This is a genomic window from Micromonospora sp. SCSIO 07396, assembly GCF_053667945.1.
The window spans coordinates 3825001-3880875 of record NZ_CM132210.1 but is presented as its reverse complement, the minus strand read 5'-3'; the positions used below and the strand labels follow the sequence as shown (position 1 = coordinate 3880875).

Genomic DNA, 55875 nt, shown 5'->3' with positions numbered 1-55875 from the left:
ACCGGTCCTCCGGCAAGCAGGGTTACGCGTTCGCCCGGGCCGCCGTCGCCCGGGGCGCCCGGGTCACCCTGGTCGCCGCCCACGTGTCGCTGCCCGACCCCGCCGGGGTCGACCTGGTCCGGGTGGGCACCACCGAGGAACTGCGGGTGGCCACGCTGGCCGCCGCGGAGACCGCCGACGCGGTGGTGATGGCGGCGGCACCGGCCGACTTCCGTCCGGCCAGCTACGCTACCGGCAAGATCAAGAAGTCGGACGACGGCAGCGCGCCGACCATCGCGCTGGTCACCAACCCGGACATCGCCGCCGAGCTGGGCCGTCGCCGTCAACCGGAGCAGGTGCTGGTGGTGTTCGCCGCCGAGACCGGCGACGCCGAGGCCAACGGCCGGGCCAAACTCGCCCGCAAACGCGCCGACCTGGTCGTCGTCAACGAGGTCGGCGTCGACAAGGTCTTCGGCGCCGAGACCAACGCGGCCACCGTCATCGGTGCCGACGGCAGCGTGCACCACCTCCCCGAGCAGGCCAAGGAGGACCTGGCCGACCAGGTCTGGGACCTGGTGCGTGACAGGTGGCCCGCCCGGTCCTGAACGGTGGATGCCGCCTCGCCCGGTCGTGAGCGGTACGCGAGGGTGACTAGACTGCTGCGGAACGATTATCTAAAGAGCTTAGGAGTGCCGTGACACGCCGCCTCTTCACGTCCGAATCGGTCACGGAAGGCCACCCGGACAAGATCGCCGACCAGATCAGCGACGGGATCCTCGACGCCCTGCTGACCCAGGACCCGCACAGCCGGGTGGCGGTCGAGACCCTGATCACCACCGGTCAGGTCCACGTCGCCGGCGAGGTGACCACCAAGGCGTACGCCGACATCCCGACCATCGTCCGCGAGACGATCCTCGGCATCGGCTACGACTCGTCGAAGAAGGGCTTCGACGGCGCTTCCTGTGGCGTCAGCGTCTCCATCGGCGCGCAGTCGCCGGACATCGCCCAGGGCGTCGACAACGCCTTCGAGCTGCGGACCGGGGCGTCGGAGAGCGCGTTGGACGCCCAGGGTGCCGGCGACCAGGGCATGATGTTCGGCTTCGCCTGCTCCGAGACGCCCGAGCTGATGCCGTTGCCGATCGCGCTGGCGCACCGGCTGGCCCAGCGGCTGTCCGCGGTGCGCAAGGACGGGACGATTCCCTACCTGCGGCCGGACGGCAAGACCCAGGTCACCATCGAGTACGAGGGGCTGCGCCCGGTCCGGCTGAACACCGTCGTGGTGTCCAGCCAGCACGCCGCGGACATCTCGCTGGACTCGCTGCTCACCCCGGACGTGCGGGACCACGTCATCGCCCCGGAGCTGGAGAGCCTGGGCCTGGACACCGAGGGCTACCGGCTGCTGGTCAACCCGACCGGCCGGTTCGAGATCGGTGGTCCGATGGGTGACGCCGGCCTGACCGGCCGGAAGATCATCGTCGACACCTACGGCGGGTACGCGCGGCACGGTGGCGGCGCGTTCTCCGGCAAGGACCCGTCCAAGGTGGACCGTTCGGCCGCGTACGCGATGCGGTGGGTGGCCAAGAACGTGGTCGCCGCCGGGCTGGCCGAGCGCTGCGAGGCGCAGGTCGCGTACGCGATCGGCAAGGCCCACCCGGTGAGCCTGTTCATCGAGACCTTCGGCACCGAGAACGTGCCGGTCGAGCGGATCGAGCGGGCCGTCGGTGAGGTCTTCGACCTGCGTCCGGCCGCGATCATCCGGGACCTCGACCTGCTGCGTCCGATCTACCAGCAGACCGCCGCCTACGGCCACTTCGGCCGGGAGCTGCCGGCGCTGACCTGGGAGAGCACCGACCGGGCCGCCGACCTGAAGTCGGTAGCGGGCGCCTGACCGGCACCACGCCCAGCGACCGGCGACCCGCTGACGGGTCGCCGGTCGCTCGGGTTTGCGTCGACGTCGCGCTGCCGCACCTCGACCGCCCCTTCGACTACCTGGTCCCCGCCGGGCTGGCCGACGACGCGGTCCCCGGGGTGCGGGTGAAGGTCCGCTTCGCCGGTCAACTGGTCGACGGATGGCTGCTGGAGCGGGTCGACAGCTCCGCGCACGACGGCCGGCTGGCCTACCTGGAGAAGGTGGTCTCGCCGGAGCCGGTGCTGGCCCCCGAGGTGGCCCGGCTGGCCCGCGCGGTCGCCGACCGGTACGCCGGCAACCTCGCCGACGTGCTCCGGCTGGCCGTCCCGCCCCGGCACGCCCGGGTCGAGAAGGAACCCCGCGCCGACCCCGTGCCGGTCGGCACCGAGCCGCCCGGCGTCGACCAGCCCGGCGCGGCCGGGGTCGATCCGCGTGGCTGGCGGGACTATCCGGCCGGCCCGGCGTTCCTGGCGGCGTTGGCCGACGGGCGGGCCCCCCGGGCGGTCTGGTCGGCGCTGGCCGGGGAGGACTGGGCGGCCCGCTACGCCGACGCGGTCGCCGCCACCCTCGTCGGGGGACGGGGCGCGGTCGTGGTGGTGGCCGACGCCCGGGACCTCGACCGGCTCGACGCGGCGCTGACCGCCCTGCTCGGCCCCGGCCGGCACGTGACCCTCTCCGCCGCGCTCGGCCCGGCCCGCCGCTACCGGGCCTTCCTGGCCGCCCGGCGGGGCGACGTGCCGGTGGTGATCGGCACCCGGGCCGCCATGTTCGCCCCCGTCGACCGGCTCGGTCTGGTGGCGATCTGGGACGACGGGGACGACCTGCACGCCGAGCCCCGGGCCCCCTACCCGCACGCGCGCGAGGTGCTGCTCACCCGGGCCCGGCTCGCCGACGCCGCCGCGCTGGTCGGCGGCTGGACCCGGACCGCCGAGGGACAGCTGCTGGTGGAGACGGGGTGGGCCCGCGAGGTGGTGGCGGACCGGGCGACCCTGCGGGCGCGTACCCCGGCGATCGCCCCGACCGGGGACGACCCGCAACTGGCCCGCGACCCGGGCGCGGCGACGGCCCGGCTGCCCAGCCTGGCCTGGACCACCGCCCGGGACACCCTGCGCGCGGACGCGCCGGTGCTGGTCCAGGTGCCCCGCCGGGGCTACCTGCCCTCGGTCTCCTGCGCGGAGTGCCGCACCCCGGCCCGCTGCCCGCACTGCGCCGGCCCGCTGGCGCTGCGTGCCGCCGACGCCCCGCCGGCCTGCCGCTGGTGTGGCCGGGTCACCGCCGCGTACGCCTGCCCGCAGTGCGGCGGGCGGCGGCTGCGGGCGGCCGTCACCGGGGCCCGCCGGACCGCCGAGGAGCTGGGCCGGGCGTTTCCCGGGGTGCCGGTGCGCACCTCGGGCCGCGACGAGGTGCTCGCCGCCGTGCCGGGCGGTGCCGCGCTGGTCATCGCCACCCCGGGCGCGGAACCGGTGGCCGACGGCGGGTACGGGGCGGTACTGCTGCTGGACTCCTGGGCCCTGCTCACCCGGGCCGATCTGCGGGCCGGCGAGGAGGCGCTGCGACGGTGGCTGTCCGCGGCGGCGTTGGCCCGTCCCGCCCCGGCCGGTGGCAAGGTGGTGGTGGTCGCCGACGGGGCCCTGGCCCCGGTGCAGGCGCTGCTGCGCTGGGACCCGGGCTGGTTCGCCGCCCGGGAGCTGGCCGAGCGGCGGGAGTTGGGCTTCCCGCCGGCGGTGAAGATGGCCAGCGTCACCGGGGGAGCGGAGGCGGTGGCCGACCTGCTGGCGCAGGTGCGGCTGCCGGACGGGGCGGAGGTGCTCGGTCCGGTCCCCGCCGACGAGGACCGGGAACGGATGCTGGTCCGGGTGCCCCGGTCGCGGGCCGCCGCGCTGGCCGGGGCGTTGCACACCGCCGCCGGGGTCCGCAGCGCCCGGCGGGCCGCCGAACCGGTCCGCCTCCAGGTCGACCCGCTCGCCCTGTTCTGAGTCACCGGTCAGTTCCATCGGGTGCCCGGCCAGCCTCCCGTCGCACCCCGGGTCCGCCGGACGGCGGGCGTACGCGTGATAGCATCGCCCCTCATGCCCGGGCGCACGAATGGCGCGACGAAGGCGGGAATGCGTCGGGTCGACGCCAAATCGATGAAGTCAATCAGCCGGTGAGCAGGGGTGGACCAGTCGTGACCGTTCGTCAGTCGATCGTCTTCAACGGTGACCTCGGCAGCGGCAAGAGCACCGTCTCCGTCGAGATCGCCAAGCGGCTGGGCCTGCGCCGGGTCAGCGTCGGCGACCTCTACCGGCAGATGGCCCAGGAACGCCAGATGACCGCCCTCCAGCTCAACCTGCACGCCGAGCTGGACCAGGCCGTTGACGGCTACGTCGACCAGCTCCAGCGCGACATCGCCGCCTCCGGTGAGTCGCTGGTGATGGACTCCCGGCTGGCCTGGCACTTCTTCACCCACGCGCTCAAGGTGCACATGATCACCGAGCCGGCCGAGGCGGCCCGCCGGGTGCTGCTGCGCCCCTCCGGCCCGGCCGAGAGCTACACCTCGCTGGCCGAGGCGGAGGCCAGGCTGCGCGAACGCAGCGACAGCGAGCGCAACCGGTTCATCCTCCGCTACGGCGTCGACAAGGCCCGGCTGCGCAACTACGACCTGGTCTGCGACACCACCCGGGCCTCCGCCGAGGAGGTCATCACGCACATCATCGACGCGTACGAGGGCCGGCTCGCCGCCGACGTGCTGCGCGACGCCCCCCCGTTGCTGCTGCTCGACCCGGCCCGGGTCTACCCGACCGAGGACGTCGCCACCCTGCGCGGACTCGACGGCTCCGGACTCGTCGGGGAGCTGGCGGCGGCCGGCGACGAGGCCCTCGCCCCGCTGCGGATCGGCTTCACCGGCGAGTACTTCTTCGTCGTCGACGGCCACCGCCGGCTCAGCGTCGCCCTGCGCAACGGCTTCCCGCTGGTGCCCGCGCAGCTCGTCGCCGAGGTGGACGAGCCGGTCGTCGGGCAGACCAGCGCCGTCGACTACTTCGCCGCCCACGTGCGCCCCAGCCTCGTGCACGACTGGGAGGCCGCCCACGGCACCCGGCTCCCGCTGCCCGCGCACGCCCTGCTCGGCGGGGACGCCGTGCTGGCCGGAGAACCCGGTGCCGGCGGCTGACCCGGCCGTCCCACCCCGATCACCACCCGTCGCGGTACGCCGGCCGGTGCCCCCGCCGCACTCCGTAGACTGGTACGGCACCACGCCGTCCAACGAAGGAGCCACCCCGCGTGACCGTCCAGCCCATCCGTCTGTTCGGGGACCCGGTGCTGCGCACGCCGGCCGATCCGGTCGTCGACTTCGACGTCGAGCTGCGTAGGCTCGTCGCCGACCTCACCGAAACGATGCGTGACCGCAGCGGTGCCGGGCTGGCCGCCCCCCAGATCGGCGTGGGTCTGCGGGTCTTCACCTTCGAGGTGGACGACGTGCTCGGTCACCTGGTCAACCCGGTGCTGGAGTTCCCCGACACCGAGGAGCAGGACGGCCCGGAGGGCTGTCTGTCCATCCCCGGGCTCTACTTCGACACCAAGCGCCGGCAGAACGTGATCGCCAAGGGCTTCAACGGCTACGGCGACCCGATGCAGATCGTCGGCACCGGGCTGATGGCCCGCTGCGTCCAGCACGAGACCGACCACCTCGACGGGGTGCTCTTCCTCGACCGGCTCGACCCGGCCGGGCGCAAGGAGGCGATGAAGGCGATCCGCCAGGCCGACTGGTACGACGAGGCCGCCCCGCCGACGGTCAAGGTCAGCCCGCACGCCGCCGGCAACCCCTTCGGTCTGGGCCGGTGACCGCCGGCATGCGGCTGGTCTTCGCCGGCACCCCGGCGGTCGCCGTACCCGCCCTGGCCGCCGTGCACGCCTCCGGGCACGAGGTGGTGGCCGTGGTGACCCGTCCCGACGCGCCCGCCGGCCGGGGCCGGGGCGTGTCGCGGTCCCCGGTCGGCGTCTGGGCCGACGAGCACGGCGTCGAGGTGCTCACCCCGGCCCGCCCCCGGGAGCCCGAGTTCCTCGACCGGCTCCGGGAGCTGGCCCCCGACTGCGTGCCGGTGGTCGCCTACGGCGCGCTGGTGCCCCCGGCGGCGCTGGAGATCCCCCGGCACGGCTGGATCAACCTGCACTTCTCACTGCTGCCCGCCTGGCGGGGCGCGGCACCCGTGCAGCACGCGGTGCTGCACGGCGACGAGCTGACCGGGGCCAGCGTCTTCCAGCTGGAGCAGGGGCTGGACACCGGCCCGGTCTACGGCACGCTCACCGACGAGATCCGCCCCACCGACACCTCCGGCGACCTGCTGGAACGGCTCGCCCACTCCGGTGCCGGGCTGCTGGTCGCCGTCCTGGACGCGATCGCGGCGGGCACCGCGCGGGCCGAACCGCAGCCCGCCGACGGGGTCTCGCTGGCCCCGAAACTGACCGTGGACGACGCCCGGGTGCGGTGGGGTGACCCCGCGTTCGCCGTCGACCGGCGGGTGCGTGCCTGCACCCCCGCGCCCGGTCCGTGGACGACGTTCCGCGGCGACCGGGTCAAGCTCGGCCCGGTGACCCCGGTCGGTAACGGCCCCACCCTGAAACCTGGAGAACTGTTGGTGGAGAAGTCCCGCGTGCTGGCCGGCACGGCGACGGTGCCGGTGCAACTCGGTGAGGTGCGCGCGGCGGGCAAGAAGGCCATGCCGGCGACCGACTGGGCGCGCGGCGTCCGGGTCGCCGCCGGGGAGGAACTCGCGTGACCGGGCCGACCGCACGCCCCGACCGTCCGGCCGGCGACGACCGGCGGCCGTCCGGCGGCACCCGGGGTGACCGCCCCGCCCGCACCGGCAGCTGGGGCGACCGGGCCGGGGCCGACCGGCGCGGCGGGCGACCCGGCCGCCCGGTCCGCCCGGCCGTGGACCTGCCCCGGTACGCCGCCTACCAGGCGGTCGCGGCGGTGCACCGCGACGACGCGTACGCCAATCTGGTGCTGCCGGCGATCCTGCGCGAGCAGGGGCTGGCCGGTCGGGACGCCGCCTTCGCCACCGAGCTGACCTACGGCACCCTGCGGCAGCTCGGCACCCTCGACACGATCCTCACCGCTGCGGCCGGTCGGGACGTCGCCCGGATCGACCCGCCGGTCCGCGACGCGTTGCGGCTCGGCGCCTACCAGCTGCTGCACACCCGGGTTCCGGCGCACGCCGCGGTGTCCTCCACGGTCGACCTGGTCCGCGCGGTGGGGGAGGGGGCCACCGGCTTCGCCAACGCGGTGCTGCGCGAGGTGGCCGGCCAGGACGTCGACGCGTGGACGGCCAAGCTCGCCCCGACCATGGCCGCCGACCCGATCGGCCACCTGGCCGTGACCTACAGCCACCCGCAGTGGATCGTGCGGGCCTTCGCCGATGCCCTCGGCGGTGACCTGGGCGAGGTGACCCGGCTGCTGATCGAGGACAACGAGCGCCCGCCGGTGCACCTGTGCGCCCGTCCGGGCCTCCTCGATCCGGCCGAGCTGGCCGACGAGGTCGGTGGCGCGCCGGGCGCGTTCTCGCCGTACGCGGTCTACCTGCCCGGTGGCGCGCCGGGTGACCTGGCGGCGCTGGCCGACGGCCGGGCGCACGTGCAGGACGAGGGTTCCCAGCTGGTGGCAAACGCGCTGGCCACGGCCCCGTTGGAGGGTCACGACGGCCGCTGGCTGGACCTGTGCGCGGGCCCCGGTGGCAAGGCCGGCCTGCTCGGCGCGCTCGCCGCGCAGCGGGGTGCCCGGCTGACCGCGGTGGAGGTCTCGGAGCACCGGGCCCGGCTGGTCGAGCAGGCCACCCGGGGGTTGCCGGTGGCCGTGCTGAACACCGACGGCCGGACGGTCGGGTCCGATCCGAAGCTGCCGGAGGGGCATTTCGACCGGGTGCTGGTCGACGCCCCGTGCACCGGGCTGGGGTCGCTGCGCCGCCGCCCGGAGTCGCGCTGGCGGCGGCAGCCGTCGGACCTGCCGCCGTTGACCCGGTTGCAGCGGGAACTGCTCACCGCCGCGCTGCGGGCGACCCGCCCGGGTGGTCTGGTCGCCTACGTGACCTGTTCCCCGCACACGGTGGAGACGCACGTGACGGTCACCGAGGCGGCCCGGCGCGCCGGGGTACCGGCGGATTTCGTCGACGCCCGCACGGCCCTGCCGCCGGGCATGCCAGGCCTGGGCGACGGCCCCACCGTCCAGCTCTGGCCGCACCGGCACGGCACCGACGCCATGTTCCTGGCCCTCCTCCGCCGCACCTGACCCTCACCCCCTGTCCCGCCCGCCCCGCCCACCCTCGGTGATCAAGAGGTTTGCGTCATCCGCCGACGGATCGTTGACGCAAACCTCTTGATCAACGGGAGCAGGCGGGACGGCGAGGAGGGACGGGGCGGGGGTCAGATCGTGGGTAGGCCCTTGGGGCCGGCGCCGCGCATCGAGCGGGTCAGCTTCCGGTCGTCGCTCCACAGGAAGCAGCGGATGCCCCGGTCGCCCTCCTCCCACTCCCGCTGCGACGGCGGATAGAAGATCGACCCGGCCCGGTACGGCAGCTCGTTGTTGTTGGGCACCTCGGCGAAGCCGGCGATCAACGCCATGCACCGCCGGTGCACCCGCTGGTTGGCGCGACCGAAATCGGCCCAGCTCAGGTCGCTGCGTTCCAGGTAGACGCCGACGAACTCGGCGCGGTGCGGCTCGGTGCAGAGCACCGGGGCCATGTAGTTGAGATTGTTGCCGATCAGTTTGGGATCGAAACAGCGGTGGCTGAGCGGATTGTCGCCGATCATCGCCCCGCGCAGGCTGCCGACCCGGTTGACCGGTCGGGTGTTGTCGATGCTGTCGGTCTCGCTGAGATCGCACCGGAACCAGCGGGCGCCGCTGTTCCACGCCGAGTTGGCCGGCAGCGCGATGTTCATCGTCAGCCGGGCCGAGTGCCAGTCGCCACCGAGGACGTCGCGGGCCCGCTGGTCGCACTCGGTACGGGCGGGACGCAACGCGGTGGAGCCCGGTTCGGGCCGTTCACCCCGGGTGACCGCGCCGGTGAACGTGCCGACGTGGATGGTCTCGGCCAGGTGGCTGCGCGCGCAGTCCACCGTCTCGTAGGTGCCGGCCTGCACGACCGGGGTGATCCGGGGCAGGCAGGCGTCCGTGGCGGGCACGAACGCCTGGGCGACCGGCAGCACCGGCCAGTCGTCGAGCAGGTCGCCGTCGGCGCCGTGCTGCGGCACGCAGCCGCTGAGCGCCACCGTCACCGTGCCGGCCAGCGCCAGCGCCACGAGCCACCGTCGCATCGTCCGCCCTTTCCGGGGATTGACGGCCCGTCGCCGTGCCCCCGCCCGGCGTGCCCGCCGCCGGGCGAGCATCATACGTGACCGTCCCTGATGGAGTGTTGCCTCTTGCGGGCCGTTCGGCCAGTCCGCACCGGCTCTTCGTCCCCGACTCCCGGTGAAAGGAGCCGAAGTTGCACCACGGGTCACGCCTGGGTCACAGGGCGTCGCTCATGGTGCCGTGCTGTCCGCGGCGGATGGCCGCGTTCGTACACTTGCCCTGTGACCGTACCGCCGTCGATCATCGCGCCCAGCATCCTCGCCGCCGATTTCGCCCGCCTCGCCGATGAAGTCCGCGCCGTCGAGGACGCCGCGGACTGGCTGCACGTCGACGTGATGGACAACCACTTCGTGCCGAACCTGACCATCGGCCTGCCGGTGGTGCAGAGCCTGCGGGCGGTGACCCGGCTCCCGTTCGACGTGCATCTGATGATCACCGACCCACGGCGGTGGGCCCCCGGTTACGCCGACGCCGGCGCGTACAACGTCACCTTCCACGCCGAGGCGTGCGACGACCCGGTCGCCCTGGCCAAGGACCTCCGCTCGGCCGGGGCCAGGGCCGGGCTGGCCATCGACCGGGACACCCCGATCGAGCCCTATCTCGACCTGCTGCCCAGCTTCGACACCCTGCTGATCATGACGATCAAGGCCGGCTTCGGCGGGCAACGGTTCATCCCGCAGCTGCTGGACAAGGTGCGGGCGGCCCGCCGGCACGTCGACAGCGGCCACCTGGAACTGCGCATCGAGGTCGACGGCGGGATCGCTGCCGACACCATCGAGCAGGCCGCGGCGGCCGGCGCGGACGCCTTCGTCGCCGGCACCGCGGTATACGGCGCGGACGACCCGGCCGAGGCGGTCCGTCGCCTGCGCGGGCTGGCGGAGCGCGCCAACGCCGGGGCCTGAGGTGGAGCCCACCGGCGACCGCCCCGACGTGATCCTGGTCGTCGACGACGACGAGGACATCGCCCGTTTCGTCGAGTTCAACCTGCGGCTGCACGGCTTCGAGGTGCTGCACGCCGGGGACGGCCAGGAGGCGCTCGACATGATCGAGCAGCACAAGCCGGACCTGGCCGTGGTCGACCTGATGATGCCGCGCATCGACGGCCTGGAGCTGACCCGCCGGCTGCGCGCCAACCCGATCACCTCGGCCCTGCCGGTGATCATGCTGACCGCCAAGGGCATGACCGTGGACAAGGTGCACGGGCTCAGCGCCGGCGCCGACGACTACCTGGTCAAGCCGTTCGACACCGCCGAGTTGGTGGCCCGGGTCAGCTCCACGCTGCGCCGCAACAAGGAGTTCCGCGAGGTCTCCCCGCTGACCGGCCTGCCCGGCAACAGCCGGATCCGCCGGGAGATCAGCGACCGGGTCCGCAGCGGCGTCGACTACGCCGTCGGCTACATCGACATCGACCGGTTCAAGAGCGTCAACGACCGGTACGGCTTCGTGCGGGGCGACGAGTTCATCTCCGCGCTGGCCCGCAGCCTGCACCGGGCGGTGGTCGCGATCGGGTTGCCGCCGGCCTTCCTCGGCCACGTCGGCGGCGACGACTTCGTTATCGTCTGCGCGCCCGACCAGATCCGCCCGCTGACCTCCCGGGCCGTGGTCGACTTCGAGAAGAGCGCCGACACCCTCTACGACCCGACCGACCGGGAACGCGGCTTCGTCGAGCTGAAGGACCGGCGGGGCAACATCCGCCGGGCCGCCCTGGTCACGCTGTCGATCGGCGTCTCGCTCTCCGACGCCCGTAAGCGCTTCACCGACCCGCTCGCCGCGATCGCCGTGGCCAGCGAGATGAAAACGGTCGCCAAGAGCCAACCGGGGTCATACGTCGCAGTCGACAGGCGGCGGGCCGACGGGGTGTGAAGTAGCACGCTGGAGGTGGCGAACTCCCCCGGGTGACGTGTAAGACTTCGCATGTACCCACCACGCGCTGGCGGGGCTCGGTGAAATTCCGAACCGGCGGTGATCCACGCTCGACGTGGTAAGCCCGCGACCCGGACGGCTGTGCCGCCCGGTGGACCTGGTGAGAATCCGGGGCCGACGGTGGGGGAGCGGTTCTTCCGCACCCCCGACAGTCCGGATGGGAGACAGCGCGCGGGCGGGGCGGGCCTGCGCGAGCGCGTGGGCTCCCCCGGGGGCGGCCCTGCCGTTCCCGGTTCCGCCGCCGCCTGTCCGGCTGCTCCCGTACCGCCCGCGCGGGGACCGGCGAGCGAGAGGGCAGGGCATGGGCGGCGTCTCCGTGGACGAGGCGATGCGTCGTGCCATCGAGTTGGGTGCCCGGGGCCTCGGCACCACCAGTCCCAACCCGGTCGTCGGCTGCGTGCTGCTCGACGCGGACGGCGTCGTCGTCGGGGAGGGCTTCCACGCCTACACCGGCGGGCCGCACGCCGAGATCGTCGCGCTCGCCCAGGCCGGCGAGCGGGCCCGGGGCGGTACCGCCGTGGTCACCCTGGAGCCGTGCGACCACACCGGTCGCACCGGCCCGTGCAGTCACGCGCTGATCCGCGCCGGCATCGCCCGGGTGGTCATCGCCGTGCCCGACCCCAACCCGGTCGCCTCGGGTGGCGCCGCCACCCTGCGCGCCGCCGGGGTGCGGGTCGAGTCCGGGGTACGCGCCGACGAGGCCGAGGCCGGCAACGTCGCCTGGCTGACCTCGATGCGGCGCGGCTGGCCGTACCTGATCTGGAAGTACGCCGCGACCCTCGACGGCCGGTCCGCGGCGGCCGACGGCAGCAGCATGTGGATCACCTCTGAGGCCGCCCGGATGGACGTACATGCGTTGCGCGGCACGGTCGACGCGGTCATCGCCGGCGTCGGCACCGTGCTCGCCGATGATCCCCGGCTGACCGCCCGCAATCTGCGCGACGGCACCCTGGCGATCCGCCAGCCGCTGCGGGTGGTGGTGGACAGCGCGGGGCGTACCCCGGCCGACGCCCGGGTCCGTGACGGTGCCGCCCGCACCTGGATCGCCACCGTCGCCGAGGTCGGTGCCGGCCCGGACGGCCGGGTCGACCTGCCGGCCCTGCTGGCCGAACTGCACCACCGGGGGGTACGCGCCGCGCTGCTGGAGGGCGGCCCCCGGCTGGCCGGGGCGTTCCTCGCCGCCGGCCTGGTCGACCGGGTCGTCGGGTACGTCGCGCCGAAGCTGCTCGGGGCCGGCCCGACCGCGCTGGTCGACGCGGGTGTGACGACCATCGCCGACGCCATCGATCTGGAAATCACCGACGTTACCCGGGTCGGGTCCGACCTGAGGATCACCGCGCTGCCCCGGAAGAGGGAGGCCTGAGATGTTCACCGGCATCGTCGAGGAATTGGGCGAGGTCGTCCGGATCGCCGACACCGGGGGTGACTCGGCACTGGTCGCGATCCGCGGCCCGCTGGTCACCTCCGACGCCCGGCACGGCGACTCCATCGCGGTCAACGGGGTCTGCCTGACCGTGGTCGACGTCGACGGCGGGGTGTTCACCGCCGACGTGATGGGCGAGACGCTGCGCCGCTCGGCGTTGGGCGGGCTGCGCCCCGGCGATCCGGTCAACCTGGAGCGGGCCGCCGCGCTGAACAGCCGGCTCGGCGGGCACCTGGTGCAGGGCCACGTCGACGGCGTCGGCGAGGTGCTCTCCCGGGAACCGGCCGAGCAGTGGGAGACGCTGCGGTTCCGGCTGCCCACCGCGCTGGCCCGGTACGTGGTGGAGAAGGGCTCGATCACCGTCGACGGGGTGTCGCTGACCGTGGCGGCGGTCGGCGACGACTGGTTCGCCGTCGGGCTGATCCCGACCACCCTCAAGCTCACCACGCTCGGCGGGCGGGGGGTCGGCGCCCCGGTCAACCTGGAGGTGGACGTGCTCGCCAAGTACGTCGAACGTCTCCTCGACGCCCGCCTGCCCGCCGGCCCCGCCGGGACCGACGGCACCGCCCCGGCGCTGCCCGGCGACGCCGCCGGAGGGGCGCGGTGAGCGGGCCGGTCGGCTGGCTGCTCGACGCGCAGGTGCACGTCGTCGGTTCCCCGGTGCTGGTCCGGGAGATCGTCGGCAACGCCTTCGGGCTGGTCTCGGCGCTGCTCGGGCTGCGCCGGCTGGTCTGGGCCTGGCCGGTCGGCATGATCGGCAACGGGCTGCTGTTCACCGTCTTCCTCGGCGGGGTGTTCGCCACCCCGCAGGCGCACGACCTCTACGGCCAGGCCGGCCGGCAGGTCTTCTTCTTCGCGGTCAGCGTCTACGGCTGGTGGCGGTGGTCGCGCAACCGCCGCCAGGGCGGGGACGCCCCGGCGGTCACCCCCCGCTGGGCCACCGGCCGGGAACGGCTCGGTCTGCTGCTGGCCGCCGTGCTCGGCACCGCGCTGGGCTACCCGCTGCTCGCCGCGCTCGGCTCGTGGGGGCCGCTGCCGGACGCCTGGATCCTCACCGGCAGCCTGCTGGCCACCTACGGCATGGCCCGGGGCTGGGTGGAGTTCTGGTTGGTCTGGATCGCGGTGGACGCGGTCGGCGTACCGCTGCTGCTGCGCGGCGGCTTCTACCCCTCGGCGGCCATGTACCTGGTCTACGGCGCCCTCTGCGTCTGGGGCTTCGCCGCCTGGTGGCGCAGCTCGCGGGTCAGCCGTACGGCGTCGACACCGATCCCGTCCACCTACTCGGAGGTCGTGGCATGAGCACCCAGGCGGTCACCTTCGCCCGCATCGAGGAGGCGGTGGCGGACATCGCCGCCGGCCGGCCCGTCGTGGTGGTCGACGACGAGGACCGGGAGAACGAGGGCGACTTGATCTTCGCCGCCGAGCTGGCCACCCCGGAGCTGCTCGCCTTCATGGTCCGCTGGACCTCCGGGTACGTCTGCGTCCCGTTGACCGAGGCGGAGTGCGACCGGCTGGACCTGCCGCCGATGCACCACACCAACCAGGACCGGCGCGGCACCGCCTACACGGTGACCGTGGACGCCCGGGAGGGGGTCAGCACCGGCATCTCGGCCGCCGACCGGGCGCACACCATCCGGCTGCTCGCCGACCCCGGCACCGACCCGACGGACCTGGCCCGCCCCGGCCACGTGGTGCCGCTGCGGGCCCGTGCCGGCGGGGTGCTGCGCCGTCCCGGGCACACCGAGGCGGCGGTCGACCTGACCCGGCTGGCCGGGCTGCGTCCCGCCGGGGTGCTGTGCGAGCTGGTCAACGACGACGGCACCATGATGCGCCTGCCGGATCTGGAGAAGTTCTGCGCCGAGCACTCGCTCACCCTGGTCACCATCGCCGACCTGGTGGCGTACCGGCGGCGGCACGAGAAGCAGGTGGAGCAGGTCGCGCAGGCGCGGATGCCCACCCCGTACGGGGTGTTCCGGGCGCTGGGCTACCGGGCCGAACACGACCCGGCCGAGCACGTCGCGCTGGTCTTCGGCGAGCTGGGCGAGGGCGACGACGTGCTGGTCCGGGTGCACTCCGAGTGTCTCACCGGGGACGTCTTCGGCTCGTTGCGCTGCGACTGTGGGCCACAGTTGCAGGCGTCGCTGGCCCGGGTCGCCCGGGAGGGGCGGGGCGTGGTGCTCTACGTGCGCGGGCACGAGGGGCGCGGCATCGGCCTGCTGCACAAGCTCCAGGCGTACCAGCTCCAGGACCAGGGCCGCGACACCGTGGACGCGAACCTCGACCTGGGGCTGCCGGCCGACGCCCGGGACTACGGCACCGGCGCGCAGATCCTCTACGACCTGGGGGTCCGGTCGATGCGGCTGCTCACCAACAACCCGGCCAAGCGGGCCGGGCTGGAGGGGTACGGGCTGACCATCACCGGCCGGGAGGGGCTGCCGGTCCGGCCGCACCCGGAGAACGTGCGCTACCTGCGGACCAAGCGGGACCGGATGGGCCACCTGTTGGACGAGCTGGACGAGATGACCGAGATGACCGAGGCCCCGATGGGTCGTCCGGTCCCCGGCGACGAGATCGGAGCATGACGATGGCGGGTTTCGGTGAACCCGGAGTGACCCCGGTGGACGCCGCCGGGCTGACCGTCGGGGTGGTGGCGGCACGCTGGCACGGCGAGCTGACCGACCACATGCTCGACCGGGCGGTGGCCGCCGCGCAGGCGTGCGGGGCGCGGGTGGTGACGGCCCGGGTGGCCGGCTCGGTGGAGTTGCCGGTGGTGGCGCAGGCCCTGGCCCGGCGTTGCGATGTGGTGGTGGCGCTGGGCGTGGTGGTGCGCGGCGCGACCGCCCACTTCGACTACGTCTGCCGGTCGGTGACCGACGGCCTGACCCGGGTCGCCCTGGACGAGGGCAAGCCGGTGGCGCACGGGGTGCTGACCGTGGAGAACCTCGACCAGGCCCGGGACCGGGCCGGGCTGCCCGGCTCCGCCGAGGACAAGGGCTGGTCGGCCACCGTCGCCGCCCTGGACGCCGCGCTGGCGGTCCGGGCCGTGTCCACGGCCAACGGCCACCGCGTCGGCTTCGCCGGCTGACCACCCGGCAGGGCCCGCCGGGCCGGCGGGCTGTGGCCTCGTGAGCCGATGTTGTGGGGTCCGGCGGACGTAGACCCTGCAACATCGGCCCATACGGGTCGTTCCGGAGGGCGCGGTCCCGCTACAGCCGGCCGGCCTCGATGATCCGCCTGAGGAACTGCCGGGTACGCGGTTGGGTCGGTTCGCCGAACACCTGGGCGGGCGGGCCGGTCTCGACCACCCGACCGGCGTCGAGGAAGCAGACCTGGTCGGCGACCTCCCGGGCGAACCCCATCTCGTGGGTGGCCAGCACCATGGTCATCCCGTCGGCCTTGAGGTCCCGGATCATCGCCAGCACCTCCCCGACCAGTTCGGGGTCGAGCGCCGAGGTGACCTCGTCCAGCAGCATCAGCCGGGGCGAGTTGGCCAGCGCCCGGACGATCGCCACCCGCTGCTGCTGGCCGCCGGAGAGCCGGTCCGGGTAGGCGTCCGCCCGGTCGGCCAACCCGACCCGGGCGAGCAGCTCCCGGGCCTGCGCCTCGGCCTCGGCCCGCGCCCGCCGGTGCACCCGGCGCGGCGCGAGGGTGACGTTCTCCAGCACGCTCAGGTGCGGAAACAGGTTGTACGACTGGAAGACCATGCCGATGCGCCGACGCACCCGGTCGGGGTCGACCCGGGGGTCGGAGATCTCCTCGCCGTCGAGCGTGATGGTGCCGTCGTCGAGTTCCTCCAGCAGGTTGACGCAGCGCAGCAGCGTCGACTTGCCCGATCCCGACGCCCCGATCAGGGCGACCACCTGGTGTTCGTCGACGGTCAGGTCGAGCCCGTCGAGCACCACCCGGCCGCCGAACTCCTTGCGTAGCCCCCGGCAGGTCAGCACGGCCATTCTCAGCCTCCGGACTGGCGTCGGGCCGCCCGCAGCGTCACCCAGTCGGTGACCGCGATCAGCGGGATGGCGAGCAGCACGAACAGCACCCCGGCCACGATGTACGGGGTGTAGTTGAAGGTCTCCGCGGTGGCGATCTGGGCCGCCCGGACGGCGTCGATCGGGCCGGCCAGGGAGACCAGGCCGACGTCCTTCTGCAACGCCACCACGTCGTTGAGCAGCGGCGGCGCGACCCGCCGGACGGCCTGCGGCAGCACCACGTGCCGCATGGTCTGCCGGTAGGTCAGCCCCAGCGAGCGGGCCGCCGCGAGCTGGCTGGGGTGCACCGACTCGATGCCCGCCCGGAACACCTCCGCCAGGTAGCCGCCGTAGGTGAGCACCAGCGCCAGCCCGCCGAGCACCAGCACCGGGGGCATCCCCTGCAACCGCAGGCCGGGCACGCCGAGGGTGAGCACGTACAGCACGATGATCAGCGGCAGGCCGCGGAAGGTGTACGTGTACCCGGCGGCGAGCGCGCGGACCGGGAAGAAGACCGGCCCGCGCAGGGTCCGCAGCAGCGCGATCAGCAGGCCGAGCAGCAGCGCCCCGACGGCACAGCAGACCAGCAGCCGGACGTTGAGCCACAGCCCGACGAGCACCTCCGGCAGGGCGTCGCGGGCGATCCTCGGGTCCAGGAACGAACCGCGCACCCGGTCCCAGCCGGGTGCGCCGGTGACCGCGACGACCAGCAGCGTGCCGAGCACCGCCGTGGAGGCGGCGGCGACCAGCACGCTGCGGGTCGTCTGCCGACGCCGGTACGCCGCCCGCCGCCGCTGCGCCGCCGACGGGAGGTGCGGCCGGTCCACCGCCGGACCGCCGTCGCCTGCTGACAGCCGGCTCACTGGAGTTCGGTCGCCCCCGCCACCTGGGCGAGCCACTTCTGCTCCAGTTGCTTGAGCGTGCCGGCCTCGGCGAGTTCCCCGACGGTCTTGCTGACGCACAGGGTGAGCGGGGAGTCCTTGTCCAACAGCAGCCCGAACGCCTCAGGCGCACCCACCTGCGGCAGCTGGCCGACGATGGTGGCGTCGGTGAGCTCCGAACCGGTGATGTAGAACGCGGTCGGCAGGTCGACCACCAGCCCGTCGAGCTGGCCGTTCTGCAGGGCCTTCTTGGCGTCGTCGTTGCTGTTGTAGACCTGCGGCTTGACCGAGGGCTTGATCAGCGCGGTGATCGCCTGGTAGCTGGTCGTGCCGACCTGCGCGCCGAGCTTGGCGTTCTTCAGGTCCGCCACCGACTTCTTCCCGGCGATCTTGGACGACTTGAGCGCGATGACCGTCTGCCGCACCAGGTAGTACGGGGCGGAGAAGTCGACCGCCTGCTTGCGTTCCTCGGTGATGGAGAACTGGTTGATGTCGAAGTCGAAGGTCTTCGGGCCGGGCGCGATGGCGGTGTCGAACTTCACCCGGGTCCAGGTGACGTCCCCCCGCGCGTACCCGAGCCTCTCGGCCACCGCGTACGCGACGGCGGACTCGAAACCCTCGCCGCTGTCCGGCTTGTTGCCCGTGAACCACGGCTCGTACGCGGGTTCGTCGGTGGCGATGGTGAGCTTGCCGGCCGTCCGGGTCTTCAGGCTGTCCTTGGCGCAGGACGCCGCCGTGGGGACGGTGTCGGGGGTGGTGGGCGTGGGGTCCTGCGGGGCGCATCCGGCCACGGCGACGAGGAGCACGGCGGCGGTGGCGGCGGCGCGGGTACGTGAGCTGCTGCTGACCATGGCCGCCAGGATAGAGAAGACCACCGATCCCTCGAAGGGTGTCCCATCAGGTAGATGAGAGATCGATGTGCAAACGTGTCCGGCCCGTTGCCGCTGCCCGCTGACCCGCGCCCGGGCCGGCCGGAGCGCCCGGCCTCCCCGGATGCGTCCCAGCCTGCGGGAACGGGGTGCGGGCCGGGCGACCCGGCGCGTGAGGCGTCGGTGGGTGGCTGGAAGAATCCGGTTCCGTGAAGACGTTCGAGGAGTTGTTCGCCGAGCTCCAGGCCAAGGCCGCCGCCGGCACGCCGGGTTCCGGCACGGTCGACGCCCTGGCCAAGGGGGTGCACTTCGTCGGCAAGAAGGTCGTCGAGGAGGCGGCCGAGTCGTGGATGGCCGCCGAGCACGAGGGCCCGGAGCGCACCGCCGAGGAGATCTCCCAGCTGCTGTACCAGGTGCAGGTGCTGATGCTGGCCAGCGGTCTGGAGCTGAAGGACGTCTACCGACATCTGTGAGTGCGCCGCGTCGTTGATCTGATCCGATCGAAGGAGCACTCCGTCATGCTGCGTGTCGCCGTACCCAACAAGGGCGCCCTGGCCGAGAAGGCCGCCCAGATGCTGCGCGAGGCGGGCTACCGCCAGCGCACCGACCCCAAGGACCTGGTCTGCCCGGACGAGGCCAACGACATCGAGTTCTTCTACCTGCGTCCGAAGGACATCGCCACCTACGTCGGCTCGGGTGACCTCGACGTCGGGATCACCGGCCGGGACCTGCTGATCGACTCCGGCGCGCCCGCCGAGGAGGTGGTCGACCTGGCGTTCGCCCGGGCGACCTTCCGCTTCGCCGCCCGTCCCGGGGACGTCGGCGACGTGCAGGAGCTGGGCGGGCACCGGATCGCCACCGCGTACCCGGGGCTGGTCGAGCGCTACCTGGCCGACCTGGGCGTCAAGGCCGACGTGATCCGGCTCGACGGTGCGGTGGAGAACGCCATCCGGCTCGGGGTCGCCGACGTGGTCGCCGACGTGGTGGAGACCGGCGCGACCCTGCGTCAGGCCGGGCTGGTCGTCTTCGGTGACCCGCTGTTGCACTCCTCGGCGGTGCTGGTCCGCCGGGCCGGCGCGCCGGTCCACCCGCAGGCGGAGCAGTTGCTGCGTCGCCTGCACGGGGTGCTGGTGGCCCGCCGGTACGTGATGCTCGCCTACGACGTGCCGGCCGGCCTGCTCGACCGGGCCAGCGGCCTGACCCCGGGCATCGAGTCGCCGACGGTCTCCCCGCTGCACCGGGAGGGCTGGGTCGCGGTGCAGGCGATGGTGCTCCGCGACGACGTGCACCGGATCATGGATGAGCTGTACGAGCTGGGCGCCCGCGCGATCCTGGTCACCAACATCCACGCCTGCCGGCTCTGACCGCCGCCCCGCCCGCGCCCGGCCTGACCCGACCCGTCCCGGCGCGGCGGGTGGCGGCGCGACGCCGCCGGGGCCGGGTGGCAGACTGGAGCGGTGAGCGACACCGAGTTGATCCGTCTCAGGCCGCGTCGTGTCCGGGTCGTCTGCTGGGCCTCGGCGATCGCCCTGCTGGTGGTCTTCAGCCTGGTCGCCACCTCGTTGACCGGGGCGACCGGCGAGGGCTACGGCACCTTCCAGCGCGGCGACCAGTTCGCCATGATCGGCCTCGGCGTGTTCGGCGCGCTGGGCATCCTGCTGTTCACCCGGCCCCGGGTCGAGGCGGACGCCCGGGGGGTCCGGGTGCGCAACATCCTCGGCTCGTACGAGCTGCCGTGGGAGGTGGTCCGGGGGGTGCGCTTCGACCGGGGTGCGCCGTGGGCCAGCCTGGAGCTGCACGACGACGACCTGCTGCCGATGGTGGCGCTGCAGGCCGCCGACAAGCAGCTCGCGGTCGACGGGGTCCGTGCGCTGCGTCGGCTGCACCAGGCCCACCTGGCCGGCCTGGGCGGCACTCCGGCCCGTTGACCGCCCGGCCCGGCCCGACCGGGACGGCGAGCACCGATGACACCCCGGTTCGTCGCCCTCCGCCGGGCTGTCGTACCGGGCTGACCTGCGGGCCCGGTTTGGGGGATGGCTGCGCCGGGGTGTAGTGTTGCCACGTCGACCAGACTGCCCCCGCCTGTGGCGTGTGGGTGGTCCCGAAGCGGAGCGCCTGCTCCCACCCGAGTCGCCCCCGAGGTGGCCGGGTCCGGTCACCGGTTCCGGGTTCGTCCCGGTGCCGGATGCGCGATCCTGTGATCGTGCCGACCGGTCGAGCGGGCCCTGGCATGCGCCGGGGCCTTCTGCTTTCCGGGTCGCCCCCACCCGGGGGCCGCGCGGGGTCGGCCACGCAGCAGACTCGACTCGAGGAGGCCCCATCAGCGTCGAACCACGCGTGAACGAGCAGATCCGGGCACGTGAGGTCCGACTGGTCGGCCCTGAGGGTGAGCAGGTGGGCATCGTCCCGCTGGAGCGCGCCCTGCAGCTGGCCGCGGACGTCGACCTGGACCTGGTCGAGGTTGCGCCGATGGCGCGCCCGCCGGTGTGCAAGCTCATGGACTTCGGCAAGTTCAAGTACGAGAGCGCACTCAAGGCGCGCGAAGCGCGGCGTAACCAGCAGCAGACCGTCATCAAGGAGATGAAGCTCCGGCCGAAGATCGACCCGCACGACTACGAGACCAAGAAGGGTCACGTGGTGCGGTTCCTCAAGGCCGGCGACAAGGTCAAGGTGACGATCATGTTCCGCGGTCGGGAGCAGAGCCGTCCGGAGCTGGGTTACCGGCTCCTGCGCCGGCTCGAGTCCGAGATCACGGACCTGGGATACGTCGAGGCCGCTCCGAAGCAGGACGGCCGTAACATGATCATGGTTCTCGCTCCGCACCGGGCCGTCAAGGCATCCGCGGTCGCCGCCACGGCGTCCCGTGGTGGCCCCCGGGACCGGGCCGCGGAGGAATCGGCCGCCCCGGCAGGTGGCGAGCCCCCGGTGGCCGGCGAGACCGCAGCAGCCGGCGAGACCGGCCCGACCGCTGACATCAGCGGCCAGTAACAGGGAGAGACGTTCCACATGCCGAAGATGAAGAGCCACACGGGTATGGGCAAGCGGGTCAAGGTGACCGGCAAGGGCAAGATCGTCGCCCAGCAGGCCGGCCTTCGCCACAACCTGGAGAAGAAGCCGTCCACCCAGACCCGGCGGCTGACCGGCACGGTCGAGCTGGCCAAGTCCGACGTCAAGCGCATCAAGAAGCTGCTCGGCCGCTGACGCGCGCCACCTTTACCTAACAAGGAGTTGAGATGGCACGCGTCAAGCGGGCTGTGAACGCCCAGAAGAAGCGTCGTACCCTGCTGGAGACCGCGAGCGGTTACCGCGGTCAGCGCTCCCGGCTGTACCGCAAGGCCAAGGAGCAGGTGCTGCACTCGATGCAGTACGCCTACCGGGACCGTCGCGACCGCAAGGGCGACTTCCGGCAGCTCTGGATCCAGCGCATCAACGCTGGCGCCCGGGCCAACGGCATGACCTACAACCGGCTGATCCAGGGCCTGCGCCTGGCCGGCATCGAGGTCGACCGCAAGATCCTGGCCGACCTGGCCGTCCACGACGCCGCGGCGTTCGCCGCGATCGTCGAGCTGGCCCGCGCCGCCGTGGCGGCCGAGGGCACCGGTGGCGCCGCGGCCCAGGCCGCCTGACCCACCCCGGCAGCAGATCGAGGCGTCTCCCATGCAGTCACCACCGCGCGGGAGACGCCTCGACGCCGTCACCGGCCCGTTCACCCCGCGTACGCCCCGGGTGGTCGCCGCCCGCCGGCTGCACCGCCGGCGCGACCGCGACGCCACCGGCCGGTTCCTGGCCGAGGGGCCGCAGGCCGTCCGTGAGGCCCTCGACCGCACCGGCACAGTGGTGGAGCTGTTCGGCACCCCGGCCGCGCTCGACCGGTACGCCGACCTCGCGGCCGGTGCCGCCCGCGCCGACCTGCCCGTCTCCGAGGTCACCGACGAGGCCCTGGCCGCGCTCACCGAGACCGTCACCCCGCAGGGTGTGGTCGCCGTCTGCCGGCACCTCGACGTGCCGCTGGACGACGCCCTGGTGCGCGGCCCCCGCCTGGTCGCGGTCCTCGCCGGCATCCGCGACCCGGGCAACGCCGGCACCGTGCTGCGCACCGCCGATGCGGCCGGCGCGGGGGCGGTGGTCTTCGCCGGCGACACCGTCGACCCGTACAACGGCAAGTGCGTACGCGCCTCCGCCGGCAGCCTGTTCCACGTCGACGTGGTCCGCGCCGCCGACCCGCAGGACGTGGTCGACGCGCTGCGCGCCGCCGGGCTCACCGTCCTCGCCACCACCGGCTACGGCGACAGCGACCTCGACGACCTCGCCGACCAGGGCCGGCTCGCCGGCCCCACCGGCTGGCTGTTCGGGGCCGAGGCGCACGGCCTGCCCGGGGAGTTGACCGCCGCCGCCGACGCCCGGGTCCGGGTGCCGCTGCACGGGCGGGCCGAGAGCCTGAACCTGGCTGCGGCCGCCGCCGTCTGCCTGTACGCTTCAGCCCGAGCACTGCGCCGACCACGGTCGGGCGCACACCCAGCAGGGGAGCAGGTCACGTGAGGAACGCGCCACGGCGTTCGTTTAGCCAGCCCGCCGGTGTCGGCGGGCGGCGGGCCTGACCTTCCTCCGCGCGTAACTCCCACCGGCGGGCTGCGGCACCGCCGCGCGTCCGTAGACTCGCCTAGCCGCCTGAGAAGGGCCGGCGCCGCCGTGAGGGAGTGCCCGTACGCCATGAGTTACCGCAACGATCCGTACGACCCGAAGCAGGTCGCCCTGCTCGACCCGGCCGCCCTGGCCGGGGCCGTGGCCGACGCCGAAAATGCGTTCGCCGCCGCCGCCGACCCGGACGCGCTGACCGCGCTGCGCCCCGCGCACCTCGGCGACCGGTCCCCGGTGTCGCTGGCCCGCCGGGAGATCGGCGCGCTGCCGCCGGCCGCCAAGGCCGACGCCGGCAAGCGGGTCAACGAGGCCCGCCGGGCCATCGAGTCCGCCTACGCCGCCCGCGCCGAGGTGCTCGACCGGGAGCAGGCGGCCCGGGTGCTGGTCGAGGAGCGGGTCGACGTGACCCTGCCGTACGACCGGCGGCCCCGGGGGGCGCGGCACCCGCTGTCGACCCTGATGGAGCAGATCAGCGACCTGTTCGTCGGGATGGGCTACGAGGTGGCCGAGGGCCCCGAGGTCGAGCTGGAGTGGACCAACTTCGACGCGTTGAACATCCCCGCCGACCACCCGGCGCGCGGGCTGATGGACACCTTCCACATCGCACCGCCGCCCGGCGCGGACACCTCCGGCCTGGTGCTGCGCACCCACACCTCGCCGGTGCAGGCGCGCACCATGCTCACCCGCAAGCCCCCCATCTACGTGGTGGTGCCCGGCCGGGTCTACCGCACCGACGAGCTGGACGCCACCCACGCGCCGGTCTTCCACCAGGTCGAGGGCCTGGTGGTGGACCGGGGCATCACGATGGCGCACCTGCGCGGCACCCTCGACCACTTCGCCCGCGCCATGTTCGGCGAGGGGGCGAAGACCCGCTGGCGTCCGCACTACTTCCCGTTCACCGAGCCGTCCGGGGAGTTCGACGTCTGGTTCCCCGAGCACCGCGACGGTCCGCGCTGGGTCGAGTGGGGCGGCTGCGGCATGGTCAACCCGAGGGTGCTGCGGGCCTGCGGCATCGACCCCGAGGTCTACTCCGGGTTCGCGTTCGGCATGGGCATCGACCGGACGGTGATGTTCCGGCACGGGGTCAGCGACATGCGGGACATGGCCGAGGGCGACGTGCGGTTCACCCGCGCGTTCGGGGCCGGGGCGTAGGGCGATGCGGGTACGAGTCACGGAGACGGTGGTCTGAGTCATGCGAGTTTCTGTCAGTTGGCTGCGGGAGTACGTCGACCTCCCCGTCGACCTGCCCACCGAGGACCTGGAACAGGCCCTGGTGGACCTCGGCATCGAGGTCGAGTCCGTGGTGGACCTGCGCCGTACGGTCACCGGTCCGCTGGTCGTCGGTGAGGTCCGCGAGATCGAGGAGCTGACCGGGTTCAAGAAGCCGATCCGGCACTGCCTGGTCGACGTGGGCACCGCCAACGGCACCGGCGAGTTGCAGCAGATCGTCTGCGGGGCGCGGAACTTCGCCCCCGGCGACCGGGTCGTGGTGATCCTGCCCGGCGGGGTGCTGCCCGGCGACTTCACCATCGGCGCGCGCAAGACGTACGGCCGGATGTCGGCCGGCATGATCTGCTCGGCGATGGAACTGGGCCTGGGTGACGACCACTCCGGCATCATCGTGCTGCCGCCGGACACCCCGGCCCGCCCCGGCGACGACGCCCGCCCGGTGGTGGGTCTCGACGACGTCGTGGTCGAACTGGAGATCACCCCCGACCGGGGGTACGCGCTGAGCGTGCGCGGCATCGCGCGGGAGCTGGCGTACGCCCTCGGGGTGGCCTTCCGCGACCCGGGCCGGGTGCCCGCGCCGGCCGGTACGGCGCAGCCGGCGTACCCGGTGCAGGTGCGTGACACCGTCGGCTGCGACCGGTTCACCGCCCGGATGGTCCGGGGGGTCGACCCGACGGCGGCCACGCCCGGCTGGATGCGGCAGCGGCTCACCGTGGCCGGGGTGCGCAGCATCTCGCTGGCGGTGGACGTCACCAACTACGTGATGCTGGAACTGGGCCAGCCGATGCACGCCTTCGACGCCGACCGGATCACCGGCCCGCTGGTGGTGCGGCGGGCCGAGGCGGGCGAGAAGGTGACCACCCTGGACGGTGTGGTCCGCTCGCTCACCGCCGAGGACATGGTGATCTGCGACGACACCGGCCCGGTCTCGCTGGCCGCGGTGATGGGCGGCGAGACCAGCGAGGTGGTCGGCGGCACCACGAACGTGCTGCTGGAGGCCGCCCACTGGGACCCGGTGATGGTCGGCCGCACGGCCCGCCGGCACAAGCTGTTCAGCGAGGCGGCCAAGCGGTGGGAGCGGGGCGTCGACCCGGCGCTGCCGCTGGTGGCCCTGCAGCGCGCCGTCGAGCTGCTCACCACCCACGGCGGGGGCGAGGCCGGCGCGGAGATTCTCGACCTCGACCACGTCCGGCCGATGCGTCAGGTAGTCCTCCCGGTCGACCTGCCGTCGCGCCGGGTCGGGGTGGACTACTCCCCGCAGCGGGTGGTCGACCTGCTGGAGCAGGTGGGTTGCACGGTGATCCGGGGCACCGACCGGCTGGCCGAGGACGCGGGCACGGTCGCGACGACGGCCGGCGGCGGCGACGTGCTCACCGTCACCCCGCCGACCTGGCGGCCCGACCTCACCGACCCGGCCGACCTGGTGGAGGAGGTGGTCCGCCTCGACGGGTACGACCGGGTGCCGTCGGTGCTGCCCACCGCGCCCCCCGGCCGGGGGCTGACCTGGCAGCAGCGTCGCCGCCGGGCGGTGGCCCGCTCGCTCGCCGAGCGCGGCTACGTCGAGGTGCTGGCGCTGCCGTTCGTCGCCCCGGAGCTGGCCGACCAGCTCGGGCTGCCCGCCGACGACCCGCGCCGGCCGGCGGTACGGCTGGCCAACCCGCTGTCCGAGGAGGAGCCGCTGCTGCGCACGACCCTGCTCGGCCCGCTGCTGGGCATCCTCAAGCGCAACCTGGGCCGGGGTCACCGTGACCTGGCGCTCTACGAGATCGGGGCGGTGTTCCACCCGCGTCCCGGGGTGGGTGCGCCGCCGGCCATGGGGGTGGACCGCCGGCCCACCGACGCCGAGTTCGCCGCCGCCGACGCGGTGGTGCCCGCCCAACCCCGGCACGTCGCGGTGGTGCTCACCGGGGACGTGGAGCCGGCCGGCTGGTGGGGGCCGGGCCGTGCCGCGGGTTGGGCCGACGCGGTGGAGGCCGGCCGGGCCGTGCTGGCCGCCGCCGACCTGCCGGCCGAGCGGATCGAGGTGCGGGCCGCCGAGCGGGCACCCTGGCATCCCGGCCGCTGCGCCGCGCTGCTGGTCGACGGGGAGGTGGTCGGTCACGCCGGTGAGCTGCACCCGGCGGTGCTGGCCGCGTTGGAACTGCCCCGCCGGACCAGCGCCATGGAACTCGACCTGGACGCCCTGCCGGCTGCCCCGGTGGTGTCCGCGCCGACCGTGTCCGGGTTCCCCCCGGCGCTGATCGACGTGGCGTTGGTGCTGGACGACTCGGTGCCGGCCGCCGACGTCCGGGCCGCGCTGGTCGAGGGGGCGGGCGAGCTGCTGGAGCACGTCCGGCTCTTCGACGTGTACGCCTCGGAGTCGCTCGGCGCGGGTCGCCGGTCGCTGGCGTACAAGCTCACCTTCCGGGCACCGGACCGGACGCTGACCGTGGAGGAGGCGGTGGCCGCGCGGGACGCCGCCGTGGCCGTGGCCGCCCAGCGGTTCGGGGCGATCCTGCGGGGCGCCTGACCCGCACCGGCCTGACGACGGCCCCGATCCGGTCACCAGGTCGGGGCCGTCGCGGTCACACGTCGTCGGTGACCTCCCCGCACTCCCGGAGCCCCGCCAGGTCGCGAACCGTGATCCGCCGGTAGTCGGTCTCCACCAACCCGTCGGCGCGCAGTTCCCGCAGCGCCTTCTGGATGGAGGTCTCGGCCGCGCCGCAGATGGTGGCGAGTTCCGGCTGGGTCAGGCGGACGTCGATGACCACCGCGTCGCGGTCCTGCCGGCCGTGCGAGCGGCACAGCTCGGCCACCACCCGGGCCACCCGGATCTTCACCGGGTACGACGAGAAGTCGATCCGCCGACGGTTGGACCAGCGCAACCGGTCGGAGACCATGGCGGCCAGTTCGAGGGCAGCGTCCGGATGGTCGCGCAGGAAGGTCTTGAACTGCGCCGGCTGGATGACGCTGTACCGGGTGGGGCCGCAGGTGGTCACCGTCGCCGACCGCGGACGGTCGTTGAGCGCCGACATCTCACCCACCAGGTCACCGCCGACCCGTAGCGCCAGCAGGGCGGTCCGCCCGTCGGGCAGGGACGCGGTGACCTTCGTCAGGCCGTCCTCCAGCAGCACCAGGTGCGCCTCGTGGTGACCCTCGTGAATGACGATCTGCCCGGCGGGCACCTGCCGGCGCACACCGGTGGCCAGCAACGCGTCCCGTACCGGGCGGTCGAGCCGTTGCAGGAAGGTCCCGTACGGCCAGTCGCCGTCGGGTCGGACGTGGGGTTGCCGCATCAGCACCGGCATCCTCCTCAGCAGACGAGAGGTGCCGAAGCGTATCCGGGCCGACACGGTTCGCACCGCCCCGCTGCGGGCCGCGAGGGTCTCGACGACGACCAGGGCCAGGATCACGGGCGGGGAGAGCCCGAGCGCCAGGAGCAGTTCGGTCAGGTTCGTCCACATGCTCCCAGCAGATCCGAGCCGGCCTAGCACGACATCTGTCCACGATGGGATGACCGGATGCCGACAGTCCCGGCGATGCCGTACTTCTAGGGGGTTTGCGCCCGGCGGGACCGATTCCATGGGCACGGTGGTGCCCGCTCGCCGAGCGGGCTGACGACGAAGGGTGTACCGATGCGACATCCCGAACGGCGTCTGCTGATCTCTGTGGACATGGAACGGTACAGCCGGCGCAGCAATCTTCAGCAGTACGAGGCACAACAGAACTTCCGTACGCTCCTGCACGCGGCGGCGACCGACGTGGGCCTGGACCGGGTCACCTGGATCACCCAACAGGCCGGTGACGGTGAGCTGGCGATCCTGCCCCGCGACGTGCCGGAGTCCCGGGTGATCGGCCGGTTCGTGCCGGAGCTGAACCGGCGGCTGCGCGCGTTCAACAGCGACCGGACGCCACCCGCGCAGATCCGGCTGCGGGTGGCCGTACACCAGGGCCTGGTGCACCTGGACGGCGCGAACGGCTTCCCCGGCCATGCCGTCGTGCACGTCTGCCGGCTCTGCGACGCCAAGCCGGTGCGCCAGGCGCTGGCCGCGTTCCCCGACGCGGGCGTGGCGCTGGTCGTCTCGACGCAGATGTACCGCGAGGTGGTCTGCGAGTACCCGGAGGAGATGCGGCCGGAGCGGTTCCGCCGGATCGAGGTCGAGCACCCGGAGAAGGAGTTCCGGGAGCCGGCCTGGCTCTACGTGGTCGACGAGGACATGTCGTCGTGGCCGTCGCCGCAGGAGCCGCCGTCGCCCACCGGGGAACCGCCTCCGGCCGGGTCGGACATCGGGGCGGGCGCGGCCCGGCCGGACACCGGAGCCGGCCCGGCCGGGCCCGGCATCCGCACCGGCGACATCCGGGTACGCGGACAGAACGCCATCGGCCCCAACGCCACGGCCATCGGATCGGTCGGACGCGACGTCGTGTTCGGCGGCGAGGGCGGCGGCCGATGAGGGAGACGTCGGATTCGTGGGAACCGGCGGACCCGGACGGCGGGAGGCAGCCACCGCCGGTAGACGTCCCGTCGGACGCTCCCCACGACGACGGGCGCTGGTCGGACGAGGCCACGGCCGGCTGGTCCGAGGCGACGGACGCGCCCTCGGGGCAGCCCGCCGCCGAGGACGAGCCGGTGGACGAGCCGGAGGAGGCACCGGACCCGACGGCAGTCCTGGCCCGCCTCACCGCGCTGCTCGGTGTCCCGGCGGGCATCGGGGTCGGTGACGTACGGGTCCGGGGCCAGAACGCGACCGGCCCGGGGGCGACGGCGATCGGCACCGTGAACATCACCACGGCGACCGTGGGGGCGGGCGGCCGGACCTGGTCCGAGACGCTCAGCGGCACCTGGGTCCGGCAGTTGGCCGACGGATACGCCCCCGCGCCGAGCGACCAACGGCTCGACCGGCAGCTCAAGCTCCGTCACCTGGTCTGCCTCAGCGGTGCCGACGGTACGGGTCGACACACCGCCGCCTGCCTGGCGTCGGCCCGTCGGTACGGCTACGACCGGGTGGGGGTGCTCGACGCGGAGCACCTGTCGGACCTGTTGGGCACCGACGCCCCGGTACGGTCCGGCCACGGTTACACGCTGGCGCTCGGCGAGGAGGCGGTCCGGGACCTGGACGGCATGACCCTGGTGGGCCTGTCGGCGAGGCTGGAAGCCACCGGAAGCAGCCTGGTGCTGGTCGGTGACTTCGAGCGCCGGGAACAGGAGTTCGCGGGGCATCTGGTGCCCCACCGCCCGGCGGCCCCGGCGGAGGTGTTCCGGGCCCAACTCCGCCGGTTGTTGCGGGGGCAGTGCGTCGGCTGGTGCGTCGACGGCTGCACCGGAGACTGCGTCGACGTGTACGTCGAGGAGGAGTGCGTCCCGCATCCGCTGCTCGCGGCCCACCTGGCCGGCGGTCCGCGCGCCGCTGAGGTCGTCCGGCTGGCGGAGCTGATCGCCCAGGCGCCGCCACGCGCCGGCGACCTGACCGAGCGGCTGGAACGACTGCTCCCCCGGCAGTTGCGGGAACGCGCCAGACGGGTGCTCGCCGTCGAGGACGACGGCGTCGAGGGGGCGTCCCGGTGGGACGTCGACCAGCGGCGGGCGTTCCGGTTGTCGTGCGCGGTGCTGGCCGGGCAGTCCGTGGTCGAGGTCCAGGCGGCGGCCGGACGGCTGCTCGCCGCGCCGGTGCCGGGCGACGACGGTACGACGGCCCCGGCACCTGTGGGGTTCCTGGGCGGGGTGGTGGACCTGCTGCTCGGCCCGGTACTGCGGCAGGCCGTCGTTCTGGTCGACGACGACCGGCTCCACGGCGGGCGGCGGATCGAGTTCGCGCCCGGCAACGACCAGCTGCGGACCAGCCTGCTGGAGGTCGCCTGGTCGGACTGGTGGCTGCCGGAGCATTTGCTCGGGTGGCTCGCCACCCTGGTGCGGACGGGCAATCCGGGTGTCCGGGAGGCCGCCGCGGGAGCGGTCGGCTGGTCGGCCCGGCACGGGGTACGGGTCGCGTTGGAGACGGTGGACCGGCTGGCCCGGGAGCGCCGTGCCGGCGTTCGGCAGGCCGCCGCCATCGCGCTGGTCGCCATGGCCATGCAGCCGGAGCTGCGGCAACGGGTGCGCACGGAGTTGGACCGGTGGGCGTCGAGCGGACCGGCCCACCTGCGTGACACGGTGGCCCGCGCCTACGCGTTGGGGCTGGCCCGGCTCTGGCCGGACACCGCCCTGCTGCATCTGCGGCAGATCGCCCAGGCGCGGATGCAACGGTGGCACCACTCGGTGGTGCGCGGCCTGGTGGAGGTGCACACCGCCGGTCACCAGGCGACCGTGCTGCCGGCCCTGGCGGAGTGGACCCGCGCGGAGGATCCGGAGGTGTGGCTGCACGCCGGGCGGGCGTTGCGTCAGCTCGCCGACCGGTGGGCACCCGCGCCCCGGGAGCACTGGCCGGAACTGCTCGATCTGGCCCGGGTCGGGACCGTGTCGATGACCGACCTGGCCGACTGCTGGGCCAATGCGCTCAGCCTGCCCACGACCGCCTACCGCTCGTGGCGCACGCTCGGCTTCTGGCTGAACCGGGCCGACGGCCATCCCGAGGTCGCCGCCTACTGCCTGGAGCTGCTCGGCCTGGTGGTGGCGGGTCGGGCGCCGCTGCGGCACCGACTGGACCACCAGCTGCGTCACGTCTGGAAACCCCTGATGCCCCGCAACACCCTGCTCGACGACGTACGCCGACTCACCGACGAGGACCACTCATGAACGGGTACTCCAGCACCACCGCCGGCACCCAGGTGCCGGTGCCGCAGCGCCGCTCCTGGTGGCAGGGTCTGTTTGGCACGCCGGTGCCTCCGGTGCCGACGCCGCCACCACTGCCACCGGCACCGGTCACGGTGTCGTTCCGGCAGGACGCCCCGCAGCCGTTGCTGGTGCCGGCGAAGGGGGACGCCTTCGACTTCCGGGTGTACCCCGTGTATGTCTGGACCGGCCGGCGGATGACGTTCGAGGAGCTGAAGTACCGCGCCGAGCGGTATCTCGACTGGGCCGGCGGGATCGTCCGGGAGCGGGTCGTCGACGTGTCGCGGGAGTTCGAGCCGCACCGCTCACACGAACTGGAGCGGGTGCTCAACGACCGGCTCGCCGGGCAGCGGTGGCCGGCGAACGAGTCGTTGCCGCAGTTCACCGCCCACGTCCGGGTCAGCCCCGACGAGCGGGTACGCGACCGGCTGCGGCCGTACTGGGAGGAACGGATCAGGCTGGAGTGTGAGCACGAGTTGCACAAGATCCGGGCCCGGCACGTCGACGATCTGACCCGCCGGTGGTGCGCGGTGCTCCAGGCGTTGGAGGCCGATCCGGTGACGATGCACGCGGCACGGCTGACCGGAGAGCAGTTCGCCGAGGTGTTCCGCCGTTACGTCGACGAGCGCCGGGCGACGGTGCCGGAACTGGTGACCCTGCTCCGGGAGGCGGTCCGGGGGCACCACGACCTCAATCTGGGCCCGTCGGAGTACACCGAGGCATGGGACGTCGCGCTGCGGACGTACGAGCGCGAGCACGGGCTCGTTCAGCGGACCGGCTGAGCGGGGGCGTCTTCCGGAGGCGGCCCGGCCTCCGGAAGACGCCGTACGGTCAGCTGGTGAAGGGCAGCACGACGCGGGAGGCGTCGCCGACGCCGAGGGTGGTCGGGGTGCCGCCGATGGCGTTCCAGACCTGCACGGTCACCGTCCCGCCCCGTAGGTTGCCGAGGCTGCCGGTGGCTGAGCGCAGCCCCTGGGTCTGCCGGTAGCGCTCGACGCCGGGCACCGGGTCGGTGGCGAAGTAGGCGTACGTCTCGACCCGGTCGGCGGTGCCGTCGCCGGTGAGGTCGTACGACACCCGGGCCTGGACGCCGTCGCCGACGGCGGTGCCGGCGTCGACGGCCAGGTCGAAGGTGGTGGCTGCGCCGGTCCAGGTGCCGGTGAGCCCACGGGCGGTGAAGACCCGGGCGTTGGTGGGGGTGCCGTCGTGGTTGCCGTTCGCCGCCGCCAGGGTGACCGTGCCGGCGGGTCCGGTGGTGCCGGCCAGGGTGCCGTCGGCCTGGAGGTGGCGGGTCGCGTTCCACGGCTGGCCGGGGGACGGGGTCGGGCTGGCGGTCGGGGTCGGGCCGGCGGTGGGCGTCGGGGCGGTCGTGCCGGTGAACGGGGTGAGGGTGAGACCGGCGGCGCGCGGGTCGCCGTCGTGCACCAGGGACTCCTGGGCGAGCACGTCGTCGAAGGCGAAGCCGTACGCCCGGCCGTCGACCATGTGCTGGTGGATGATCCGGGAGTAGTGGTTGGTCAGCGTGCCCCGGTAGAAGTCGGCCGGGCTGCCGCCGGGCTGCGTGGTGATGGTGTCGAGGGTGGTGCGGTGCAGGGCGGCGCAGAGCGTCCGGGCGATCGGCCCGACCACCTGGTCGTTGGGGGCGGCGAGGGTCCCGTCGCAGTCCCACACGTCGGAGCTGGTGGGCCTGGTGAAGGTGGCGACCTGTCGGCCGGCCGGGTCGGTGAACGTCATCGTGGTGCCGGCGGTGTGCCCGAGGTAGCGCACGTCGGGCCGGTCGGTGAACGGGGTGACGGTCAGCGTCCGGGTGGTGTAGGAGCGCCAGGCCGCGTCGATGTACGGGTCGAGGTAGCCGGAGGCGAACCGGCCGGCGTCGACGGCCTTGCCGGGGGAGAGCACCCGCAGCACCGTGCCGTCGGACCGGGTCTGGACGGTGTCCGCCCAGCCGGGCTGGGCGCGGACGGCGTCGATGACGGCCTGCCGGCCGCCGTTGACGAGTTGGCCGGCCCGCCGGGTGGTGCCGCTCGCGCCGGTGACGCTGACCGCGTGCGGGACGGCGAACATGTCGACCTGGGTGCTGTTGAGCCAGAGTCCGGCATCGTTGTAGGTGAACTCGGACCAGTCGAACAGGATGTCGCGGTTGGGGTCGCCGGCGGCCCAGGGGGCTGGCTGGACCAGGCCGTCCGGGGTCAGTGAGAAGCGCAGCTTCTGGCCGAAGGAGAAGTAGACCCGGCCGGAGAGGCCACGGGGGACCCGTAGCGTGACGGAGCCGCCGTTGGCGGGTCCGGCGATCGCGACGTCGGGGGCGGGGGTGGGCGGTTGGCCGCCGGCCGGCCAGGGGGTGAAGACGCCCCCGGCGGTCACGTAGCCGAGCCGGCCGGAGGCGAGGTCGACGCCGAGGAGGTAGAGGTGGACGGCCTCCGCCCGGCCGGTGCTGTTGGTGACCGTCAGCGGGAGCGGGGACGGTCCGACGGCGCGGGTGGGCGCGGTGGTGAGGCCGAGGGTGGTGACGCCGGCGATCACGATCGCGGCGAGGGCGGTGGCCCAGCTTCTCGGGGTACGCAAGGACGGCTCCTTCGGCCGGGCCGCAAGCGGCAGGCGGGTGGTTTGTGGCTGATGGGCGACTAGAGAGCGCTCTCTCAGCATGGCCAAGACCTTCATGGCTGTCAATGCACGTGAGTGGTCCAGGTCACTTCTTCATGTCCATGCAGTAGGCTGTATTAACTTGCACAGAAGGTCGGTGGGTCGCTAACCTTCTCTGCATAGTCATGCGGAGGTTGGAATGGGTATCCGAGTTGCGGTCGCCGGGGCGAGCGGTTACGCCGGGGGCGAGCTGCTGCGCCTGATCGCCGGTCATCCCGAGTTCGACCTGGTTGCGGCCACCGCGCACCGCCAGGCCGGTGCGCCGGTCACCGCCGTACACCCGCAGCTCGCGGGGTTGGACCTGACGTTCGCGGCGACCGACCCGGCGACGCTGGCCGACGCGGACCTGGTCTTCCTGGCCCTGCCGCACGGCGAGTCGGCGGCGCTCGCCGCCGGGCTGCCGGAGTCGGTGCGGGTGGTCGACCTCGGTGCCGACCACCGGCTGCGCGACGCCGACGCCTGGTCCCGGTACTACGGTGGCCCGCACGCCGGGGCGTGGACGTACGGTCTGCCGGAGCTGCCCGGCCAGCGCGCGGCGATCGCCGGGGCGACCCGGGTCGCCAACACCGGCTGTTACGCCGTCGCCATCACGCTGGCCCTCGCGCCGCTGATCGCCGCCGGTGCGGTCGCGCCGGCCGACGTGGTCGTGGTGGCCGCCTCCGGCACCTCCGGCGCCGGTCGGGCCGCCAAGGCGCACCTGCTCGGCAGCGAGGTGATGGGGGACCTGTCGCCCTACAAGGTCGGTGCCCACCAGCACGTTCCGGAGATCAAGCAGGCTACCGGCGCGACCGGGCTGTCACTGACCCCGGTGCTGGCCCCGATGCCGCGTGGCATCCTCGCCACCGTCACCGCCGTGCCCACCGGCGACGCCGACCCGCGTGCGGTGCTGGCCGACGCGTACGCCGACGCGCCGTTCGTGCACCTGCTGCCCGAGGGGGCGTGGCCGCACACCGCCGCCACCGCCGGCGCGAACTCCTGCCACCTCCAGGCCACCGTCGACGTCGACTCCGGCCGGGTGATCGTGGTCAGCGCCATCGACAACCTCGGCAAGGGCGCCGCCGGCCAGGCGGTGCAGAACGCCAACCTGATGCTCGGCCTGCCCGAAACCACCGGCCTGTCTACTTTCGGAGTTGCCCCGTGAGCGCGAGGAGCGCAGCGCAGCGGAGCCCCGCAGTCGCGAACGAAAGGTTAGCCCAGTGACTGTCACCGCCCCTCGGGGCTTCCGTGCGGCCGGTGTCGCGGCCGGGTTGAAAAGCGGCGGGGCCACCGACGTGGCTCTGGTCGTCAACGACGGTCCGGACGCCGGGGTGGCCGGCGTGTTCACCACCAACCGGGTCAAGGCCGCGCCGGTGCGCTGGACGCAGCAGGTCGTCCGGGGCGGCGTGGTCCGCGCGGTGGTGCTGAACTCCGGTGGCGCGAACGCCTGCACCGGCCCGGCCGGGTTCCAGGACACCCACGCCACCGCCGAGCACACCGCCGCGGCGCTCACCGCGTCCAGCCCCCGGCTGCGGCTCGGTGCCGGTGACGTGGCGGTCTGCTCGACCGGGCTGATCGGCGAGCGGTTGCCGATGGACAAGCTGCTGCCGGGGGTGCGTACCGCGATCCGGGCGTTGGCCCGCGACGGCGGTCCGGCCGCCGCCGAGGCGATCATGACCACGGACACCCGGCCGAAGACCACCGTCGCCCGGGGCGCCGGGTGGAGCGTGGGCGGGATGGCGAAGGGCGCGGGCATGCTCGCCCCCGGCATGGCCACCATGCTGTGCGTGCTGACCACCGACGCGGTGGCCGGGCCGGAGCTGCTGGACGCGGCGTTGCGGGCGGCCACCCGGGTCACCTTCGACCGGGTCGACTCCGACGGCTGCATGTCCACCAACGACACGGTGCTGCTGCTGTCCAGCGGGGCGTCCGGGGTGGAACCCGACGAGGCGGAGTTGACCGCCGCCGTCACCGCGGCCTGTCACGACCTGGCCCAGCAGTTGGTGGCCGACGCCGAGGGGGCGACCAAGCAGGTCGCCATCGAGGTGGTCGGTGCCGCCGACGAGGACGACGCGGTCGAGGTGGGCCGTTCGGTGGCCCGCAACAACCTGGTCAAGACGGCGTTGTTCGGCAACGACCCGAACTGGGGGCGGATCCTGGCCGCGGTCGGCACCACGGCCGCCGCGTTCGACCCGGACGCGGTGGACGTGGCGGTCAACGGGATCTGGGTGTGCCGTTCCGGTGCCGCCGCCGAGGACCGGTCCAAGGTCGACCTGACCGGCCGGGACGTCACCATCCGGATCGACCTGCACGCCGGCGCGGCGGCGGCGACGATCTGGACCAACGACCTGTCGCACGCGTACGTGCACGAGAACTCGGCGTACTCGACATGAGCCTCTCCGCGGATCTCACCCGGGCCCAGGCGAAGGCCGAGACGCTGATCGAGGCGCTGCCCTGGCTGGCCCGGTTCTCCGGTGCCACCGTCGTGGTCAAGTACGGCGGCAACGCGATGGTCGACCCGACCCTGCAACGGGCCTTCGCCGCCGACATGGTCTTCCTGCGGTACGCCGGGCTCAAGCCGGTCGTGGTGCACGGCGGCGGCCCGCAGATCTCGGCGATGCTGGGTCGGCTCGGCATCGCCAGCGAGTTCAAGGGTGGCCTGCGGGTCACCACGCCGGAGGCGATGGACGTCGTCCGGATGGTGCTGGTGGGTCAGGTGGGCCGGGAACTGGTCGGCCTGATCAACGCGCACGGGCCGTTCGCCGTGGGCCTGTCCGGCGAGGACGCCGGCCTGTTCACCGCCGTGCGCCGGCCCGCCTGGGTCGACGGCGAGGCGGTCGACGTGGGCCAGGTGGGTGACGTGGAGTCGGTGGACGTCTCGGCGGTGACCGACCTGATCGCGGCCGGCCGGATCCCGGTCATCTCGACCGTCGCGCCGGACGCCGACGGGGTGCTGCACAACCTCAACGCCGACACCGCCGCCGCCGCGCTGGCGATCGCCCTGGAAGCCCGCAAGCTGGTCGTCCTCACCGACGTGGCCGGCCTGTACGCCGACTGGCCGGACACCGCCAGCCTGGTCAGCGAGATCGGCACCGACGCGTTGGCGAAGCTGTTGCCGTCCCTGGAGGCGGGGATGGTGCCCAAGATGGAGGCCTGCCTGCGGGCGGTGCGCGGGGGAGTGCCCGCCGCGCACGTCGTCGACGGCCGGGTCGCCCACTCCACGCTGCTGGAGGTCTTCACCTCGGAGGGGTTCGGCACGATGGTCGTCGACACCCCGACCGGGTCCACCACCAACCAGGAAGGCACGGTCGGCTCATGAGCACGCTGGTGGAACGCTGGCGGCAGTCCATGATGGACAACTACGGCACCCCGCCGCTGGCGCTGGCCTCCGGTTCGGGCGCGGTCGTCGTCGACGAGGCCGGCCGGGAGTACGTCGACCTGCTCGGTGGCATCGCGGTCAACTCCCTCGGGCACGCCCACCCCGCCGTGGTGGCCGCCGTGTCCAAGCAGGTCGCCACCCTCGGTCACGTCTCCAACCTGTTCGTCGCCGAACCCCCGGTGGCGCTGGCGGAACTGCTGCTGGCGCTGGCCGGCCGGCCGGGCCGGGTGTTCTTCGCCAACTCCGGCGCGGAGGTCAACGAGGCCGCGTTCAAGCTGTCCCGGCTCACCGGCCGGTCGCACGTCGTCGCCACCGTCGGCGGTTTTCACGGCCGGACCATGGGGGCCCTGGCGTTGACCGGCCAGCCGGCGAAGGCCGACCCGTTCCGTCCGCTGCCCGGCGACGTCGACCACGTCCCGTACGGCGACGTGGCGGCGCTGGCGGCGGCCGTCACCGACGCGACGGCGATGGTGATCCTGGAGCCGGTGCAGGGCGAGAACGGGGTGGTCGTCCCGCCGCCCGGCTACCTGGCCGAGGCGCGGCGGATCACCACCCGGCACGGGGCCCTGCTGGTCCTCGACGAGGTGCAGACCGGGATCGGGCGCACCGGGTACTGGTTCGCCCACCAGGCCGAGGGGGTCGAACCGGACGTCGTCACCCTGGCCAAGGGGCTCGGCGGCGGGTTGCCGATCGGCGCCTGCCTGGCCTTCGGCCGGGCCGCCGAGCTGCTGCGCGCCGGGTCGCACGGCACCACCTTCGGCGGCAACCCGGTGAGCTGCGCCGCCGCCCTGGCAGTGGTTTCCACGATCGCCAGCGAGGGGCTGCTCGACCACGTCAAGCGCATCGGCGAACGGCTGCGCCGGGGCGTCGAGGCGCTGGGCCACCCACTGGTCACCGAGGTACGGGGGGCCGGGCTGCTGCTCGGCATCGTCCTCGCCGCGCCGGTCGCCGGCCCGGTGGCCGAAGCGCTGCGGTCGGCGGGGTTCCTGGTCAACCCGGTCCAGCCGGGGGTGATCCGGCTCGCCCCGCCGCTGGTGCTCACCGCCGGGCAGGTCGACGCGTTCCTGGCCGCCCTCCCCGCCGCCCTCGACGCCGCCACCCCCAACCCCACCCCGACCCCGACGGAGACCCGCACATGATCCGGCACCTGCTGGCCGACGACGACCTCACCCCGGCCGAACAGTCGGCCGTGCTCGACCTGGCCGCCCGGATGAAGGCCGACCGGTTCGGGTTCACCCCGCTGGCCGGGCCGCGTTCGGTGGCGGTCCTGTTCGACAAGCAGAGCCTGCGGACCAGGATCTCCTTCGACGCCGGCATCGCCGAACTCGGCGGCCATCCGCTGGTGGTGGACACCCAGGTCACCCACTTCGGGCGGGGCGAGACGCTCGGCGACGCCGGCCGGGTGCTGTCCCGCTACGTCGCGGCCATCGTGCTGCGCACCCATGGCGACGACCGGATCGCCGAGGTGGCGGAGCACGCCACGGTGCCGGTGGTCAACGCGCTGACCGACGGCTACCACCCGTGCCAGCTCCTGGCCGACCTGCTCACCGTCCGCGAGCACTGCGGCGGCACCGCCGGGCGGACCCTGGCGTACGTGGGGGACGCGGCGAACAACCTGTCGCACTCGTACCTGCTGGCCGGGGCGACCGCCGGGATGCACGTGCGGGTCGCCGGGCCGGCCGGGTTCCAGCCCGATCCGGGGGTGCTGGACCGGGCCGGGAAGATCGCCGCCGGCACCGGCGGGTCGGTGCGGGCGCTGGTCGACCCGGTGGAGGCGGTCCGGGACGCCGACGTGGTCGCCACCGACACCTGGACCTCGATGGGGCAGGAGGACGACGGGTTGGACCGGATCACCCCGTTCCTGCCGTACCAGGTCAACGCCGCGCTGCTCGGGCACGCCCGGCCGGACGTGAAGGTGCTGCACTGCCTGCCCGCGCACCGGGACGAGGAGATCACCAGCGAGGTGCTCGACGGCCCGCACAGCGTGGTCTTCGACCAGGCGGAGAATCGGCTGCACGCCCAGAAGGCGCTGCTGACCTTTCTCCTGGAGGCCTCCTCATCATGACCGCGCCGACCCGCGCCGCCCGGCACGCCCGCATCGTCGAGTTGATCAGGGCCAGGGCGATCCGTTCCCAGACCGAGCTGGCCGACCTGCTGGCCGCCGACGGGGTGCAGGTCACCCAGGCCACCCTCTCCCGGGATCTGGAGGAGTTGGGTGCGGTGAAGGCCCGGGGCGGTGACGGGCGGGCCGGCTACCTGATCCCCGAGGACGGCCACCGGCCGCTGCGCGACGCCGAGGCGGCCCCCGCCCGGCTGATCCGGCTGCTGCGGGAACTGCTCAACGGGGTCGACTCCAGCGGCAACATCGCGGTGCTGCGTACCCCGCCGGGCGCGGCGCACTACCTGGCCAGCGCGGTGGACCGGGCGGGCCTGACCGAGGTGGTCGGCACCATCGCCGGTGACGACACCATCCTGGTGGTGGCCCGGGAGGCCGACGGTGGGGCCGCGCTGGGTGAGAAGCTCGCCGGGTGGGCCCGCCGCGACGACGGCGGCGAGACGAACACCCCGTGACCTGTCGGGTCACGGGTTCACAGCTGACGGACGGGCCGGCGGCGGGGGCGTGTACCCCACCGTCGGGGAGCGAAAGGTGAGCACTGCCAGAATGAGCGGCGTGGACGACAAGAGCCTGACCGAGAACAGCGCCGCGACGAACCGGACGAGTCTGTGGGGTGGCCGGTTCGCCGGTGGCCCCGCCGAGGCCCTGGCGCGGCTGTCGGTGAGCGTCCAGTTCGACTGGCGTCTCGCCCCGTACGACATCGCGGGTTCCCGGGCGCACGCCCGGGTGCTGGCCGGCGCGGGGCTGCTCGACCCCGACGAGCTGGGGCGCATCCTGGCCGCGTTGGACGACCTGGAGGCGGCCTGCGCGTCCGGGCAGTTCCGCCCGACGATCGACGACGAGGACGTGCACACCGCGTTGGAGCGGGGTCTGCTGGAGCGGCTGGGCAGCCTCGGCGGCAAGCTGCGCGCGGGCCGCTCCCGCAACGACCAGGTCGCCACCGACCTGCGGCTGTATCTGCGGGATCACGCCCGGGGGGTGGCGGCACGGCTGGTCGAGCTGGCCGAGGCCCTGGTGGAGCAGGCGGAACGGCACGTCGACACGGCCGCGCCGGGGATGACCCACCTCCAGCACGCCCAGCCGGTCACCTTCGGGCACTGGCTGCTGGCCCACGTCCAGCCGTTGCTGCGGGACCTGGAGCGGCTGCGCGACTGGGACCACCGTACGGCGGTCAGCCCGCTCGGCGCGGGTGCGCTGGCCGGGTCGGGCCTGCCGCTGGACCCGGTGGTGGTGTCCAAGGAACTGGGCTTCCGGACGTCGTTCGCCAACTCGATGGACGCGGTCGCCGACCGGGACTTCGTCGCCGAGTTCCTCTTCGTCACCGCGCTGGTCGGGGTGCACCTGTCCCGCCTCGGCGAGGAGGTGGTGCTCTGGACGTCGCACGAGTTCGGCTGGGTGGAGCTGGACGACGCGTTCGCCACCGGGTCGTCGATCATGCCGCAGAAGAAGAACGCGGACATCGCCGAGCTGGCCCGGGGCAAGTCCGGCCGGCTGGTCGGCGGGCTGATGAGCGTGTTGACGATGCTCAAGGGCCTGCCGCTGGCCTACGACCGGGACATGCAGGAGGACAAGGAGCCCGCGTTCGACGCGGTCGACACCCTGGAGCTGCTGCTGCCGGCGTTGGCCGGGATGATCTCCACGATGACCGTCCGGGTGGACCGCCTGGTCGCCGCCGCGCCGGTGGGCTTCTCGCTCGCCACCGAGATCGCCGACTGGCTGGTCCGGCGCAACGTGCCGTTCCGCGACGCGCACGAGATCACCGGCAAGCTGGTGGCGCTCTGCGCGGCCCGGGACTGCGCCCTCGACGAGGTCTCCGACGCTGATCTTGCGGCGGTCAGCGAGCACCTCGACCCGTCGGTGCGTGACGTGCTGTCGGTCCGGTCGGCGTTGGCCGCCCGGATCACCCCCGGCTCCACCGGTCCCGGTCCGGTCGCCGACCAGCTCGCCGCCGCGTCCGACCAGCTCACCGGCTGGCGGGAGTGGGCCGCCGAGCGGGTCGTCCCCCGCTGAGCTGACCCGCGCCGGTCGTCCGTCGTCCCCTGCTGCGGGGCACGGACGACCGGGCGTGGTCAGGCGGGGCGTTCGCGGCGGGGCAGCTTCGCCACCACCGCCTCGTACGAGGCGTCGACCGCCTCGACCAGTTCGTCGTCGGGGATGGCGCCGCCCAGGTCGAGCGCGTTCCAGCCGGAGCGGCCGACGTACGGCATCGGTCGGGCGTCGCCGGGGAACCGGTGCAGCCACTCGTCGGCGACCTCGCGGCTCGGGCCGCACTTCACCCCGACCCGGGCGGTGCCGTCGGGTGCGCCGAGGAACGCGAAGATCCGGCTGCCCACCTTCACCACCTCGTCGCCCTCCCAGGGCCGGTCCAGCCAGGCCCCCGGCTTGCCGAGGCAGTACGCCAGCATCTCCTCGCGGGTCATGGTGTCCTCCCGGTGCGGTGGTGGTCGGCCCAGTCTCCCCGAACCGGCCCCCTCCGGCCGGTCGACCGGCCTGGCCGTTGTCGCCGCGTCGCCGGTGGCGGAGGGAAGGTGATCACGGTAGGTGATCAGGGCTCCGTGACCACGGTGAGTGACCTCTTCTCCTCGGACACCCACATCCTTCGTGTCCTTTGCTCTGCTGCCCTTTCCGCGACACCCGCTTGACCTGCGGATGTCGCTGGAGCTGAGGCGGCAGTCCGGAACAGCAGTCGTTACTCGGGGTGTCTGTCGCGTCGAGGTCAGCAGAGCAAAGCGTCGCAGCGGGGAAGGCGGCGGCGGTCGGCGAACTACTCCCAGTAGTGGAGTGGTGGCCGGGGTTGACATCGTCGCGTCGACGGTCAGGTGGTCCGGCTGACCAGGCGTTCGTAGCGCTGCCGGGCGGCCTGTGCGCTGCCCAGGCCGAGGCCGTGGCCGATCGTCTGCCAGGTCAGTCCCCGGGCCCGTGCCGTCGTCAGCAGGCCCGCCTCCAGCGTGTCGAGTTCGGCCCGCAGGTGTGGCAGCAGGGTCAGCGCAGCCATCAGGTCGGCGCCGTCGACGGGCTCCTCGTCGGTGTCCGGCACGATCCCGCCGGCGGCGAGCGCGGTGACCACGCAGACCGCCTCCCACGGGTCGGCGAGGTGCGGGTTGGTGTGCCGGCGGCGTCGGGCATCGGTGTCGGCGTGCCGCTCGCTGAGCCGGTGCAGTGCGGCGTAGGTCCGTTCGGCCCGGGCGCGGCTCGCGTCGGGTGCGGTGAAGGCGTCGCTCATCACCCCATCCCAAACCATCAACGAAGCGTTGTCAACGAAACGTTCAAAGATCCTCGTCGGTTTGCCGATCTTCGCCCGGTGGCGTTACCTGGACCGGTGGACTACCCGTGGCTGCACGCCCCCGCCGCCGAGGTCGCCGAGACGGCGCGCACCCTGCTCGGCTGGGAGCTCGCCGGCGGCGGCGTCCGGGTCAGGCTGACCGAGGTCGAGGCGTACGCGGGCACCGGCGAGGACCCGGCGTCGCACGCCCACCGGGGCCCCACCCCCCGGACCACTGTGATGTTCGGCCCGGCCGGGCACGCCTACACGTACTTCGTGTTCGGCATGCACTGGTGTCTCAACATCGTCTGTGGTCGCGACGGTGAGGCGGCGGCCGTCCTGGTGCGCGCCGGTGAGGTGGTCGACGGGTTGCCGACCGCCCGTGCCCGTCGGGGCGACGTCGCCGACCGGGACCTGGCCCGGGGGCCCGCCCGGCTGGCCGTCGCGCTCGACGTCACCGCGTCGGCGAACGGCACCTGCGTGCTCGACGGGAGCGGCCCCCTGCTGCTGAGCCCACCCACCCGCCCGGTCGTCCGGGCCGAGGTCTCCGCCGGCCCCCGGGTTGGGGTTGCCGCCGCCCACGACGTGCCCTGGCGGTTCTGGATCACCGGTGACCCGACGGTCAGCCCCTACCGCCGGCACGTACCCCGACGTCGCACCTGACCCGGCCGCCGGTCGACGGGACCGCCGGGCCGCTGGCATTTGCGCAATCATGACCCCCTGGAGGTGGTCCGGATGAACTCACACGACGCCGGAGTGCTGGTCGGTCGGCTGGCCTGCGTGGTCATTCCGCTGCTGGCGATGCTGGTGCTGGCCGCGGTGGTCGTGGTGGCGGTGCAGCTGGCCCGCCGCCGGCCGACCCCGCCCGGGCCACCCCCGGCGGCCCCGTCCTGGCCCCCGCCCGGCCCGGCCGGGTACGGCCCGCCCGCCGCGCCGTCGCACCCCACGCCGCCGGCCACCGGTTCCGCCGGGGACACTCCGCCGGCCCCCGCCGGTCCGTCGTCGGGCGCATCGGACCAGCCCGGCCCGGGTACGCCCCCGGAGGGGGAGCGACCGCCGGCGGGGTGACCGGGGCCACCCCGGGCGTGGTCGCCGCCGGAATAGTTGACGCTGCAACTATGTTGTGCGCGACGTCCGGGTACCACGAACGGTCCCGGTATCTCAGACGCGAGGAGCTGGTCATGCAGTTCGGAGTCTTCACCGTCGGCGATGTCACGGTCGACCCGACCACCGGACGGGAGCCGACCGAGCACGAGCGGATCAAGGCGATGGTCGCGATCGCCCTCAAGGCCGAGGAGGTCGGTCTCGACGTCTTCGCCACCGGCGAGCACCACAACCGCCCGTTCGTCCCCTCCTCGCCGACCACCATGCTGGGGCACATCGCGGCCCGCACCGAGCGGCTGCTGCTGTCCACCTCGACCACGCTGATCACCACCAACGACCCGGTGAAGATCGCCGAGGACTACGCCATGCTCCAGCACCTGGCCGACGGCCGGGTGGACCTGATGATGGGGCGCGGCAACACCGGGCCGGTCTACCCGTGGTTCGGGCAGGACATCCGCAACGGCATCCGGCTGGCCGTGGAGAACTACGAGCTGCTGCACCGGCTGTGGCGCGAGGACGTGGTCGACTGGCAGGGCAAGTTCCGTACCCCGTTGCAGTCGTTCACCTCGACCCCGCGCCCGCTCGACGACGTGCCGCCGTTCGTCTGGCACGGCTCGATCCGCAGCCCCGAGATCGCCGAGCAGGCCGCGTACTACGGTGACGGCTTCTTCGCCAACCACATCTTCTGGCCCAAGGAGCACACCCAGCGGATGGTCGGCCTCTACCGGCAGCGCTTCGCCCACTACGGCCACGGCTCGCCCGAGCAGGCCATCGTCGGGCTCGGCGGCCAGGTGTTCATGCGGCGCAACTCGCAGGACGCGGTACGCGAGTTCCGGCCGTACTTCGACAACGCGCCGGTCTACGGGCACGGGCCGTCGCTTGAGGAGTTCACCCGGGAGACCCCGCTGACCGTGGGCAGCCCGCAGCAGGTCATCGACCGTACCCTCGGTTTCCGCGAGTACGTCGGCGACTACCAGCGGCAGCTGTTCCTGCTCGACCACGCGGGGCTGCCCCTGAAGACGGTGCTGGAGCAGCTCGACCTGCTCGGCGAGGAGGTCGTACCCGTGCTGCGCAAGGAGTTCGACGCGCTGCGCCCGGCGCACGTGCCGGTCGCGCCCACCCACGCCTCGCTGGTCGCCGCCCGCGACGCCGCCGGCAAGGCGGCCACCGGAGCGGCCGACGCCGGTGACCTGGCCGGGGCCGGGGCGGAGGGCCGGCGATGACCCGCCGCACCCTGGCCGTGGTGTCGGCGGGACTGAGCCAGCCGTCGTCCACCCGGCTGCTCGCCGACCAGCTCGCCGCGGCGGCCCGCGACGAGCTGGTCCGGCGCGGCGACGAGGTGGAGCTGCGGGTGGTGGAGCTGCGCGACCACGCCCACGACGTGGTGAACAACCTGCTCACCGGCTTCCCGTCGACCGAGCTGCGGGCCGCCCTGGACGCGGTCACCGGCGCCGACGGCATCGTCGCGGTCACGCCGATCTTCAACGCGTCGTACAACGGGCTGTTCAAGTCCTTCTTCGACGTGGTGGACGCCCAGGCGCTGGTCGACCGGCCGGTGCTGATCGGCGCGACCGGCGGCACCGCCCGGCACTCCCTGGCCCTGGAACATGCCGTCCGGCCGATGTTCGGCTACCTGCGGGCGGTGGTGCTGCCGACGTCGGTCTTCGCCGCGCCGGAGGACTGGTCCGGCGGCACCGCCGAGGGGGCGCTGCGGTCCCGCATCCAGCGTGCTGGCCGGGAGTTGGCCGACCAGGTCGACAGGCGGCCACCGGCTACCGGCCCGGCCGACCCGTTCGCCCTCACCACCGACTTCGCCGAACTCCTCGGCGGCGGTCGGGAGGACTGACTGTGAGGCTGGCGGGGTCGGTCCGCAGGTGATGGGCTGATGTCGGCAGCAGCGGGCGTGACTCTAGGTCTGACTGGCTTCGTGCCTTTCGCGGGACTTGTCCACCCACTGCTGCCGGCGCCCGGCCCGGCGGGAGACGTTTGGCCTGATCAGGAGCTTGACCGCCAGTTAGCGGCTGGCGTGTCTCATCACAGTCCTGCCATCTCCGCACCGGACCGGACCCTCGCGTCCCCACGGTTTGGAGAGAACGCATGTCCATGCTGGCAGATCTGGTCGAGGTCGTCATCGGCGTCGACACCCACAAAGACACCCACACCGCCGCCGTGCTCGACACCCGCACCGGCGGGGTCCTGGCCCGAGCTACGGTGACCACCGATCCGGACGGCTACGCGCAACTGGTAGCCCTCGCCGATGGGCAGTCAGGACTACGGGCCTGGGCCCTTGAAGGCGCCGGCGGCTATGGCGCTGGCCTTCACCGCTATCTGGCCGATGCCGGTGAGCTGGTCGTCGAGCTGGACCGCCCGAAGCGGCCCGCCCGCCGGGCCGGGGCGAAGTCCGACCCGATCGACGCCGAACGCGCCGCCCGCGACGCTGTGGCCCGCACCCGGCTGACGCAGCCTAAAACCGGGCCTCAGCGGGCCGCGTTGCAGATGCGGCTGACCGCCCGCCGAGCGGCTGTCGAGGCCGCCACCGCCGCCCAGCGGCAGCTACACGCGATGGTCATCACCGCGCCGGAGACAGTGCGAACCCGCTTCCGCGGGCAGAGCACCCGCGCGATGATCACCACCGCCGGCCGGCTACGACCCACCACAACCAGCGGTGACATCGAGGTCACCACCGCCCTGACAGTGCTACGTGACCTCGCCCGACGCATCCGGACCCTGGAAACGGAAGCCGCCGGCCACGAAGCGGCCATCCGCACGATCGTGCGTTCCTGGCGGCCGGACCTACTCGACCTCACCGGCGTCGGACCGATCGTCGCCGCGACCATACTCACCGCCTGGTCCCACCCCGGACGCTGCCGCAACGACGCCGCGTTCGCCATGCTCGCCGGCACCGCCCCGATCCCCGCATCCTCCGGCAAGACCATCCGCTACCGCCTCAACCGCTCAGGCGACCGGCAACTCAACCGTGCACTGCACACCATCGCTCTGTGCCGCCTCCAACGCGACCAGACCACCCGCGCCTACGCCGAACGCCGCCGCGCCCAAGGCAAAACCGACCGAGAGATCAAACGCTGCCTCAAACGCTACATCGCCCGAGACCTCTACCGACGCCTCGAAAACCCGCCCCAACCACTTGACCCGGCATAGGAGCGTCTGCCCTGGGCCGGGCGTCAGGTGACGGTCAGGCCGCGTTCGGCGAACTGGGCCCGGACCCGGGCCACCAGCTCCGGGGTCGGCGGTTCCGTGCGGGCCAGCGGAAAGGTCAACCCCAGCTCGGCGTACTTGTGCGCGCCGAGGCGGTGGAACGGCAGCACCTCGACCCGCTGCACGGTGGCCAGCCCGGCGACGAAGTCGGCGACGCCCGCCACGTTCTCCTCGGCGTCGGTGAGGCCGGGGACCAGCACGAACCGTACCCAGATCGGGGTGCCCCGGTCGGCGAGCCGGCGGCCGAAACGCAACGTCGGGGTGACCGACCCGGTGCGGGTGACCCGGCGGTACGTCGCCGGGTCCCACGACTTGACGTCCAGCAGCACCAGGTCGGTGGCGTCGAGCAGGGCGTCGTCGGCGCGGAGGCCGAGGAAACCCGAGGTGTCCAGCGCGGTGTGCAGGCCGAGGTCGTGACAGCGGCGCAGCACCTCGCCGGTGAACCGGGGCTGCATCAGCGGCTCGCCGCCGCTGATCGTCACCCCGCCACCGGCCACCGCGATGAACCGCCGGTACGGCTCGATCTCCGTCATCAGCTCGTCCACCGTGCGGTGCCGGCCGCTGCGCCGGTACCAGGTGTCGGGGCTGTGGCAGTACCGGCAGCGCAGCGGGCAGCCGGCGAGGAAGGCCACGAACCGGGTGCCCGGCCCGTCCACCCCGACCGACACGTCCCACGAGTGCACCGCCCCGGTCGGCACGCCGTCGCCCCGCCCGGTGGCGGTGGCAACGGCGTCCTGTGGCCGGACGTTCACAGCGACCCGTGGAAGGTCCGGGACACCACGTCCTCCTGCTGTTCCCGGGTGAGCCGGACGAAGTTCACCGCGTACCCCGAGACCCGGACGGTCAACTGCGGGTAGCGCTCCGGGTGCGCCATCGCGTCGACCAGGGTGGCCCGGTCCAGCACGTTGACGTTGAGGTGGAACCCACCGGCGTCGGTGTAGCCGTCCAGCACCCCGGCCAGGTTGTCGATCCGCTCGTCGCGGGTGTGACCCAACCCGTCCGGGGTCACCGTCGAGGTCAGCGAGATGCCGTCGCGGGCCGCGTCGTACGGCAGCTTCGCCACCGACAGCGCGGCGGCCACCAGCCCGTGGGTGTCCCGGCCGTTCATCGGGTTCGCGCCCGGGGCGAACGGCTCACCGGCCCGCCGGCCGTCCGGGGTGTTGCCGGTGTGCCTGCCGTACACCACGTTCGAGGTGATGGTCAGCACCGACATGGTCAGCTCCGCGTCGCGGTAGGTGCGCTGCCGGCGCAGCTTCGCCGCGAACGTCTCGGTCAGCCACACCGCGATCGCGTCGGCCCGCTCGTCGTTGTTGCCGTACGTCGGCGGTTCCCCCTCGACCACGTAGTCGATCGCCAGCCCGGTGTCGTCGCGCAGCACCTTCACTGTGCCGTAGCGGATCGCGGCGAGGCTGTCCACCGCCACCGACAGCCCGGCGATGCCGGTGGCCATGAACCGGTGCACCGGGTGGTCGTGCAGGGCCATCTCCAGCCGCTCGTAGGCGTACCGGTCGTGCTGGTGGTGGATCACGTTCAGCGCGTCCACGTACGTCTCGGCCAGCCAGTCCAGGGTGCGCTCGTACGCGGCCAGCACCTCCGCGTAGTCCAGGGTCTCCCCGCCGACCGGGGCGGTGGCCGGGGCGACCTGCTCGCCGGTGATCTCGTCGCGCCCGCCGTTGATCGCGTACAGCAGGGCCTTGGCGAGGTTGGCCCGCGCGCCGAAGAACTGCATGTCCCGGCCCACCCGCATCGCCGACACGCAGCAGGCGATCGCGGTGTCGTCGTCGTACGCGGGCCGGATCAGGTCGTCGTTCTCGTACTGGATGGCGCTGGTGTCCAGCGACACCTGGGCGCAGAACCGCTTGAAGCCGACCGGCAGCCGGGGCGACCAGAGCACCGTCAGGTTCGGCTCCGGCGCGGGACCGAGGTTGTAGAGAGTCTGCAGGTAGCGGAAGCTGGTCCGGGTGACCAGCGGCCGGCCGTCGGCACCCATCCCGCCGAGGGCCTCGGTGACCCAGGTCGGGTCGCCCGAGAAGAGCTGGTCGTACTCGGGGGTGCGCAGGAACCTGACGATCCGCAGCTTGATCACGAAGTCGTCGACCAGCTCCTGGGCGTCCATCTCGGTCAGCCGCCCCTCGGCCAGGTCCCGCCGCAGGTAGACGTCGACGAACCCGGCGGTACGCCCCAGCGACATCGCCGCGCCGTTCTGCTCTTTGGTGGCGGCCAGGTAGGCGAAGTACAGCCACTGGATCGCCTCCCGGCCGGTGGTGGCCGGGCCGGAGATGTCGTATCCGTAGCCCGCCGCCATCTGCGCCAGCTCGCCGAGGGCCCGGATCTGCTCGGCCAGCTCCTCCCGGTCCCGGATCACCTCGTCGGTCGACGGCCGGTCGTCCAGCGCCGCCCTGAGCGCCTTACGCTCGGCGACCAGCCGGTCCACCCCGTACAGCGCCACCCGCCGGTAGTCGCCGATGATCCGTCCCCGCCCGTACGCGTCGGGCAGCCCGGTGATGATGTGCGAGCGGCGCGCGGCGAGCACGTCGGCCGGGTACGCGTCGAACACCGCGTCGTTGTGCGTCCTGCGGTACGTGGTGAAGATCCGGTGCACCTGCGGGTCGGCGGGGTAGCCGTACGCCTTCAGCGCGGTCTCCACCATCCGCAGCCCACCGGCCGGCATGATCGCCCGGCGCAGCGGCGCGTCGGTCTGCAACCCGACGATCAGCTCCCGCTCCCGGTCGATGTACCCGGGGGCGTGCGCGGTGATGGTGGACGGGGTGGCGGCGTCGACGTCGTACACGCCGCGGCGGCGTTCCTCGACGAACATCGACTTCAGCGTGCCCCAGACCTCCAGGGTGCGGCAGGTGGGCCCGGTGAGGAACGACGCCTCCCCGGTGTACGGCTCGTGGTTGTCCCGGACGAAGGCGGCCACGTCGACGGTGTCGCGCCAGGCGTCGCCGGTGAAGCCGCGCCACGGGTCGAGATGTGCGGTGCCGGTCATGATCGGTCCTTCCGCGCTGGTCGGGTCCGGCGGCCTGGGTCGCCGGGGTGTTGCGCCTGCACCATCAGCCTCGCCGGGCCGGCCCGTGGCGGGCAGAGGCGCAGGACCACAGCCGCCCGGGACCAAAGACCCCCACCGGCCGGTCAGCGCTGCACGACCAGCCGCTGGGCGCGCAGCAGCCGCGCCCACCACGGCCGGGGGGTCGCCGGGCGCAGTGCGGGCACCCGCGCGCCGCGCAGGCTGACCCAGCCGCCGGGCCCCATGGTCACCGTGCCGATCGCCGGTGGCCGACGTCGCGCCACCACCGCCACCCCGGCGGTGAGCAGGGCGACGGCGGCGGCACCGGCCGCGGCGGCGAGCACCCGGTCCGGGTCGGGCAGCGCCCGGTAGCGGACCCGTCCGTCGGTGAGCACGAACGCCCCGACGGCCCGCCCGTCGCGGGTGACCGGCACCAGGGCGGCGGCCGGCGTGCCGGGCAGGGTCAGCACCGGCCCCACCGGCCCGGCGGCCGTCGTCCCGGTCGCCTCCACCGGGGTACGGGGTCCCGGCGGCGGCCCCAGCGGGGCGGGTCCGGTCGGGTTGAGGATCGCGGTCATGGGGTGCCTCCTGTCGCCGGCCGGAGTTGTCCCCTCCTTGGTAGCAACGGGAGCGGGCCCGCCGGCAGGGCCGGACGGTACGCCGACCGGGCCACAGGTCCCGAGGTTGTCGGTGCCGGTGCGTATCCTCCGGCGATGACCGACGAGCTGTCCCTGCGGCCCGTGTGCGACGACGACCTGCCGCATTTCTTCGCCCACGAGCAGGACCCGGAGGCGGCGTGGATGGCGGCGTTCGGCCCGGCCGACCCGACCGACCGGGCGGCCTTCGACGCGCACTGGGCCCGCATCCGCGCCGACCCGACCGTGGTCAACCGCACCGTGGTCGTCGACGGCGCGGTGGTCGGGCACGTGGCGGCCTTCCCGGTGGGCGAACACACCGAGGTCAGTTACTGGATCGACCCGCGCCGGTGGGGGCGCGGGCACGCTACCGCCGCGCTGACCGCCCTGCTGCGGGAGTTGCCGCACCGGCCGGTGCGGGCCCGCGCCGCGAAGGACAACCGGGCCTCCCTGGCGGTGCTGCGCAAGTGCGGCTTCGTGATCGTCGGCGAGGACTCGGGGTTCGCCGACGGCCGGGGCGTCGAGGTCGAGGAATGGCTGCTGGAGCTGCCCGCCGTGCCCGCTGACCAGGGCGGGCACTAGTCTCGCGGAGTGAACTGGCTCGAACTCGTCGGCTGGGCCGGCTCCGCGCTGCTGGTCTGGTCGCTGTTGCAGACGCGCATCCTGCGGCTGCGCGCCCTCAACCTGGTCGGCTGCCTGATCCTGATCGGCTACAACGCCGCCGTGCAGGTCTGGCCGATGGTCGGCCTCAACGTGGTGCTCGCCGTGATCAACGTGTGGTACCTGCGCACGATGCTGGCCACCCGGCACGACGACCGCGCCTACCAGGTGGTCGAGGTGGGCGTCGGCGACCAGTTCCTGGCCCACACGCTGCGGGTGCACGCCGCCGACATCGCCCGGTTCAACCCCGACTTCCGCCCACCTCCGGCCGACGCCGACCGGTCGGCCTTCCTCGTGGTACGCGACGACGAGGTGGTCGGGGTGGTGCTGTCGCACGCCGAAGCGGACGGCATCGCCCAGATCGACCTGGACTACGTCACCCGTCGCTTCCGTGACTTCACCCCCGGCGAGTTCGTCTACCGTCGCAGCAGCCTGTTCACCGACCGGGGGTTCCGTCGGGTGGTCAGCCCACCGGGCATGGTCGCCCCCTACTACCACCGGCTCGGCTTCCGCCCCGAGGGCGACGCGTACGTCCTCGACCTGACGACCGCCGCCGCCGGACGCGGCTGACCGCCCGGGCCGGCGAGCCGGCCGGACCCGCCGCCGGTCACCGGTCGGGGCCACCGGGAGGATTCGCGGACCGCGCGGTTGGGCACAGACTGGGCTACGCCGGGCGGGTCCTCCGTCCGGCGGCGTCGGCGGTGTCGCCGTCGCCCACCGCCTGAGGGAGAGTGCCGGGCGTGCAGAGCTACTGGAGCCAGTTGGCCCTGGTCGGAGTCCTGGTCGTGCTCAACGCGATCTTCGCGGGCAGCGAGATGGCGCTGGTGTCGCTGCGGGACAGCCAGGTGCAGCGGCTGGAACGCACCAGCCGGGCCGGTCGGGTGCTCGCCCGGCTCGCCAAGGACCCGAACCGCTTCCTCGCCACCATCCAGATCGGCATCACCCTGGCCGGGTTCCTCGCCTCGGCCGCCGCCGCGGTCTCCCTGGCCAGGCCGCTGGTGCCGCTGCTCGGGTTCCTCGGCGGGGCCGCCGAGACGGTGGCCATCGTGCTGGTCACCCTGGTGCTGACGTTCGTCACCCTGGTCTTCGGCGAGCTGGCCCCGAAGCGGATCGCGATGCAGCGCGCCGAACGGTGGGCGCTGCTGGTGGCCCGCCCGCTGGACATCCTGTCCAGCTTCACCCGCCCGGCGGTGTGGCTGCTCGGCGCGACCAGCGACCTGGTGGTCCGCCTCGCCGGGGTCGACCCGAAACACCAGCCCGACGAGATTGGCCCCGACGAGCTGCGCGACATCGTCGCCGGCAACCACGGCTTCACCAAGGAACAACGGACGATCATCGCCGGTGCGGTGGAGATCGCCGACCGGCAGCTGCGCGCGGTGCTCGTACCCCGGTTGCAGGTGTTCACGCTCGACAGCGGCACCACCGCGGAGGCCGCCCGGCTGCTGCTGGCCGCCACCGGCCACTCCCGGGCCCCGGTGGTCCGCCACGGCGGCCTCGACGACGCGGTCGGCGTGATCCACCTGCGGGACCTGGTGGGGGTGCCGGACGACCGGCCGGTCGACGACTGCGCCCGCCCGCCGATGCTGCTGCCCGACTCGCTGCCGGTGGTCGACGCGCTGCGCCAGTTCAAGGCCGAACGGCAGCACATCGCCCTGGTCGTCGACGAACGGGGCGCGGTCGACGGCATCGTCACCCTGGAGGACATCCTGGAGGAGATCGTCGGGGAGATCTACGACGAGACGGACCGGGACGTCCGCGCGGTACGCACCGAGGACGACGGTTCGCTGGTGCTGCCCGGCACCTTCCCCGTGCACGACCTGACCGACATCGGCGTCGAGGTGCCCAACCGGCCCGCCGGTGACTACACCACCGTCGCCGGGATGGTGCTGTCCTGCCTCGGGCACATCCCCACCGTCGCCGGGGAGCAGGTCACCATCGACGACTGGGAGATCACCGTCACCGACGTCGACCAGCGCGCCATCACCCAGATCCGGCTGCACCACGCCCCGACCGCGACCCCCGCCGAGGAACCGGAACCCGTGCCCGACGAGGCCCACGCCTGACCCGACCCCGGGTCAGTCCGGGGGCATCGGGTCACCGAACGGGAAACCCGGCACCGGCGGACGCAACTGCACCTGGTCGGCGGGGACCTGCCTGGTGTCCCGGCTCAACGCCCGCGCGGTCACCCGGATCATCCACGGCCCCGACGGATGCCGCTGCGCCCCGATCAACCGGCCCCACACCCGGCTCCACCAGTGACCGGTCACCAGCACGTCGGTCAGCCGCAGCCGGCCGTCCGGGAAGTCCCCCCGCACCACCACGTCCACCACCCGCCCCAGCCGCCGGCCGTGCAGGTCGTACGCGGTGCGCCCGAGCAACTCACCCACTCGCACGGCCGGCCCCCGGAATCCGGTCGATCAGGTGCCGCCGCAGCCATGTCTCCACCGGCGGGCGGGGCAACTCGTCGGCGCGGGCCCGCAGCCGCACCGCGCTGTCGATCCGGGTCACCTGACCGAACGGGATGCGCAGCGGGGCAGCCGCCTCCTCGGTGAACCGGTCGGCGAGCGCCACCAGCAGCCGCCCGACCCGGCCACCGATCCGCCGCCCCAGCGCGCCCTGCCCGGTCAGCAGGTACGCCACGTACGGCACGCCCCGCTCGTCGACGGCGAACTCGACGTCGTCGACCTTGCCCAGCAGCAGCCCGTCGGCGTCGACGATCTGCCGGTCGAGCACCTGCCGGCCGAGCTGGACCCTCACCGCCCCATCCCCGTCCCGACCGCCAGCGGAACCGCCGCCACCGACGCCGCCACGATCACCAGCAGGAACACCGCACCGAGCAGGTTCAGCCACGGCCCGTTCACGTCGTCACCCAGGTACGTCCGGTCGTTGGCGACGACCAGGATCGGCAGGTACGTCAACGGCAGCACCACCGCGCTGGCGACCAGCATGTACTCGGTCAACCGGATCGGGTCGACGGTGGTGCACAGCAGTAGCGTCGCGGCCAGCACACTGGCCAGCAGCACGCTGTGGAACCGGGCGGCCTCCCGGGGGCTGACCCGCTTGCCCCACTGCCAGCCGAAGTACTGTGCCGCCGCGTACGCCGCCGACAGCCCGGTCTCCAACGCGGCCCCGAAGGTCACCGCGAAGAACGCCAGCGCGGCGACCGCCAGCCCGACCCCGCCGAACGCCAGCACCACCGGCTCGGCGACCTGGTCGAGCGTCGACAGCGACACCCCGGCCGGGTGGAACACCACGGCGGCCGTAGCGACCAGCGACAACGCCAGCAGGCCGCCGACCGGGAAACCGATCAGCACGCTCGACCGGGCGTCGGCCAGGTCGGCCGCGCCCCAGTTCTCCTCCACCCCGCCGGAGGAGAAGAAGAACACCTCGTACGGGCTGACCGTGGAGGCGAACAGCGCCACCGCCACGAACCAGTACGCCCCCGCGCCCTGCCCGGCCGGGTTCGGATGCAGGGCGTCGTGGCCGAGCGCCGCCCAGTCCGTGGGCAGCCAGAACAGCGCCACGGCGAAGACCAGCAGGGTCAGCCCGGCCAGCCCGAACACCCGCTCCATGAGCTGGAACCGCATCCGCCACAGCACCAGCCAGACCGCGAACGCCGCGACCGGCACCCACAGCAGGTAACTCACCCGGGAGGCCAGTTGCAGGGCCAGCGCCACCCCGCCCAGCTCGGCGGCCAGGGTCAACACCGTGACCAGGTAGGACGCCGCCAGGTTGAGCAGCGCCACCCGGGGACCCAACCGCTCCCGGACCAGGTCGAACACCGCCCGTCCGCTGACCGCCGCGATCCGGCCGGCCATTTCCGCGTACGCGCAGATGCCGACCACGCCGAGCAGCAGCACCCAGGCGTGGGCCATGCCGAAACGGGCCCCCGCCTGGCTCGCCGCCACCAGGTCGCCGATGTCGACGAAGCCGCCGATGGCCGAGAGCACCCCGAGCGTGGCGGCGAGGAGCTTCCTCACGGGGGGACGGGATCGGCGGCGGTCATCGAGGCGACGATATCGGCGCAACAACCTCCGCACCGGGCAAACCGGTCAGGCGGGACGTGCCGCCGCGCGCCGTCAGCCCCGGGTCGGGCGGCGGTCAGTCCCGGGTCGGGCGGCCGTCAGTCCCGGCTGAGGTTCTGCAACCGCACCTGACCGCGGGACACCAACCGCCCCTCGGCGTCGGTGATCTCCACCTGCCAGAGTTGCTGGCTGCGCCCCCGGTGCACCGGAGTGCCGACGGCCACCAGCTCGCCCTCGCGGACCGCGCGCAGGAAGTCCGTCTGGTTGGAGACCCCGACCACGCTGCCCCGCTCGCCCAGCCAGAGTGTGCCGCCCACACTGCCCACCGTCTCCACCACCGCGCAGTAGACCCCACCGTGCAGGATGCCGGCCGGCTGGTGCAGCTCCGGCCGCACCTTCCAGCGGATCACCACCCGGTCGCCGCTGGCCTCGTCGAACGTCAGCCCCAGCAGGCCGACCAGGCCGTCCGTCATCTCCGGGATCTCCACGGCTCTCCTCCTCGTCGCACCGGCCCGGCCAGCCTAGCCGCGCCGCCGGCCGGCAAACCCGGTACGGCCGCAGGTCGGCAATGGGGGAGAATCGGTGACCGTGACCGACAGCAACCTCCCGCACGGGCGGGACTCCCTGACCGACGACCTGCGGTGGCGCGGCCTGATCCAGGACTCCACCGGCCCCGACGAGCTGCGCGACCTGCTCGACGGCGGGGCGGCCACCTTCTACGTGGGCTTCGACCCGACTGCGCCCAGCCTGCACGTCGGCCACCTGATGCAGGTCACCACCGCCCGCCGGCTCCAACTCGCCGGGCACCGCCCGCTGCTGCTGGTGGGCGGCGCCACCGGCCAGATCGGCGACCCGAAGGAGAGCGCCGAGCGCACCCTCAACCCGCCCGAGGTGGTGGCCGGCTGGGTGCAGCGCATCCGCGACCAGCTCGCGCCCTTCGTGTCGTACACCGGG

At 73.5% G+C, this 55875-nt stretch carries 57 protein-coding genes and 1 riboswitch (2 of these 58 cut by a window edge); of the genes, 42 read left to right on the top strand and 15 right to left on the bottom strand.

From position 1 onward, the window contains the following. The 7 genes from coaBC to ACWCHM_RS16645 all read left to right on the top strand — a co-directional run. Positions 1 to 584, top strand: partial view of a bifunctional phosphopantothenoylcysteine decarboxylase/phosphopantothenate--cysteine ligase CoaBC gene (coaBC, locus tag ACWCHM_RS16675; protein WP_454218977.1) — the end only. It extends 625 nt beyond the left edge of the window; 584 of the gene's 1209 nt are visible here — the last part of the coding sequence; the start codon falls outside the window, past its left edge; its stop codon occupies positions 582 to 584. Positions 585 to 673: 89 nt separating this feature from the next. Continuing rightward, positions 674 to 1867 carry a methionine adenosyltransferase gene (gene metK, locus ACWCHM_RS16670; RefSeq protein WP_281898860.1) on the top strand — a complete coding sequence of 398 codons (1194 nt, stop codon included), beginning with the start codon at positions 674 to 676 and terminating at the stop codon, positions 1865 to 1867. Further along, positions 1864 to 3864 (top strand): primosomal protein N', encoded by a 2001-nt coding sequence (locus ACWCHM_RS16665; protein WP_454223094.1) that lies wholly within the window; start codon positions 1864 to 1866, stop codon positions 3862 to 3864. The genes metK and ACWCHM_RS16665 overlap by 4 nt, the downstream gene beginning before the upstream one ends. A 191-nt stretch (positions 3865 to 4055) precedes the next feature. Next, complete coding sequence (locus ACWCHM_RS16660; RefSeq protein ID WP_454218976.1) at positions 4056 to 5039, top strand: AAA family ATPase; 984 nt, start codon at positions 4056 to 4058, stop codon at positions 5037 to 5039. Between the two features lie 110 nt (positions 5040 to 5149). Further along, positions 5150 to 5710 carry a peptide deformylase gene (def, locus tag ACWCHM_RS16655; RefSeq protein WP_281898858.1) on the top strand — a complete coding sequence of 187 codons (561 nt, stop codon included), beginning with the start codon at positions 5150 to 5152 and terminating at the stop codon, positions 5708 to 5710. A gap of 8 nt (positions 5711 to 5718) precedes the next feature. Beyond that, entirely contained in the window at positions 5719 to 6645 is a 927-nt protein-coding gene (fmt, locus tag ACWCHM_RS16650) for a methionyl-tRNA formyltransferase (RefSeq protein ID WP_454223093.1), read from the top strand. Continuing rightward, positions 6642 to 8153: an RsmB/NOP family class I SAM-dependent RNA methyltransferase gene (locus tag ACWCHM_RS16645; RefSeq protein WP_454218975.1), complete on the top strand. Its 1512-nt coding sequence runs from the start codon at positions 6642 to 6644 to the stop codon at positions 8151 to 8153. Before fmt ends, ACWCHM_RS16645 begins: the two co-directional genes overlap by 4 nt. A 134-nt stretch (positions 8154 to 8287) precedes the next feature. Here the strand turns inward: ACWCHM_RS16645 and ACWCHM_RS16640 are convergent, their stop codons facing one another. Then, on the bottom strand, positions 8288 to 9178 hold the full coding sequence (locus ACWCHM_RS16640; protein WP_204961399.1) for a septum formation family protein: 891 nt from the start codon (positions 9176 to 9178) through the stop codon (positions 8288 to 8290). A gap of 258 nt (positions 9179 to 9436) precedes the next feature. On the opposite strand from ACWCHM_RS16640, the gene rpe reads away from it, so the two are divergent. From rpe to ribH, 7 genes are all read left to right on the top strand, one after another. After that, positions 9437 to 10117 carry a ribulose-phosphate 3-epimerase gene (gene rpe, locus ACWCHM_RS16635; protein WP_204961400.1) on the top strand — a complete coding sequence of 227 codons (681 nt, stop codon included), beginning with the start codon at positions 9437 to 9439 and terminating at the stop codon, positions 10115 to 10117. A 1-nt stretch (position 10118) separates the two neighbouring features. After that, the gene (locus ACWCHM_RS16630) at positions 10119 to 11078 is read left to right on the top strand and encodes a response regulator (RefSeq protein ID WP_204961401.1); all 960 of its coding nucleotides are present in this window, start codon (positions 10119 to 10121) and stop codon (positions 11076 to 11078) included. 62 nt (positions 11079 to 11140) lie between these two features. Further along, a riboswitch (FMN riboswitch) is annotated at positions 11141 to 11311 on the top strand. Between the two features lie 128 nt (positions 11312 to 11439). Continuing rightward, on the top strand, positions 11440 to 12501 hold the full coding sequence (ribD, locus tag ACWCHM_RS16625; protein WP_088645202.1) for a bifunctional diaminohydroxyphosphoribosylaminopyrimidine deaminase/5-amino-6-(5-phosphoribosylamino)uracil reductase RibD: 1062 nt from the start codon (positions 11440 to 11442) through the stop codon (positions 12499 to 12501). Position 12502: 1 nt separating this feature from the next. Further along, positions 12503 to 13168, top strand: coding sequence for a riboflavin synthase (locus ACWCHM_RS16620; RefSeq protein ID WP_204961402.1), 666 nt, complete (start codon positions 12503 to 12505; stop codon positions 13166 to 13168). Continuing rightward, positions 13165 to 13860, top strand: a complete 696-nt coding sequence (gene pnuC, locus ACWCHM_RS16615; protein ID WP_204961403.1) for a nicotinamide riboside transporter PnuC — start codon at positions 13165 to 13167, stop codon at positions 13858 to 13860. Before ACWCHM_RS16620 ends, pnuC begins: the two co-directional genes overlap by 4 nt. Further along, positions 13857 to 15143: a bifunctional 3,4-dihydroxy-2-butanone-4-phosphate synthase/GTP cyclohydrolase II gene (locus ACWCHM_RS16610; protein ID WP_204961404.1), complete on the top strand. Its 1287-nt coding sequence runs from the start codon at positions 13857 to 13859 to the stop codon at positions 15141 to 15143. Before pnuC ends, ACWCHM_RS16610 begins: the two co-directional genes overlap by 4 nt. A 2-nt stretch (positions 15144 to 15145) precedes the next feature. Beyond that, positions 15146 to 15646 carry a 6,7-dimethyl-8-ribityllumazine synthase gene (gene ribH / locus ACWCHM_RS16605; RefSeq protein ID WP_088645198.1) on the top strand — a complete coding sequence of 167 codons (501 nt, stop codon included), beginning with the start codon at positions 15146 to 15148 and terminating at the stop codon, positions 15644 to 15646. A gap of 121 nt (positions 15647 to 15767) precedes the next feature. Here ribH and ACWCHM_RS16600 read toward each other — a convergent pair whose 3' ends face one another. From ACWCHM_RS16600 to ACWCHM_RS16590, 3 genes are read right to left on the bottom strand one after another with little or no spacing between them, the layout of a single operon-like run. Beyond that, the gene (locus ACWCHM_RS16600; protein ID WP_454218974.1) at positions 15768 to 16511 is read right to left on the bottom strand and encodes an amino acid ABC transporter ATP-binding protein; all 744 of its coding nucleotides are present in this window, start codon (positions 16509 to 16511) and stop codon (positions 15768 to 15770) included. A 2-nt stretch (positions 16512 to 16513) separates the two neighbouring features. Then, positions 16514 to 17392 carry an amino acid ABC transporter permease gene (locus ACWCHM_RS16595; protein WP_454218973.1) on the bottom strand — a complete coding sequence of 293 codons (879 nt, stop codon included), beginning with the start codon at positions 17390 to 17392 and terminating at the stop codon, positions 16514 to 16516. After that, positions 17389 to 18261, bottom strand: a complete 873-nt coding sequence (locus tag ACWCHM_RS16590) for an ABC transporter substrate-binding protein (protein WP_454218972.1) — start codon at positions 18259 to 18261, stop codon at positions 17389 to 17391. The genes ACWCHM_RS16595 and ACWCHM_RS16590 overlap by 4 nt, the downstream gene beginning before the upstream one ends. Before the next feature lie 227 nt (positions 18262 to 18488). Here ACWCHM_RS16590 and ACWCHM_RS16585 point away from each other — a divergent pair, with 227 nt between their 5' ends. The 9 genes from ACWCHM_RS16585 (at position 18489) to pheT (ending at position 26656) form a co-directional block, all read left to right on the top strand. After that, the gene (locus ACWCHM_RS16585; protein WP_067305135.1) at positions 18489 to 18752 is read left to right on the top strand and encodes a phosphoribosyl-ATP diphosphatase; all 264 of its coding nucleotides are present in this window, start codon (positions 18489 to 18491) and stop codon (positions 18750 to 18752) included. Positions 18753 to 18797: 45 nt separating this feature from the next. Beyond that, positions 18798 to 19643: an ATP phosphoribosyltransferase gene (gene hisG, locus ACWCHM_RS16580; protein ID WP_204961407.1), complete on the top strand. Its 846-nt coding sequence runs from the start codon at positions 18798 to 18800 to the stop codon at positions 19641 to 19643. 93 nt (positions 19644 to 19736) lie between these two features. Further along, complete coding sequence (locus ACWCHM_RS16575; protein ID WP_454218971.1) at positions 19737 to 20207, top strand: PH domain-containing protein; 471 nt, start codon at positions 19737 to 19739, stop codon at positions 20205 to 20207. Positions 20208 to 20616: 409 nt separating this feature from the next. Then, the gene (gene infC / locus ACWCHM_RS16570; RefSeq protein ID WP_421481239.1) at positions 20617 to 21267 is read left to right on the top strand and encodes a translation initiation factor IF-3; all 651 of its coding nucleotides are present in this window, start codon (positions 20617 to 20619) and stop codon (positions 21265 to 21267) included. 18 nt (positions 21268 to 21285) lie between these two features. After that, a complete protein-coding gene (gene rpmI / locus ACWCHM_RS16565) occupies positions 21286 to 21480 on the top strand; it encodes a 50S ribosomal protein L35 (protein WP_088645193.1) in 195 nt (64 codons plus the stop codon). A 32-nt stretch (positions 21481 to 21512) separates the two neighbouring features. Continuing rightward, positions 21513 to 21905, top strand: a complete 393-nt coding sequence (rplT, locus tag ACWCHM_RS16560) for a 50S ribosomal protein L20 (RefSeq protein WP_088645192.1) — start codon at positions 21513 to 21515, stop codon at positions 21903 to 21905. A gap of 31 nt (positions 21906 to 21936) precedes the next feature. Further along, positions 21937 to 22818 carry a TrmH family RNA methyltransferase gene (locus tag ACWCHM_RS16555; protein ID WP_454218970.1) on the top strand — a complete coding sequence of 294 codons (882 nt, stop codon included), beginning with the start codon at positions 21937 to 21939 and terminating at the stop codon, positions 22816 to 22818. Positions 22819 to 22989: 171 nt separating this feature from the next. Further along, positions 22990 to 24069, top strand: a complete 1080-nt coding sequence (pheS, locus tag ACWCHM_RS16550) for a phenylalanine--tRNA ligase subunit alpha (protein WP_421488818.1) — start codon at positions 22990 to 22992, stop codon at positions 24067 to 24069. A gap of 40 nt (positions 24070 to 24109) precedes the next feature. Further along, a complete protein-coding gene (gene pheT, locus ACWCHM_RS16545) occupies positions 24110 to 26656 on the top strand; it encodes a phenylalanine--tRNA ligase subunit beta (RefSeq protein ID WP_454218969.1) in 2547 nt (848 codons plus the stop codon). A 55-nt stretch (positions 26657 to 26711) separates the two neighbouring features. Here the strand turns inward: pheT and ACWCHM_RS16540 are convergent, their stop codons facing one another. After that, positions 26712 to 27590: a Crp/Fnr family transcriptional regulator gene (locus ACWCHM_RS16540; protein ID WP_281898835.1), complete on the bottom strand. Its 879-nt coding sequence runs from the start codon at positions 27588 to 27590 to the stop codon at positions 26712 to 26714. A 171-nt stretch (positions 27591 to 27761) separates the two neighbouring features. On the opposite strand from ACWCHM_RS16540, the gene ACWCHM_RS16535 reads away from it, so the two are divergent. From ACWCHM_RS16535 to ACWCHM_RS16525, 3 genes are read left to right on the top strand one after another with little or no spacing between them, the layout of a single operon-like run. Next, complete coding sequence (locus ACWCHM_RS16535) at positions 27762 to 28580, top strand: hypothetical protein (RefSeq protein WP_454218968.1); 819 nt, start codon at positions 27762 to 27764, stop codon at positions 28578 to 28580. After that, entirely contained in the window at positions 28577 to 30859 is a 2283-nt protein-coding gene (locus ACWCHM_RS16530) for a hypothetical protein (RefSeq protein ID WP_454218967.1), read from the top strand. Before ACWCHM_RS16535 ends, ACWCHM_RS16530 begins: the two co-directional genes overlap by 4 nt. Continuing rightward, positions 30856 to 31677, top strand: coding sequence for a hypothetical protein (locus ACWCHM_RS16525; RefSeq protein ID WP_421488815.1), 822 nt, complete (start codon positions 30856 to 30858; stop codon positions 31675 to 31677). Before ACWCHM_RS16530 ends, ACWCHM_RS16525 begins: the two co-directional genes overlap by 4 nt. Before the next feature lie 49 nt (positions 31678 to 31726). Here ACWCHM_RS16525 and ACWCHM_RS16520 read toward each other — a convergent pair whose 3' ends face one another. After that, a complete protein-coding gene (locus ACWCHM_RS16520) occupies positions 31727 to 33460 on the bottom strand; it encodes a beta-1,3-glucanase family protein (protein WP_454218966.1) in 1734 nt (577 codons plus the stop codon). A gap of 217 nt (positions 33461 to 33677) precedes the next feature. Here ACWCHM_RS16520 and argC point away from each other — a divergent pair, with 217 nt between their 5' ends. The 7 genes from argC to argH all read left to right on the top strand — a co-directional run bounded on the left by argC (position 33678) and on the right by argH (position 41019). Next, positions 33678 to 34679, top strand: coding sequence for an N-acetyl-gamma-glutamyl-phosphate reductase (gene argC, locus ACWCHM_RS16515; protein WP_421488813.1), 1002 nt, complete (start codon positions 33678 to 33680; stop codon positions 34677 to 34679). A gap of 55 nt (positions 34680 to 34734) precedes the next feature. Continuing rightward, a complete protein-coding gene (gene argJ, locus ACWCHM_RS16510) occupies positions 34735 to 35907 on the top strand; it encodes a bifunctional glutamate N-acetyltransferase/amino-acid acetyltransferase ArgJ (protein ID WP_454218965.1) in 1173 nt (390 codons plus the stop codon). Then, the gene (argB, locus tag ACWCHM_RS16505; RefSeq protein ID WP_281898822.1) at positions 35904 to 36833 is read left to right on the top strand and encodes an acetylglutamate kinase; all 930 of its coding nucleotides are present in this window, start codon (positions 35904 to 35906) and stop codon (positions 36831 to 36833) included. The genes argJ and argB overlap by 4 nt, the downstream gene beginning before the upstream one ends. Further along, complete coding sequence (locus ACWCHM_RS16500) at positions 36830 to 38032, top strand: acetylornithine transaminase (RefSeq protein WP_204961417.1); 1203 nt, start codon at positions 36830 to 36832, stop codon at positions 38030 to 38032. The genes argB and ACWCHM_RS16500 overlap by 4 nt, the downstream gene beginning before the upstream one ends. Next, on the top strand, positions 38029 to 38958 hold the full coding sequence (gene argF / locus ACWCHM_RS16495) for an ornithine carbamoyltransferase (protein ID WP_204961418.1): 930 nt from the start codon (positions 38029 to 38031) through the stop codon (positions 38956 to 38958). The genes ACWCHM_RS16500 and argF overlap by 4 nt, the downstream gene beginning before the upstream one ends. After that, positions 38955 to 39464, top strand: coding sequence for an arginine repressor (locus ACWCHM_RS16490; protein WP_088645179.1), 510 nt, complete (start codon positions 38955 to 38957; stop codon positions 39462 to 39464). The genes argF and ACWCHM_RS16490 overlap by 4 nt, the downstream gene beginning before the upstream one ends. A 91-nt stretch (positions 39465 to 39555) precedes the next feature. After that, positions 39556 to 41019, top strand: coding sequence for an argininosuccinate lyase (gene argH / locus ACWCHM_RS16485; RefSeq protein WP_204961467.1), 1464 nt, complete (start codon positions 39556 to 39558; stop codon positions 41017 to 41019). Between the two features lie 59 nt (positions 41020 to 41078). Here argH and ACWCHM_RS16480 read toward each other — a convergent pair whose 3' ends face one another. Both ACWCHM_RS16480 and ACWCHM_RS16475 read right to left on the bottom strand, forming a co-directional pair. Further along, a complete protein-coding gene (locus ACWCHM_RS16480) occupies positions 41079 to 41429 on the bottom strand; it encodes an MmcQ/YjbR family DNA-binding protein (RefSeq protein WP_454218964.1) in 351 nt (116 codons plus the stop codon). A gap of 395 nt (positions 41430 to 41824) precedes the next feature. Beyond that, a complete protein-coding gene (locus ACWCHM_RS16475; RefSeq protein ID WP_281898816.1) occupies positions 41825 to 42232 on the bottom strand; it encodes a DNA-binding protein in 408 nt (135 codons plus the stop codon). 96 nt (positions 42233 to 42328) lie between these two features. Here ACWCHM_RS16475 and ACWCHM_RS16470 point away from each other — a divergent pair, with 96 nt between their 5' ends. From ACWCHM_RS16470 to ACWCHM_RS16450, 5 genes are all read left to right on the top strand, one after another. Next, the gene (locus ACWCHM_RS16470) at positions 42329 to 42934 is read left to right on the top strand and encodes a DNA-3-methyladenine glycosylase (protein WP_454218963.1); all 606 of its coding nucleotides are present in this window, start codon (positions 42329 to 42331) and stop codon (positions 42932 to 42934) included. Between the two features lie 72 nt (positions 42935 to 43006). Beyond that, positions 43007 to 43339 carry a hypothetical protein gene (locus ACWCHM_RS16465; RefSeq protein ID WP_454218962.1) on the top strand — a complete coding sequence of 111 codons (333 nt, stop codon included), beginning with the start codon at positions 43007 to 43009 and terminating at the stop codon, positions 43337 to 43339. 113 nt (positions 43340 to 43452) lie between these two features. Next, positions 43453 to 44598 carry an LLM class flavin-dependent oxidoreductase gene (locus ACWCHM_RS16460; RefSeq protein ID WP_454218961.1) on the top strand — a complete coding sequence of 382 codons (1146 nt, stop codon included), beginning with the start codon at positions 43453 to 43455 and terminating at the stop codon, positions 44596 to 44598. Continuing rightward, on the top strand, positions 44595 to 45221 hold the full coding sequence (locus ACWCHM_RS16455; protein ID WP_204961425.1) for an FMN reductase: 627 nt from the start codon (positions 44595 to 44597) through the stop codon (positions 45219 to 45221). Before ACWCHM_RS16460 ends, ACWCHM_RS16455 begins: the two co-directional genes overlap by 4 nt. A gap of 251 nt (positions 45222 to 45472) precedes the next feature. After that, complete coding sequence (locus ACWCHM_RS16450) at positions 45473 to 46534, top strand: IS110 family transposase (RefSeq protein ID WP_454218960.1); 1062 nt, start codon at positions 45473 to 45475, stop codon at positions 46532 to 46534. A gap of 23 nt (positions 46535 to 46557) precedes the next feature. Here ACWCHM_RS16450 and pflA read toward each other — a convergent pair whose 3' ends face one another. The 3 genes from pflA to ACWCHM_RS16435 all read right to left on the bottom strand — a co-directional run bounded on the left by pflA (position 46558) and on the right by ACWCHM_RS16435 (position 50179). Next, positions 46558 to 47343 carry a pyruvate formate-lyase-activating protein gene (gene pflA, locus ACWCHM_RS16445; protein WP_454218959.1) on the bottom strand — a complete coding sequence of 262 codons (786 nt, stop codon included), beginning with the start codon at positions 47341 to 47343 and terminating at the stop codon, positions 46558 to 46560. Beyond that, positions 47340 to 49583, bottom strand: coding sequence for a formate C-acetyltransferase (gene pflB / locus ACWCHM_RS16440; protein WP_454218958.1), 2244 nt, complete (start codon positions 49581 to 49583; stop codon positions 47340 to 47342). Before pflB ends, pflA begins: the two co-directional genes overlap by 4 nt. A 143-nt stretch (positions 49584 to 49726) precedes the next feature. Continuing rightward, complete coding sequence (locus tag ACWCHM_RS16435; protein ID WP_454218957.1) at positions 49727 to 50179, bottom strand: hypothetical protein; 453 nt, start codon at positions 50177 to 50179, stop codon at positions 49727 to 49729. Between the two features lie 135 nt (positions 50180 to 50314). On the opposite strand from ACWCHM_RS16435, the gene ACWCHM_RS16430 reads away from it, so the two are divergent. The 3 genes from ACWCHM_RS16430 (at position 50315) to ACWCHM_RS16420 (ending at position 52959) form a co-directional block, all read left to right on the top strand. Then, positions 50315 to 50818 (top strand): GNAT family N-acetyltransferase, encoded by a 504-nt coding sequence (locus tag ACWCHM_RS16430; protein ID WP_454218956.1) that lies wholly within the window; start codon positions 50315 to 50317, stop codon positions 50816 to 50818. A 9-nt stretch (positions 50819 to 50827) separates the two neighbouring features. Further along, a complete protein-coding gene (locus ACWCHM_RS16425) occupies positions 50828 to 51466 on the top strand; it encodes a hypothetical protein (protein WP_454218955.1) in 639 nt (212 codons plus the stop codon). A 170-nt stretch (positions 51467 to 51636) separates the two neighbouring features. Beyond that, positions 51637 to 52959 carry a hemolysin family protein gene (locus ACWCHM_RS16420; protein WP_204961434.1) on the top strand — a complete coding sequence of 441 codons (1323 nt, stop codon included), beginning with the start codon at positions 51637 to 51639 and terminating at the stop codon, positions 52957 to 52959. A 12-nt stretch (positions 52960 to 52971) separates the two neighbouring features. Here the strand turns inward: ACWCHM_RS16420 and ACWCHM_RS16415 are convergent, their stop codons facing one another. The 4 genes from ACWCHM_RS16415 to ACWCHM_RS16400 all read right to left on the bottom strand — a co-directional run bounded on the left by ACWCHM_RS16415 (position 52972) and on the right by ACWCHM_RS16400 (position 55394). Then, entirely contained in the window at positions 52972 to 53289 is a 318-nt protein-coding gene (locus ACWCHM_RS16415) for a PRC-barrel domain containing protein (protein WP_281898791.1), read from the bottom strand. Beyond that, on the bottom strand, positions 53276 to 53653 hold the full coding sequence (locus ACWCHM_RS16410) for a hypothetical protein (RefSeq protein WP_204961436.1): 378 nt from the start codon (positions 53651 to 53653) through the stop codon (positions 53276 to 53278). Before ACWCHM_RS16410 ends, ACWCHM_RS16415 begins: the two co-directional genes overlap by 14 nt. Then, positions 53650 to 54876, bottom strand: a complete 1227-nt coding sequence (locus tag ACWCHM_RS16405; RefSeq protein WP_204961437.1) for an NRAMP family divalent metal transporter — start codon at positions 54874 to 54876, stop codon at positions 53650 to 53652. The genes ACWCHM_RS16410 and ACWCHM_RS16405 overlap by 4 nt, the downstream gene beginning before the upstream one ends. 143 nt (positions 54877 to 55019) lie before the next feature. Next, entirely contained in the window at positions 55020 to 55394 is a 375-nt protein-coding gene (locus ACWCHM_RS16400; RefSeq protein ID WP_281903113.1) for a PaaI family thioesterase, read from the bottom strand. Between the two features lie 115 nt (positions 55395 to 55509). Here ACWCHM_RS16400 and tyrS point away from each other — a divergent pair, with 115 nt between their 5' ends. Then, on the top strand, positions 55510 to 55875 hold the beginning of the coding sequence (tyrS, locus tag ACWCHM_RS16395; protein WP_454223092.1) for a tyrosine--tRNA ligase. It continues 921 nt past the right edge of the window; only the first 366 of its 1287 coding nucleotides appear in the window; the start codon lies at positions 55510 to 55512; its stop codon lies off the right edge, out of view.

Excerpts from the sequence above, each read along its gene's own strand:
- fmt (WP_454223093.1), top strand. The coding sequence starts at position 5,719 with ATGCGGCTGGTCTTCGCCGGCACCCCGGCGGTCGCCGTACCCGCCCTG.
- ACWCHM_RS16640 (WP_204961399.1), bottom strand. The coding sequence starts at position 9,178 with ATGCGACGGTGGCTCGTGGCGCTGGCGCTGGCCGGCACGGTGACGGTG.
- ribD (WP_088645202.1), top strand. The coding sequence starts at position 11,440 with ATGGGCGGCGTCTCCGTGGACGAGGCGATGCGTCGTGCCATCGAGTTG.
- ACWCHM_RS16620 (WP_204961402.1), top strand. The coding sequence starts at position 12,503 with ATGTTCACCGGCATCGTCGAGGAATTGGGCGAGGTCGTCCGGATCGCC.
- ACWCHM_RS16610 (WP_204961404.1), top strand. The coding sequence starts at position 13,857 with ATGAGCACCCAGGCGGTCACCTTCGCCCGCATCGAGGAGGCGGTGGCG.
- ribH (WP_088645198.1), top strand. The coding sequence starts at position 15,146 with ATGGCGGGTTTCGGTGAACCCGGAGTGACCCCGGTGGACGCCGCCGGG.
- ACWCHM_RS16600 (WP_454218974.1), bottom strand. The coding sequence starts at position 16,511 with ATGGCCGTGCTGACCTGCCGGGGGCTACGCAAGGAGTTCGGCGGCCGG.
- ACWCHM_RS16590 (WP_454218972.1), bottom strand. The coding sequence starts at position 18,261 with ATGGTCAGCAGCAGCTCACGTACCCGCGCCGCCGCCACCGCCGCCGTG.
- hisG (WP_204961407.1), top strand. The coding sequence starts at position 18,798 with ATGCTGCGTGTCGCCGTACCCAACAAGGGCGCCCTGGCCGAGAAGGCC.
- rpmI (WP_088645193.1), top strand. The coding sequence starts at position 21,286 with ATGCCGAAGATGAAGAGCCACACGGGTATGGGCAAGCGGGTCAAGGTG.
- rplT (WP_088645192.1), top strand. The coding sequence starts at position 21,513 with ATGGCACGCGTCAAGCGGGCTGTGAACGCCCAGAAGAAGCGTCGTACC.
- ACWCHM_RS16555 (WP_454218970.1), top strand. The coding sequence starts at position 21,937 with ATGCAGTCACCACCGCGCGGGAGACGCCTCGACGCCGTCACCGGCCCG.
- pheS (WP_421488818.1), top strand. The coding sequence starts at position 22,990 with ATGAGTTACCGCAACGATCCGTACGACCCGAAGCAGGTCGCCCTGCTC.
- pheT (WP_454218969.1), top strand. The coding sequence starts at position 24,110 with ATGCGAGTTTCTGTCAGTTGGCTGCGGGAGTACGTCGACCTCCCCGTC.
- ACWCHM_RS16540 (WP_281898835.1), bottom strand. The coding sequence starts at position 27,590 with ATGTGGACGAACCTGACCGAACTGCTCCTGGCGCTCGGGCTCTCCCCG.
- ACWCHM_RS16535 (WP_454218968.1), top strand. The coding sequence starts at position 27,762 with ATGCGACATCCCGAACGGCGTCTGCTGATCTCTGTGGACATGGAACGG.
- ACWCHM_RS16530 (WP_454218967.1), top strand. The coding sequence starts at position 28,577 with ATGAGGGAGACGTCGGATTCGTGGGAACCGGCGGACCCGGACGGCGGG.
- ACWCHM_RS16525 (WP_421488815.1), top strand. The coding sequence starts at position 30,856 with ATGAACGGGTACTCCAGCACCACCGCCGGCACCCAGGTGCCGGTGCCG.
- argC (WP_421488813.1), top strand. The coding sequence starts at position 33,678 with ATGGGTATCCGAGTTGCGGTCGCCGGGGCGAGCGGTTACGCCGGGGGC.
- argB (WP_281898822.1), top strand. The coding sequence starts at position 35,904 with ATGAGCCTCTCCGCGGATCTCACCCGGGCCCAGGCGAAGGCCGAGACG.
- ACWCHM_RS16500 (WP_204961417.1), top strand. The coding sequence starts at position 36,830 with ATGAGCACGCTGGTGGAACGCTGGCGGCAGTCCATGATGGACAACTAC.
- argF (WP_204961418.1), top strand. The coding sequence starts at position 38,029 with ATGATCCGGCACCTGCTGGCCGACGACGACCTCACCCCGGCCGAACAG.
- ACWCHM_RS16490 (WP_088645179.1), top strand. The coding sequence starts at position 38,955 with ATGACCGCGCCGACCCGCGCCGCCCGGCACGCCCGCATCGTCGAGTTG.
- argH (WP_204961467.1), top strand. The coding sequence starts at position 39,556 with ATGAGCGGCGTGGACGACAAGAGCCTGACCGAGAACAGCGCCGCGACG.
- ACWCHM_RS16480 (WP_454218964.1), bottom strand. The coding sequence starts at position 41,429 with ATGACCCGCGAGGAGATGCTGGCGTACTGCCTCGGCAAGCCGGGGGCC.
- ACWCHM_RS16475 (WP_281898816.1), bottom strand. The coding sequence starts at position 42,232 with ATGAGCGACGCCTTCACCGCACCCGACGCGAGCCGCGCCCGGGCCGAA.
- ACWCHM_RS16465 (WP_454218962.1), top strand. The coding sequence starts at position 43,007 with ATGAACTCACACGACGCCGGAGTGCTGGTCGGTCGGCTGGCCTGCGTG.
- ACWCHM_RS16460 (WP_454218961.1), top strand. The coding sequence starts at position 43,453 with ATGCAGTTCGGAGTCTTCACCGTCGGCGATGTCACGGTCGACCCGACC.
- ACWCHM_RS16455 (WP_204961425.1), top strand. The coding sequence starts at position 44,595 with ATGACCCGCCGCACCCTGGCCGTGGTGTCGGCGGGACTGAGCCAGCCG.
- ACWCHM_RS16450 (WP_454218960.1), top strand. The coding sequence starts at position 45,473 with ATGTCCATGCTGGCAGATCTGGTCGAGGTCGTCATCGGCGTCGACACC.
- pflB (WP_454218958.1), bottom strand. The coding sequence starts at position 49,583 with ATGACCGGCACCGCACATCTCGACCCGTGGCGCGGCTTCACCGGCGAC.
- ACWCHM_RS16435 (WP_454218957.1), bottom strand. The coding sequence starts at position 50,179 with ATGACCGCGATCCTCAACCCGACCGGACCCGCCCCGCTGGGGCCGCCG.
- ACWCHM_RS16430 (WP_454218956.1), top strand. The coding sequence starts at position 50,315 with ATGACCGACGAGCTGTCCCTGCGGCCCGTGTGCGACGACGACCTGCCG.
- ACWCHM_RS16400 (WP_281903113.1), bottom strand. The coding sequence starts at position 55,394 with ATGACGGACGGCCTGGTCGGCCTGCTGGGGCTGACGTTCGACGAGGCC.